This window comes from Thalassospira sp. UBA848 (assembly GCF_002295455.1).
Classification (GTDB): Bacteria; Pseudomonadota; Alphaproteobacteria; order Rhodospirillales; family Thalassospiraceae; genus Thalassospira.
In genome coordinates this window covers 1-47,077 of sequence record NZ_DBGS01000076.1, presented here as the reverse complement: position 1 = coordinate 47,077, position 47,077 = coordinate 1, and the positions used below count along the sequence as shown (strand labels likewise).

At 54.9% G+C, this 47,077-nt stretch carries 48 protein-coding genes; 19 read left to right on the top strand and 29 right to left on the bottom strand.

Annotated features, from left to right (window positions below):
- Positions 1–123 precede the first annotated feature (123 nt).
- The 8 genes from B2R48_RS10690 to B2R48_RS10655 form a co-directional block, all read right to left on the bottom strand.
- Positions 124–531, bottom strand: a complete 408-nt coding sequence (locus tag B2R48_RS10690; RefSeq protein ID WP_297000052.1) for a GFA family protein — start codon at positions 529–531, stop codon at positions 124–126.
- Between the two features lie 10 nt (positions 532–541).
- Entirely contained in the window at positions 542–1,426 is an 885-nt protein-coding gene (locus B2R48_RS10685) for an isocitrate lyase/PEP mutase family protein (RefSeq protein ID WP_297000050.1), read from the bottom strand.
- A gap of 6 nt (positions 1,427–1,432) precedes the next feature.
- On the bottom strand, positions 1,433–2,704 hold the full coding sequence (locus B2R48_RS10680; RefSeq protein ID WP_062957898.1) for a TRAP transporter large permease: 1,272 nt from the start codon (positions 2,702–2,704) through the stop codon (positions 1,433–1,435).
- Entirely contained in the window at positions 2,701–3,189 is a 489-nt protein-coding gene (locus B2R48_RS10675; RefSeq protein WP_297000046.1) for a TRAP transporter small permease, read from the bottom strand. Before B2R48_RS10675 ends, B2R48_RS10680 begins: the two co-directional genes overlap by 4 nt.
- 179 nt (positions 3,190–3,368) lie before the next feature.
- Positions 3,369–4,358 carry a TRAP transporter substrate-binding protein DctP gene (gene dctP / locus B2R48_RS10670; protein ID WP_213472366.1) on the bottom strand — a complete coding sequence of 330 codons (990 nt, stop codon included), beginning with the start codon at positions 4,356–4,358 and terminating at the stop codon, positions 3,369–3,371.
- 303 nt (positions 4,359–4,661) lie between these two features.
- Entirely contained in the window at positions 4,662–5,216 is a 555-nt protein-coding gene (locus B2R48_RS10665) for a GNAT family N-acetyltransferase (RefSeq protein ID WP_297000044.1), read from the bottom strand.
- A 14-nt stretch (positions 5,217–5,230) separates the two neighbouring features.
- Positions 5,231–5,785 carry a helix-turn-helix domain-containing protein gene (locus B2R48_RS10660; RefSeq protein ID WP_297000041.1) on the bottom strand — a complete coding sequence of 185 codons (555 nt, stop codon included), beginning with the start codon at positions 5,783–5,785 and terminating at the stop codon, positions 5,231–5,233.
- Between the two features lie 146 nt (positions 5,786–5,931).
- Complete coding sequence (locus B2R48_RS10655) at positions 5,932–6,336, bottom strand: RidA family protein (protein WP_297000038.1); 405 nt, start codon at positions 6,334–6,336, stop codon at positions 5,932–5,934.
- A gap of 143 nt (positions 6,337–6,479) precedes the next feature.
- Here B2R48_RS10655 and B2R48_RS10650 point away from each other — a divergent pair, with 143 nt between their 5' ends.
- Positions 6,480–7,082, top strand: a complete 603-nt coding sequence (locus B2R48_RS10650) for a TetR/AcrR family transcriptional regulator (protein WP_297000036.1) — start codon at positions 6,480–6,482, stop codon at positions 7,080–7,082.
- 74 nt (positions 7,083–7,156) lie between these two features.
- Here B2R48_RS10650 and B2R48_RS10645 read toward each other — a convergent pair whose 3' ends face one another.
- Positions 7,157–7,501, bottom strand: a complete 345-nt coding sequence (locus B2R48_RS10645; protein WP_297000033.1) for a rhodanese-like domain-containing protein — start codon at positions 7,499–7,501, stop codon at positions 7,157–7,159.
- Between the two features lie 603 nt (positions 7,502–8,104).
- Here B2R48_RS10645 and B2R48_RS10640 point away from each other — a divergent pair.
- From B2R48_RS10640 to B2R48_RS10630, 3 genes are all read left to right on the top strand, one after another.
- On the top strand, positions 8,105–10,051 hold the full coding sequence (locus B2R48_RS10640; protein WP_062957905.1) for a PrkA family serine protein kinase: 1,947 nt from the start codon (positions 8,105–8,107) through the stop codon (positions 10,049–10,051).
- A 174-nt stretch (positions 10,052–10,225) separates the two neighbouring features.
- Complete coding sequence (locus tag B2R48_RS10635; RefSeq protein WP_297000030.1) at positions 10,226–11,563, top strand: YeaH/YhbH family protein; 1,338 nt, start codon at positions 10,226–10,228, stop codon at positions 11,561–11,563.
- Complete coding sequence (locus tag B2R48_RS10630) at positions 11,560–13,131, top strand: SpoVR family protein (RefSeq protein ID WP_213472358.1); 1,572 nt, start codon at positions 11,560–11,562, stop codon at positions 13,129–13,131. The genes B2R48_RS10635 and B2R48_RS10630 overlap by 4 nt, the downstream gene beginning before the upstream one ends.
- 89 nt (positions 13,132–13,220) lie before the next feature.
- Here the strand turns inward: B2R48_RS10630 and B2R48_RS10625 are convergent, their stop codons facing one another.
- Complete coding sequence (locus B2R48_RS10625) at positions 13,221–14,054, bottom strand: hypothetical protein (RefSeq protein WP_297000026.1); 834 nt, start codon at positions 14,052–14,054, stop codon at positions 13,221–13,223.
- Positions 14,055–14,336: 282 nt separating this feature from the next.
- Between B2R48_RS10625 and B2R48_RS10620 the strand changes: the two genes are divergently transcribed.
- The 3 genes from B2R48_RS10620 to B2R48_RS10610 are packed head-to-tail and all read left to right on the top strand — an operon-like array spanning position 14,337 to position 17,071.
- Positions 14,337–15,434, top strand: a complete 1,098-nt coding sequence (locus tag B2R48_RS10620; RefSeq protein ID WP_297000024.1) for a zinc ABC transporter substrate-binding protein — start codon at positions 14,337–14,339, stop codon at positions 15,432–15,434.
- Positions 15,435–15,444: 10 nt separating this feature from the next.
- Positions 15,445–16,089 carry a DUF1007 family protein gene (locus B2R48_RS10615; RefSeq protein WP_297000020.1) on the top strand — a complete coding sequence of 215 codons (645 nt, stop codon included), beginning with the start codon at positions 15,445–15,447 and terminating at the stop codon, positions 16,087–16,089.
- Positions 16,037–17,071, top strand: a complete 1,035-nt coding sequence (locus tag B2R48_RS10610; RefSeq protein WP_297000015.1) for a nickel/cobalt transporter — start codon at positions 16,037–16,039, stop codon at positions 17,069–17,071. The genes B2R48_RS10615 and B2R48_RS10610 overlap by 53 nt, the downstream gene beginning before the upstream one ends.
- On the opposite strand, the gene B2R48_RS10605 is transcribed toward B2R48_RS10610, so the two are convergent.
- A complete protein-coding gene (locus tag B2R48_RS10605) occupies positions 17,072–17,941 on the bottom strand; it encodes a LysR family transcriptional regulator (protein ID WP_297000013.1) in 870 nt (289 codons plus the stop codon).
- A gap of 174 nt (positions 17,942–18,115) precedes the next feature.
- On the opposite strand from B2R48_RS10605, the gene B2R48_RS10600 reads away from it, so the two are divergent.
- Positions 18,116–18,394, top strand: a complete 279-nt coding sequence (locus tag B2R48_RS10600) for a DUF1127 domain-containing protein (RefSeq protein ID WP_297000011.1) — start codon at positions 18,116–18,118, stop codon at positions 18,392–18,394.
- Positions 18,395–18,709: 315 nt separating this feature from the next.
- Here B2R48_RS10600 and B2R48_RS10595 read toward each other — a convergent pair whose 3' ends face one another.
- From B2R48_RS10595 to B2R48_RS10580, 4 genes are all read right to left on the bottom strand, one after another.
- Entirely contained in the window at positions 18,710–19,156 is a 447-nt protein-coding gene (locus B2R48_RS10595) for a DUF7282 domain-containing protein (protein WP_114129934.1), read from the bottom strand.
- Positions 19,157–19,279: 123 nt separating this feature from the next.
- Entirely contained in the window at positions 19,280–20,032 is a 753-nt protein-coding gene (locus B2R48_RS10590; RefSeq protein WP_297000007.1) for an anti-sigma factor, read from the bottom strand.
- Positions 20,029–20,571 (bottom strand): sigma-70 family RNA polymerase sigma factor, encoded by a 543-nt coding sequence (locus B2R48_RS10585; RefSeq protein WP_297000005.1) that lies wholly within the window; start codon positions 20,569–20,571, stop codon positions 20,029–20,031. Before B2R48_RS10585 ends, B2R48_RS10590 begins: the two co-directional genes overlap by 4 nt.
- 142 nt (positions 20,572–20,713) lie before the next feature.
- Positions 20,714–21,583, bottom strand: coding sequence for a LysR family transcriptional regulator (locus tag B2R48_RS10580; RefSeq protein ID WP_062957914.1), 870 nt, complete (start codon positions 21,581–21,583; stop codon positions 20,714–20,716).
- Positions 21,584–21,732: 149 nt separating this feature from the next.
- Between B2R48_RS10580 and B2R48_RS10575 the strand changes: the two genes are divergently transcribed.
- Positions 21,733–21,966 (top strand): hypothetical protein, encoded by a 234-nt coding sequence (locus tag B2R48_RS10575; RefSeq protein WP_062957915.1) that lies wholly within the window; start codon positions 21,733–21,735, stop codon positions 21,964–21,966.
- Positions 21,967–22,088: 122 nt separating this feature from the next.
- On the opposite strand, the gene B2R48_RS10570 is transcribed toward B2R48_RS10575, so the two are convergent.
- The 5 genes from B2R48_RS10570 to zwf all read right to left on the bottom strand — a co-directional run bounded on the left by B2R48_RS10570 (position 22,089) and on the right by zwf (position 27,819).
- Complete coding sequence (locus tag B2R48_RS10570; RefSeq protein WP_062957916.1) at positions 22,089–22,730, bottom strand: bifunctional 4-hydroxy-2-oxoglutarate aldolase/2-dehydro-3-deoxy-phosphogluconate aldolase; 642 nt, start codon at positions 22,728–22,730, stop codon at positions 22,089–22,091.
- A gap of 21 nt (positions 22,731–22,751) precedes the next feature.
- Positions 22,752–23,690 carry a glucokinase gene (gene glk / locus B2R48_RS10565; RefSeq protein WP_296999999.1) on the bottom strand — a complete coding sequence of 313 codons (939 nt, stop codon included), beginning with the start codon at positions 23,688–23,690 and terminating at the stop codon, positions 22,752–22,754.
- Positions 23,690–25,522, bottom strand: coding sequence for a phosphogluconate dehydratase (edd, locus tag B2R48_RS10560; protein ID WP_296999997.1), 1,833 nt, complete (start codon positions 25,520–25,522; stop codon positions 23,690–23,692). Before edd ends, glk begins: the two co-directional genes overlap by 1 nt.
- A gap of 5 nt (positions 25,523–25,527) precedes the next feature.
- Positions 25,528–26,247: a 6-phosphogluconolactonase gene (pgl, locus tag B2R48_RS10555; protein WP_213472340.1), complete on the bottom strand. Its 720-nt coding sequence runs from the start codon at positions 26,245–26,247 to the stop codon at positions 25,528–25,530.
- 84 nt (positions 26,248–26,331) lie between these two features.
- A complete protein-coding gene (gene zwf / locus B2R48_RS10550; RefSeq protein WP_296999994.1) occupies positions 26,332–27,819 on the bottom strand; it encodes a glucose-6-phosphate dehydrogenase in 1,488 nt (495 codons plus the stop codon).
- Positions 27,820–28,614: 795 nt separating this feature from the next.
- On the opposite strand from zwf, the gene B2R48_RS10545 reads away from it, so the two are divergent.
- Together B2R48_RS10545 and B2R48_RS10540 are read left to right on the top strand one after the other, a co-directional pair.
- A complete protein-coding gene (locus tag B2R48_RS10545; protein WP_255356139.1) occupies positions 28,615–28,746 on the top strand; it encodes a hypothetical protein in 132 nt (43 codons plus the stop codon).
- Between the two features lie 715 nt (positions 28,747–29,461).
- Positions 29,462–30,751, top strand: a complete 1,290-nt coding sequence (locus B2R48_RS10540; RefSeq protein WP_213472336.1) for a polyhydroxyalkanoate depolymerase — start codon at positions 29,462–29,464, stop codon at positions 30,749–30,751.
- 80 nt (positions 30,752–30,831) lie between these two features.
- On the opposite strand, the gene B2R48_RS10535 is transcribed toward B2R48_RS10540, so the two are convergent.
- A complete protein-coding gene (locus B2R48_RS10535; RefSeq protein WP_296999987.1) occupies positions 30,832–31,215 on the bottom strand; it encodes a hypothetical protein in 384 nt (127 codons plus the stop codon).
- Positions 31,216–31,338: 123 nt separating this feature from the next.
- Between B2R48_RS10535 and B2R48_RS10530 the strand changes: the two genes are divergently transcribed.
- Positions 31,339–32,061, top strand: coding sequence for an SDR family oxidoreductase (locus B2R48_RS10530; RefSeq protein ID WP_296999984.1), 723 nt, complete (start codon positions 31,339–31,341; stop codon positions 32,059–32,061).
- A gap of 6 nt (positions 32,062–32,067) precedes the next feature.
- Here B2R48_RS10530 and B2R48_RS10525 read toward each other — a convergent pair whose 3' ends face one another.
- From B2R48_RS10525 to B2R48_RS10505, 5 genes are all read right to left on the bottom strand, one after another.
- A complete protein-coding gene (locus B2R48_RS10525) occupies positions 32,068–32,685 on the bottom strand; it encodes an NUDIX domain-containing protein (RefSeq protein WP_296999980.1) in 618 nt (205 codons plus the stop codon).
- 15 nt (positions 32,686–32,700) lie between these two features.
- A complete protein-coding gene (locus B2R48_RS10520; RefSeq protein WP_296999979.1) occupies positions 32,701–33,489 on the bottom strand; it encodes an alpha/beta fold hydrolase in 789 nt (262 codons plus the stop codon).
- A gap of 176 nt (positions 33,490–33,665) precedes the next feature.
- The gene (locus B2R48_RS10515; protein WP_157088485.1) at positions 33,666–33,827 is read right to left on the bottom strand and encodes an RSP_7527 family protein; all 162 of its coding nucleotides are present in this window, start codon (positions 33,825–33,827) and stop codon (positions 33,666–33,668) included.
- 186 nt (positions 33,828–34,013) lie between these two features.
- Positions 34,014–34,328, bottom strand: coding sequence for a hypothetical protein (locus B2R48_RS10510; protein WP_296999976.1), 315 nt, complete (start codon positions 34,326–34,328; stop codon positions 34,014–34,016).
- Positions 34,329–34,359: 31 nt separating this feature from the next.
- On the bottom strand, positions 34,360–35,898 hold the full coding sequence (locus B2R48_RS10505) for an NAD-dependent succinate-semialdehyde dehydrogenase (protein ID WP_296999973.1): 1,539 nt from the start codon (positions 35,896–35,898) through the stop codon (positions 34,360–34,362).
- 198 nt (positions 35,899–36,096) lie between these two features.
- Between B2R48_RS10505 and B2R48_RS10500 the strand changes: the two genes are divergently transcribed.
- Positions 36,097–36,564, top strand: a complete 468-nt coding sequence (locus B2R48_RS10500) for a c-type cytochrome (protein WP_296999970.1) — start codon at positions 36,097–36,099, stop codon at positions 36,562–36,564.
- A 111-nt stretch (positions 36,565–36,675) separates the two neighbouring features.
- On the opposite strand, the gene B2R48_RS10495 is transcribed toward B2R48_RS10500, so the two are convergent.
- Positions 36,676–37,377 carry a cytochrome b/b6 domain-containing protein gene (locus tag B2R48_RS10495; protein ID WP_296999968.1) on the bottom strand — a complete coding sequence of 234 codons (702 nt, stop codon included), beginning with the start codon at positions 37,375–37,377 and terminating at the stop codon, positions 36,676–36,678.
- Positions 37,378–37,718: 341 nt separating this feature from the next.
- On the opposite strand from B2R48_RS10495, the gene B2R48_RS10490 reads away from it, so the two are divergent.
- The 4 genes from B2R48_RS10490 (at position 37,719) to B2R48_RS10475 (ending at position 42,896) form a co-directional block, all read left to right on the top strand.
- On the top strand, positions 37,719–38,987 hold the full coding sequence (locus B2R48_RS10490; RefSeq protein WP_296999966.1) for an imelysin family protein: 1,269 nt from the start codon (positions 37,719–37,721) through the stop codon (positions 38,985–38,987).
- Between the two features lie 98 nt (positions 38,988–39,085).
- On the top strand, positions 39,086–40,549 hold the full coding sequence (locus B2R48_RS10485) for a di-heme oxidoredictase family protein (RefSeq protein ID WP_296999963.1): 1,464 nt from the start codon (positions 39,086–39,088) through the stop codon (positions 40,547–40,549).
- 55 nt (positions 40,550–40,604) lie between these two features.
- Complete coding sequence (locus tag B2R48_RS10480; protein ID WP_296999960.1) at positions 40,605–41,732, top strand: imelysin family protein; 1,128 nt, start codon at positions 40,605–40,607, stop codon at positions 41,730–41,732.
- A gap of 24 nt (positions 41,733–41,756) precedes the next feature.
- Positions 41,757–42,896 carry a DUF1513 domain-containing protein gene (locus tag B2R48_RS10475; RefSeq protein ID WP_296999957.1) on the top strand — a complete coding sequence of 380 codons (1,140 nt, stop codon included), beginning with the start codon at positions 41,757–41,759 and terminating at the stop codon, positions 42,894–42,896.
- A 457-nt stretch (positions 42,897–43,353) separates the two neighbouring features.
- On the opposite strand, the gene B2R48_RS10470 is transcribed toward B2R48_RS10475, so the two are convergent.
- Positions 43,354–44,112 (bottom strand): IclR family transcriptional regulator, encoded by a 759-nt coding sequence (locus B2R48_RS10470; RefSeq protein ID WP_296999955.1) that lies wholly within the window; start codon positions 44,110–44,112, stop codon positions 43,354–43,356.
- A 41-nt stretch (positions 44,113–44,153) separates the two neighbouring features.
- Positions 44,154–44,540: a RidA family protein gene (locus tag B2R48_RS10465; RefSeq protein WP_063090246.1), complete on the bottom strand. Its 387-nt coding sequence runs from the start codon at positions 44,538–44,540 to the stop codon at positions 44,154–44,156.
- Positions 44,541–44,848: 308 nt separating this feature from the next.
- On the opposite strand from B2R48_RS10465, the gene B2R48_RS10460 reads away from it, so the two are divergent.
- Together B2R48_RS10460 and B2R48_RS10455 are read left to right on the top strand one after the other, a co-directional pair.
- Complete coding sequence (locus B2R48_RS10460; protein ID WP_296999950.1) at positions 44,849–45,895, top strand: D-TA family PLP-dependent enzyme; 1,047 nt, start codon at positions 44,849–44,851, stop codon at positions 45,893–45,895.
- Between the two features lie 21 nt (positions 45,896–45,916).
- A complete protein-coding gene (locus tag B2R48_RS10455) occupies positions 45,917–46,828 on the top strand; it encodes a sugar kinase (RefSeq protein WP_296999948.1) in 912 nt (303 codons plus the stop codon).
- Positions 46,829–47,077: the final 249 nt, after the last annotated feature.

Sequence of the window (47,077 nt, the reverse complement as noted above, 5' to 3'; positions counted from 1 at the left end):
AATTGGTAGAGCAGCTGATTTGTAATCAGAAGGTTGGGAGTTCGAGTCTCTCTGCCGGCACCATTAAAGAAAATCCCGCAAGCCATCGGCTGCGGGGTTTTCTTTTGGCGTCACGCCGAAATGTTATTTGGGCAAGCCATCTAGCCCTTCGATTTCATCAAGCCCGTCATCCCAGTTCGCCTTGCTGCCCAGCATGATATGGGCGTTCGGGCGTATCGAAACAGGCGTTTCAAGGCTACCTGCGGGCACAACCAACAGCTTCCCATCCATCTGCGTGTAGGGCACGGCGGAGCCGCATGTCTTGCAAAACGCCTTTTGATGGCGCGTTTCGGGAACGGTGTAGGACTGAATGTTATCGTCGCCGTCAATCCAGGACAGCTTTGCCTTGCGGGAAAACAGGTTGGCCGCATGGGCCGCACCGGTGTCCTTTTGGCAATATTTGCAGTGGCACAGGAAGAACGCATCGAAGCCACCCGTGACTTCGTAGCGCACAGCCCCACACAGACAACTGCCGTGATGTCTTTCGTCCATTACCTGTCCCCTAGCCGTCGCGTCTGGACGACGCATAGCGTTCCGAAACTTCGTAATAGTCATCAAAGCCGATGCGCTGGCGCAAGTCCGCCCAGCCCATCAGTTTGTCGTCACGTGGCTGGCCGTGCTTCATGGTTTGCAGGCATTCGACCATGGCCTTCATCGCCGCTGCCATCAGCGACAGTGGATAAGCCGCGATCTGATAACCGATTTCCTTGAGTTCTTCGGGTGACAGATCGGGCGTTTCGCCGCCTTCGACGATATTGGCCATCTTGGGACCGGGGAGCTCGGCACAAAGGGCGCGCATTTCGTCGACAGATTTCGGGGCCTCGACAAACAGGATGTCGGCACCGAGTTCCTTGAACTTCGCCGCACGGTCAATCGCCTCTGACAGGCCGTGCTGATGACGGGCATCGGTGCGCGCCAGGATCAGGATATCTGCCCCGGCCTCGCGGGCGTCGACGGCGGCCTTGATACGGTCAAAGGCCTCGTCGCGACCGACGACTTCCTTGCCCTTGGTATGGCCGCAGCGTTTGGGCGCCAGTTGATCTTCGATCATGACGGCCGCACAGCCCGCCTTGGCAAAGCCGGTGACGGTGCGCCGGACATTCATGGCATTGCCATAACCGGTGTCGCCATCGCCGATTACGGGGATCGAAACCGCATCGGTGATGTTGCGCGCCTGATCAAGTACTTCGCCATAGGACATCAAGCCCAGATCAGGTTCGCCAATCCGTGCCGCAGAGGTGGCAAATCCCGACATAAAGGTCAGGCCGAATCCTTCCTGTTCGATCAGCTTGGCAGAAAGCGCATCAAAGCAGCACGGCATGGTAATCAGGTCGCCTGTGGCAAGAAGTGCGCGCAGGGCATCGGCAGGTGATTGAACGTTGGTCATCGGTCTTTACAGCTTGAAGGGAATATAAAGGGCGAGATCGTGCCACAGATACAAAACCGCGGCACAAACAAACATCAGGGCGAGGAACGGCGCAACGCCGCGGGCAACCTCGCCCAGTCGGGCCTTGGCCACGGACTGGATAACATAAAGGTTAAGCCCCACCGGCGGTGTGATCAGGGCACATTCAACCATGATCACCATATAAACGCCAAACCAGATCGGATCGAATCCAAGGGCAAGGGCAGCGGGCAAAAGCACCGGCGTCATGATCAGAACCATGGACAGTGCTTCGAACACCAGTCCCATCACCAGAAGCACGACCGTAACGATCAGGATAAAGGCAAGCTCGGTATCGACCCCTTGGGTGATCATCACCGAAATATCCTGTGGAATGCGATAAAGGGTGATCGCCTTGCCAAAGATTTTAGCCCCGGCAATGATCAAGATGATCGCGACCGTGGTTGCCATGGAATCGAATACCGCCTTTTTAAGCGCATCCCATGTCAGCACCCGCATGATCGGGCCCGTGATGATCAGGGCGGCGGCAAAGCCGATGGCGGCGGCCTCTGTCGGGGTGAAGGCACCGGAATAGATGCCCGATATAATCAGAACCGCCAGAACGACCGATGGCAGCGCGCGGATGGTCGCACGTTTGCGTTCCGCCCAGCCTTTTTTCGGTTCCAGTTCCTGTCCGCCCATGCGGGCATAGATCATCGAGAAGACGATAAAGAACAGCAACAACGCGATTCCCGGACCGATCCCGGCCAGAAACAGCGAGATCACGGATTCTTCGGTGATAAAGCCATAAATGATCATCGGAATGGAGGGCGGGATCAGAATGCCAAGCGTGCCGCCAGCGGCCAGCAACCCATAAACAAACCGCTTGTTATAGCCACGATTGATCATTTCCGGGATGGCAACCGTGCCGATGGTCGCCGCCGTTGCAACAGATGATCCGGAAATGGCCGCGAACACACCACATGACAGGATGGTCGCCACCGCAAGCCCGCCCGGCCAATGGCCGACCCAGGCACTGACCGCGGCAAAAAGGTCGTTGCCCACCCCTGCGCGCAGCAGGATGTTGGACATCAACAGGAACAAGGGCACCGCCAGCAGGATAAAGCCATCAAGCGTGGAAAGAACGGCCTGCGGGGCCATCAGGGGCGAAAAGCCCCCCAGCAACAGCATGGCAAGGCCAAGCCCGCCCAGCGCAAAGGCAACCGGCACACGCATCAAAAGCAGCGTGAACATCGCTGCAAGGGTAAGGACAATCGTCATTCGTGCGCCCCTTTCGGAATATCCTTGCCCCGCAGGAGGCCAACAATCTCGATCACGGCCTGAATGGCAAGCAGCGCAAACCCGATGGCAACCGGCAATTCGGCAATCCATGCAGGCAGATCAAGCATGGTGCCGCTGGTGCGGCCGCGTTCGAAACTTTCATAGAAGATTTCCCAGCCCTTGAATGTCACCATCACGGAGAAGGCCAGAATGCAGGCCATGGCGATGATTTCCACAAGACGCTGGATTTTGGGCGAAAGAAGACGGGTGACAGCATCCACCGAAATATGGCGGCGTGCCGAAAGCGCCCAAGGCATCCCCAAAAGCGATCCCCAGATCAGACACAGCTGGGAAAGCTCAGCCGCCCAAATGGTCGGACGGACAAAGAAATAGCGCGCCAGCACTTCATAGGTCAGCATGCAGCCAGCCAGCACAAACAGGATGGCAGCGACCCACGCAAGGGTAAGCGTTAATCGATCAAACATGATTTAAACAGTGCGTGTTGAAAGACGGGGTGCCATCACCGCGACGGGATTAAAGTCCTTTGGACCCCATGCGGTGATGACAACAGATCAAATCAGTTTCACTTCACGCCCCGGTCGGCGTCCATATGCAGTCATGTCAGGCATGGCACGTGGCACCCGACCGCCAAGCGTCACGGAAATCAGAACTTCTGAGCGGCCTCAAAAACCTGTTTGCCGAGATCACCGGCATCTTCGAGGAAGGCGTCATAGACCGGCTGCGCGACCGAACGCCATTTAGCCAGTTCCTCGTCGGTCGGCTTATAGACATTCATGCCGGCTTCTTCGGCAGCGGCATAAGCCGCGGCTTCGATTTCGCTCATGCGGTTGCGCACATCGGCCTCTGCATTCATGGCTGCGGTATTGATGATATTGCGCTGCTCATCAGTCAGTCCGTTCCAGAAATCGGTATTGACCACAACGATGAACTCGATATCGGCATGGTTGGTCACGGTGATGTGGTCCATGACTTCCCAAAGCTGACGCGATTTGACACCGGAAACACCGGTCATACCGATATCAACGGTACCGCGCTGATAGGCGATATACTGCTCGGACCCGGAAATGAGGGTCGGCGCACCGCCAGCGGCAACGGTGAAGTCACCAAGCGTCTTGCCAAACACGCGGACTTTTTTGCCTTCCATGTCGGCCGGACCGTGCAACGGTGCATCCTTGGAAAGCATGATCGCACCACCATAGGCCTGCCACCACAGGACGGTCGCACCGGTATCCGCGATTGCGGCATCAAGCGGACCACGCACCGGGGAATCCTTGGCCACCGCCTTGCGGACCTTTTCTTCGGAATCAAAGACAAACGGCTGATAGAAGATATCGACCGCCGGTACATCACCGACATAACGGGTCAGCGATGCCACACCCATTTCAATCGCACCAGATCCCACTGCCGCCGGGACTTCCTTGTCCTTGTAAAGCTGTGCAGAATCATAGATCTCCACTTCGATGTCGCCGTTTGATTTTTCCTCGACCTCGTTCTTGAACATCAAAAGGTTCTGGCCGAGGTGGCTTTTGAGTGGCAACTGAAGCGAAATACGCAGTGTCAGGTCTGCGGCCTGAACGGTGCCGGAAAATCCGACGGCTGCCATCAACGCGGCAGCAAGAGCAAACTTCTTCATGATGAACGTCCTCCGAGAATTTTTATTCCGTTTTTTTATTAAGGACGGAAAGGATGCGCCCATTTTTCGGCGGTGTTCAACATGTTTTGACTAAGTCGAATCCCTTAGTCACTTGCCCTTGATGCGGCGCACACAGCAGCCGAACGCACTGGCTAAAAGACGTTGGCAATGCATACGACGGTTTGATTACGGCACTGCGGCAATCAAATTTAGTTGGCCTTGAGACAGACAAAGACGCCGTTCTGGCATGCCAGAGGGGCTGTTATGAATACAGATCCGAGAATCGTACAAGGTTTCAAACCACTACCTGATGATGCGCTTATACATAACTGTGGTGCCACTCAGCTTTTCTGAGTCCGGATCGCGGGCGAAATCGGGGATGATGCCGGTGGTTTCAAAGCCGAGCGATGTATAAAGCACTTCGGCACTGTCCCCCGTGCGGGTATCAAGTGTCAGAAGCATTCGGCCAAGTTCACGCGCACGTTTTTCGGCCGCGCTCATCAACAATCTGGCAATCCCGCGACGACGGCAATCGGGGCGGACCATCAGTTTGCTGATATCACCGCGATGGACCTGATTGGGCATGGTGTCGTAATCAAGCTGCACCGTGCCAACCACCCGGTCACCGTCAAGGGCGGCAAACAGAACGCGCTTTCCCCCCATAAGTGCCGGGATGGTCTTGTCGCGCCAGAAGGTCGCAGCCTCGCTTATCGGAAAAGGTTCAATAAAACCGATGCTGGCCCCGTCATGTACGCAGGCATGGAGCATGTCGGCAAACTGATCAAGGCGGGCTGTGACCTGATCGGCATCAAGGGTGACGACCTTAATATCAGATGCGAGATGAGGGTTGGACGACATGGCAGCTCTTTCGGTTAGTCGATAATGAAGAGGTGATATTTCGCACCCTGATCAGGCGGCGTTTGGAAGACGTTGCCACCACGCAGCAAATAGCGCAGGCAGTCACCCGCCCTTAGCTGGTGTGTTTGTCCGTCGATTTGCATCGCAAGCGCGCCTTCAAGCATAACCAAATGATGTTCAAGGCCGTCGCGCGGGGATCCGTCATATTCAATGCATTGGTCCGGGCCGATTTCGACTTCGATTACCTCGCCCGATAACTGCTTGGATGTCGGGGAGACCAATCGTCTTCGATACCCGGTATCGGGATCGGTCCAGACTTCCTGATCTGCACGCATCACAAGCGGGCCAAAATCATCTTCGACCATCTGCATGAGCCGTGACAGGGTGACACCAAAGGCAACACAAAGCTTTCCAAGCACGCTTGCGGTCGGGCTGACCTCCCCCTTTTCGATCCGCGACAAGCTGGCGCGACTGACCGCACTTTTCTGGGCCAGTTCATCAAGCGACCAGCCCCGCTCAGAACGCAAACTTGCCAAGCGATGGGCAAGACGTGTTTCTATTTCATCCATAACAACAGCACCCTCGACTCTCTTATTCGGGATATTTTCCCGATTTTGAGAACAGGTCAAGAAGTAAATACCGGCCCCACTGTCATGTCGGAGCCGGTTCATCACCAAGCCAAAGTGTTATGGGCCAAAAGCCAAAAGCCAAAGGGTCAGGCATTGCCCGCCGGGATGCGGGCGATGACCTTGATCTCGAAATCAAACCCGGCAAGCCAGTTAACCCCAACTGCCGTCCAGTTCGGATAAGGTGCTTTATCAAACACAGTGCCCTTCACCGCCATAATATCATCAAACTGGTTTTCCGGGTCAGTATGGAAGGTGGTGACATCGATGATGTCAGCAAGACTGCAATCGGCCGCTGTGAGGATTGCCTTAAGGTTATCAAATGCACGCACGACCTGTTGCTTGAAGTCCGGTTCGGGTGATCCGTCTTCCCGACTACCCACCTGACCAGAAACAAATAACAGATCGCCGGATCGTATCGCCGGGGAATAGCCATGTGCATCATAAAGGGCATGCCGGTTTGGCGGAAAGACAGGTTGGTTTGCGAGGGCCATTAAGACCTCCTTGTTCGGGTAAAGTTAGTATCTGTGGTATTTCGAATTCAGTTCAGATACGCTGCGTATGTGAAACAGATATATTCACATACGCGACGTATGTCAATTCGCATACGTCGCGTATGTTAAATTCGGAGTGCCTGATGGCTGCGAAAACACGCGCTGAAAAAATGGAAGAAACCCGCATCAAACTGATTGCGGCAGGTCGCAAGGCCTTTGCCGAAAAGGGTTTTGCAGACGCACCAATGGATGAGTTGACCGCAACGGCGGGGCTGACACGCGGCGCGCTTTATCACAATTTCGGAGACAAACGCGGTTTGCTGGCGGCCGTGGTCGATGAAGTGGATTCAGCTATGGCGCAAACTGCCAAGGAAGCTGGCGATGCTGCGGGTGGTGGCTGGAACGGATTGATGGCCGAGGGCCGGACATATATCGAATTGGCCCTTGATCCCGAGATCCAGCGGATTGTGCTGCGTGATGGTCCGGCCTTTTTGGGTGATCCGTCGCAGTGGCCCAGTCAGAACCGCTGTTTGCAGGCAACAATCAAAACACTGACGGAACTGGCCGATCAGGGGGCGATCAAACCGGTCGATATAGAGGCGTTGGCAAGATTACTGAATGGCGTTGCGATGAATGCAGCCCTGTGGGTCGCGGCAAGTGACAATCCGCAAGACACCCTTCGCAAGGCGATTGCCGCGTTTGAAGTTCTTGCTGCCGGTGCGTTGGTCACGCCTGAGAAGAAATGACGTCGCGTGACGGCATCATTCATGCAGGGTGTGCCCGGTCACATTCCGTCCCCTGCCCCGTCATCATAAAGAGGTCAGGCTTCGCTGGCGCCTTCAAGATCAAAACCGGCACGGGTCCAGCTTTGAAGACCACCCTTGAGGTTGCTGACGTCGCAATCGACGTGCTGCAGCACAGCGTTGGCCGCCCCGAAGGACCGCTGACCGACTGAACAGACAAAGACCAGATCTGTGTCACTTTCATCGGTAAGATCAACAAGGGCCGGGATATCGAAGTTTGACGTCGGGATATTGATCGCGGTTTCAATATGGCCAGTTGCGAATTCTTCGGGTTCGCGAACATCAATGACTGTGACGGCCTCTTCGCCGATCAGGCGATCAAGCTCATGCGGTTCGATAAACTGTACGGTTTCGTCGCTCATTGTGATGTCCTTTGGGGCCGCATCCTGTCTGCCCGTGATAGCGCCGGGCGCGCCCATTACGCAAATGCAAAATATTTTTGGCCCGGGCCTTGGATCAAAAAGCGGCACCAAAGCTGGACTGGTGGTCACTTACATGTGAACAGGGCCACATAATTTTACGGTGTTCGACGGAAGTATCGTCTTGCGAAATCAGTTCCTTATTCCCACGTCTGAATAACAGGGCAATTTGCCTTGGCAGGCTCAAAGGTCACTTTGATGTTCGTTCGACAGAAGCCTGCCCCGACCAGTTCAGTGTCGGCATATCGGTCGCCGCAACGGGGCCCAAAAAAGTCTGATCAAGACTGCAAAACGGCGTAATGGCCGCAACTGCACAATCAAATTTTCAAAGCTTGGCATGTTCCGCCAGAGATTAATCGTGAACGCCTTTTATTAAAATATGACCGTCTGGCGGACTCCCTTCACAGGAGACTTGCCGACGCCACCAAAACAAGGCCGGGCATATCGTGCCGCCCTACAAGACAGAACGCATCAATGCGCAAGAACAGGAATGAAACCGGAAACGTAAGTTTGACAGTGCGATAACGTTTGAAAGGAGACCGCGCCATGGCTGAAGACCAGGATATCTTCGAGCTGTATGCGGAAGGCTATGACGGAAAGCAGGAAACTGAACTGACCATCCGCGACTACCTTAATCTGTGTCGCGAAGACCCGACTGCCTATGCCTCTGCTGCTGAACGCATGATCACCGCGATCGGCGAGCCTGAACTGATCGACACCTCGACAGATTCCCGACTTGGCCGCATCTTTCTGAACCGGACCATCAAGCGCTATCCGGCTTTCGCCGACTTCTTTGGCATGGAAGAAACCATCGAACGCATTGTCGGCTTCTTCAAATACGCCGCCCAAGGCCTTGAGGAACGCAAACAGGTTCTTTATCTGCTGGGCCCGGTTGGCGGGGGTAAAAGTTCACTTGCCGAACGGCTCAAGGAACTGATGGAACGTGAACCGATTTACGTTCTGAAGGCGGGCGATGAAATCAGCCCGGTGTTTGAAAGCCCGCTTGGCCTGTTTAACCCGGCCAAAATGGGCGACGCCATCGAGGATAAGTACGGCATCCCCAAACGCCGCCTGACCGGTTTGATGTCCCCATGGGCAGTCAAGCGCCTTGATGAGTTTGGCGGGGACCTGACCAAGTTTTCGGTCGTTAAACTGATCCCGTCGCGCCTGCGTCAGATCGCGATTGCCAAAACCGAACCGGGTGATGAGAACAACCAGGATATCTCGTCGCTGGTTGGTAAGGTTGATATCCGCAAGCTGGAATATTTCAGCCAGAACGACCCGGATGCCTATAGCTATTCCGGTGGCCTGAACCGCGCCAATCAGGGCATTCTTGAATTTGTCGAGATGTTCAAGGCCCCGATCAAGATGCTGCATCCGTTGCTTACCGCCACACAGGAAAGCAACTATATCGGCACGGAGAACCTCGGTGCCATCCCGTTCCAGGGGTTGATCCTTGCGCACTCGAACGAGGCAGAATGGCAAACATTCAAGGCCAACAAGAACAACGAAGCCTTCATTGACCGTATTTCAGTGATCAAGGTGCCCTATTGCCTGCGGGTGACCGAAGAAACCATGATTTACGACAAGCTGTTGCAAGGATCGGAGCTAGAACATGGTTCCTGTGCGCCGGGCACGCTTAAGATGCTGGCACAGTTTTCGGTACTGTCACGCCTGCAGGAGCATGAAAACTCCAACCTGTATTCCAAGATGCGGGTTTATGACGGCGAGACGTTGAAGGATGTCGATCCCAAGGCCAAATCCATGCAGGAATACCGCGATACCGCCGGTGTTGATGAGGGCATGGACGGAATTTCGACCCGCTTTGCCTTCAAGGTTCTGTCGGAAACCTTTAACCATGACACGCACGAAGTTGCCGCCGACCCGGTGCATCTGATGTATGTGCTGGAACAGGCGATCCGGCGTGAACAATACCCCGAAGAACGCGAAAAGGCCTATATGGACTTCATCAAGTCCGAACTGGCACCGCGCTATGCCGAGTTCATCGGGGCGGAAATCCAGAAGGCGTATCTCGAAAGCTATTCCGATTACGGTCAGAACCTGTTTGATCGTTACGTTGCCTATGCCGATGCCTGGATCGAGGATCAGGACTTCAAGGACCCGGATACCGGTCAGCTTCTGGATCGCAAGATCATTGATCAGGAACTGTCAAAAATCGAGAAACCGGCAGGCATCGCCAATCCCAAGGACTTCCGTAACGAGGTCGTCAAGTTTGCCCTGCGTGCACGCGCCAATAACAAGGGCAAGAACCCGTCCTGGACGTCCTATGAGAAACTGCGCGAAGTGATTGAAAAACGCATGTTCAGTCAGGTCGAGGACCTGCTGCCGGTGATTTCGTTCGGCTCGAAGAAAGACAGCGAGACCGAGAAGAAACACAACGAGTTCGTAAAACGCATGATTGATCGCAAATATACCGAACGTCAGACCCGCCGTCTGGTCGAATGGTACATGCGCGTCAATAAGGCCGGTTAAGCTCCCCCCTTGTCTTTCCGGCCCGACCGGGCGGGCTTGTCCCTTGTCCGCCCGGTTGCTTCTTCGCCGCAGGATGTGGCTTTGGCCCATCACCCAATGTCACATCCTGCGGACATTCAAGGCGACAACGATCTGCACAACGCGCCTTTGAACCGTGCAAGGATGTGACTGCCCATGCTTTATATTGTTGACCGTCGCAAGAACCCGACCGGCAAAAGCCTTGGCAACCGGCAACGTTTCATGCGTCGTGCCAAGGCCCAGATCAAAAAGGCGGTTGAGAACACCATCCGATCGCGTGGCATTACCGATATCAGCAGCGGCGATCAAATCACCATCCCCGGCAAAACGTTAAAGGAACCGGGTTTTCACCACATGGGGCGTGGGGGCAACCGCAACTATGTCCTGCCGGGCAACAAGAAGTTCGTGCAGGGTGATCGCATCGCCCGACCGCAAGGCGGCGATAGCGGTTCTGGCGGATCAAAAGCCAGCCCCGATGGTGAAGGCGAGGATGAATTCCAGTTCACCCTTACCCGTGACGAGTTCCTTGATATCTTCTTTGAAGACCTGGAACTGCCCGATCTTCTGAAAAAGAGCCTGAAGCAGACAACCGCGTTTCGAAATGCGCGCGCGGGCTTTTCGGTTGAAGGCACACCATCCAACCTTAGCCTTGTGCGCACAATGCGCAATTCACTGGCACGGCGCATTGGGTTGCGTCGCCCGAAAACGGCCGAAGTACGCGAGCTTGAAGAAAAGATCGCCGCCCTTCAGGTCAAGGCGGAAAAGCGCCCGAATGGCAAGTTGACCAAATCGGATGACGAAACGCTTCATACCCTGTTGGCCGATCTTGAAGAGGCCAAACGCCGGATGAAGGCGATCCCGTTCATTGATCCGATTGATACCCGCTATAACCAGTTTCAACAGATCCCCGATCCCAATACACAAGCGGTGATGTTCTGCTTGATGGATGTGTCGGGCTCTATGTCGGAGCAAATGAAGGAACTGGCCAAACGGTTCTTCATGTTGCTTCACCTGTTCCTGCATCGCAAATACGAACATGTCGACGTGGTCTTTATCCGCCACACATCACGCGCGGCCGAGGTTGACGAGGAAACCTTTTTCTATTCGCGCGAAACCGGCGGGACGATTGTTTCCACCGCGTTAGAGGAAATGAAAAAGGTTCTGGCAGACCGTTATCCCACCGATCAGTGGAACATCTATGCCGCACAGGCATCAGACGGGGATAACTATTCCAATGACGGGGCAAAATGCACCGCCCTTCTGGCAGAAGACCTTTTGCCCAAATGCCAGTATTACGCCTATATCGAAATCACCGACGAGCGCGAGGCCGAGATTTTTGCCGCCGCCGAAGGTGAAACAGCACTTTGGAAGGCCTATGCGCCCCTGGCGGCAACCCATCCGCAATTTGCCCTGAAACGGGTCACGAAAGCCGCCGATATCTTCCCGGTCTTCAGGGAATTGTTTGCCAAAAACCGTGCGGAGGCGACGCGATGAGCAGCAAGACCAAATCCGCCGACAAACTGCTATTCACCAGTGCAGACTGGGACTTTGAGACACTCAAAGCAACATATGACGCGATTGAGGATATCGCGCTTAACGAGCTTAAGCTGGATGTCTATCCCAATCAGGTCGAGGTGATCACATCCGAGCAGATGCTGGATGCCTATTCATCCATCGGCATGCCGTTGATGTATCACCACTGGTCGTTTGGCAAACGCTTCGTGCGCGATGACGTCATGTATCGCAAGGGGTATCAGGGGCTGGCCTATGAGATCGTGATCAATTCCAACCCCTGCATTTCCTATGTGATGGAAGAAAACACCATCGTCATGCAGGCGCTGGTGATGGCGCATGCAGCATTCGGGCATAATCATTTTTTCAAGAACAATTACCTGTTCAAGCAATGGACCGATGCCGAAGGCATTCTTGACTACCTGCAATTCGCCAAGAGCTATATCGCCAAGTGCGAGGACCGCCATGGCTTTGATGCGGTTGAACGGATCCTGGATGCCGCGCACGCCCTGATGGAACAGGGGGTCAATCGTTATTCCCGACCAGAAAAACCCAACCTTGCCGCCGAGCTTGAGCGTGAACGCGAACGCGCCAAGTATGAGGACGAGACCTATAATGACCTTTGGCGGACCCTGCCCCAACCGGATCAGGGCGATCAGGACATGGATGAACTCAAACGCAAAATGCGCGTTGAGGAACGCCGCGCGCAGTTCGGCTTGCCAGAGGAAAACCTGCTTTATTTCCTTGAAAAGAACGCCCCGACCCTGCAGGCGTGGGAACGCGAGATTTTGCGTATCGTGCGGAATATCGGGCAGTATTTCTATCCGCAGAAACAGACCAAGATGATGAATGAGGGCTGTGCGTGTTATGTGCACTACGCGATCATGAACAGTCTGTATGACAAGGGCCTGATTTCCGAAGGGGCGATGATGGAATTCATCGATTACCATTCCCGCGTGGTGTTTCAGGCCGAATATGATGATCAGCGTTATTCAGGTTTCAACCCCTATGCGCTTGGCTTTGCCATGATGCAGGACATTCATCGCATCTGTGTCGATCCGACCGAGGAAGACCGTGCATGGTTCCCCGACATTGCCGGCAATAACGAACCGGTCGAGACGCTCAAGGAAGCATGGGCGCATTACCGCGATGAAAGCTTCATCCTGCAGTTCCTGTCACCCAAGCTGATGCGCGACATGCGGATGTTCATGATCGATGATCAAAGCACGTCACCGCATCTTGAGGTCGCCGCGATCCATGACGACAACGGCTATCGCAAAGTGCGCCGGTCACTTGCCCGCATGCACGACGTTTCAGTCCGCGAACCGGACATGCAGGTGGTTGATGTCGACATCCGTGGCAACCGGCAGCTTTACATCCAGCACACAGAACATGAAGGCATCCGGCTTGAAAAGTCCGAAGCGGAGATGACACTGGGCTATATCGGGCAATTGTGGGGGTATGGTGTAACGCTGCAATCTGTCGATTATCAGAGCGGCGAAATCCTGCATGAAACGACTTACACGCCTGATGATTTGACGTCGGCCTGATCAGGCAGCGACACCAAAACACATATGCAGATTTTTCGTTTCCGAGGTGAAATAATCTTATTTGGATCAGGCAATGAACCTTAACAGGGTCAATTCCCGGGCCAGTATCGGTAGATATTGGCGCTGTTGCCATTCGTCATTTCCGGGTTATCCAGATCAATGATTTGCAAGTCTGGATGTTCTTTCAGGAACCGGAGTGCATAACTGATCCCGGGATGCTCCTGAAAAGACCTGTCTATCGCCCCATCCTGTGTTGCGGCATGAAATCCTTGTTCGATCAGGTCATGAACGGGTTTGCTGTCCTTGCGAACATAAAAATAGAAATCGTACGGATAGCGCACCAGCAATTTCGGATAGACGACAAGGTTATGCTGCCTCAACAACCTTTGGACATTTTCTGTTCCGAGTTCATGGATTGCCAGATGCATTACGTCGAACCGGCGCATTTCGAGCATGGCATAAAGGCTAGGTCCCGGCCCTTCCACGACACACAAATCCGCCTGTTTGAGGATAAGGGTATCAACCCAGGAGTGACCGGAACCGATACAAATATCTTTCAGGAGCTCAAGGCTTTCAACACGATCAAATTCTTCGACCATGTCAGCACGGGTGATCAACAAACGATAGCCCTGCAACCCCTTGGTCAAGGGATAATCGATCTGAAGCAGGTGGCGTTCGGCATATCGGTTATATCCGGCAAGGGCCACATCGACCTGACCTTCGTCAAGCATGGCAAGCCCCCGTTTTTGAGACAAGCGATCTGCGCGGATGATTTCCAGTCTGTGATCCCCCGGCGCGTATTGCAACGCCAGTTCGAGCAAGTCTACTTGAAGGGCAAAGGTCGTCTCGCTACCGGCCGGGAGCGGCAACTTGAATGTGTCGGCATACAGGGGCGTGGCCAGTATGAAGGGAAGAATGGCCAAACCGCACAAACATCTGAAAGAAAACATTACGCTCGCAACTATTCCCCGAAGTTTTTGAAACTTACCTTTGCTAAGTCAGGTGGGGATTTCCACGATTGGAAACACCCCTTGTGGTCAGTTCGGATCGTAAAAAAACGCATCAATCACAATTGATTCCACCCAAATGACAGATCAACGGCGATCATTTTCCCGATCCGCCGTAATTCTTCTTGACCATTTGTTATGTTATACCATAACAAAGGCATATCGAAAATCCAACACACCTCAAAGCGGACCAGCCACATGCCTTCCTTGTACCCAGCCCTTCGTCGAATTCTGCTAGCAGCCCCGATCGTTGTTGCCGCTCCGCTGTCGGCCACCGCCCATGGGGACGATGCCCCGAAAGTTGTGACCTCCATCAAACCGATTCATGGCATCACGAGCGCCATCATGAAGGATATTGGCGAACCGGTACTGCTGATTGACGGGGCATCTTCGCCGCACACCTATGCTCTGCGCCCCAGCGAAGCCCGCGCACTAAGTGACGCCGATCTGGTGATCTATGTGTCACACGCGCTTGAAGGTTTTCTCGAAAAGCCGCTTCAGAGCCTTTCGGGGCACAGCCATCAACTTGAATTGGTTTCGCTGAGGGAACTGGCACTGCGTGACATGCGTGAAGGCGGTACCTGGGAAGGCCATATGCATGATCATGACGGTGATACGCATGAAGAACATGCGGACCATGATGATCATGGCGATCACGACGAGGTCGCTCATGACGATGACCATGGTCACGGCCATGAAGCCGAACATGAGCACGAAGAGCATGAGCATGCCGAACATGATGACCATCACGAAGTCGACCACCATGAACATGAAGGCATAGACCCGCATATCTGGATGAACCCGGCCAATGGCGCAACCATTGCAATTGCCATTGCCGATGAACTGGCCGAGATCGACCCGGAACATGCCGACGACTATCGCGCCAACCTGCAGACATTACTTGCAAGCCTTTCAAACCTTGGTAATGATCTTGAGGCTAAGGTTGCACCGGTCCGGGACAAACCTTATGTCGTGTTCCATGATGCGTATCAGTATCTGGAAGCCGGCTTTGGTTTGAATGCCGTCGGATCGATTACTGTTTCGCCAGATCAGAAGCCCGGAGCCAAACGCCTTCATGAAATCGAAGACAAAATCAAAGATACCGGTGCTGTGTGCATTTTTGCCGAACCGCAGTTCCGCCCGGCCATTGTTCAGGCCGTTGTCTCGGATACTGGCATCCGGACCGGCACGCTTGATCCGCTTGGCTTTGACATTCCTGCTGGACCAAACGCCTATCAGGACATTCTGGCACAAAATGTCGACGCCCTTGTCGATTGCCTTGGTAACGGTTCGTAAGCCGGCTTCAATGACGATGGTTGCCGGCATGACCATGCTGGCAACCGCCCCTTCGGCATTTGCGCATCCCCATGTATGGATCGACGCGAATGCCGAATTCGTTTTTGAGGATGACAAGATCACCGCCATTCATGTGCGCTGGTTGTTTGACGACCTGTTTAGCATGGCCGTGATTGACGAGTTCGACCAGAACCATGACACGCGGTTCTTTGGCGATGAAAACACCGCCGTACGTGACAATGCCTTTGCCGCCCTTGCAGAGTTTTCGTGGCTGACCCATTTGCGTCGCAACGAGGAACTTGTGTCCTTTGCTGGCGCAACCGATTTCCAGGCAGATATCACCGATGATCGCCGGGTAAGTTATGACTTCAAACTGACCCTTGAAACACCGCTTGACCCGATGAAGGATGCCATCAGTCTGTCGGTATATGACGCCGAGTATTATATTGATGTCGCCTACACTCAGGTCGATCCCGTGCTGTTTTCGGGGACAAAGAGCCTGTCCTGTCATTTCGAGATGAGCGAAGATGAAAAGAACCGCATCTATTTTGACCTTGTCGCGCCGGTCCGTGCCGATGTTATTTGCGCGGCCAAGGTGGCAGATGGCGGCAGTTCTGGCGGCCTTGCTCCTGGCGATTTCGTTCTCGTCGAGTAATCTGGCATTTGCCCAGTCTTCAAACCTTCTGGGGCGCGGGGCCGTCGATAGCAGCGAAAGCCCCCCTTCTCCGACGCCGGAGCCAGCTGAAGAAAGCCTGATCACCCTGCCCGACTGGTTATCGGGCATTATTGGTCAGACTGTGATCCTGCAAACCAAACTTAACCGTGAAATCACATCCACCCTGCGCGAAGCTAAAAATGGCGACAGTTTTTGGCCGGGCATGGTCATCATTGCGCTGTCATTTGCCTATGGCGTGTTTCACGCGGCGGGCCCCGGCCATGGCAAGATGATCACCACAACCTATTTCCTGTCACGCGACGCCGGGTGGAGACAGGGTGTCGCCATGGGCAGCCTGATTGCCGCCGTGCAGGCAGTATCAGCCATCGTCATGGTTGGTGGACTTACCCTGATCCTTAATCTTGGCCCGGCAGCTGTCACCCGAAACGGCCTTATTCTGGAGGCGGTTTCATATGCACTGATTGCTGCATTGGGCGCCTTGATGGCGCTTCGCATCCTTCAGGGGCGCGATGACTGCTGCGATCACCACGGACCGGGTATGCATCACCATGATCACGCCCATCATCATGATCATCACCACAGCGTTTCCGGTCATCACAATCACGGCCATGACAGTTTCGCTGCCACCCAGTCCAGCTGGCAGATGATCTCAACCGGTATTGTCGCTGGATTGCGCCCGTGTACCGGATCGATCCTTGTTCTGTTGTTTACGCTTGCCAACGGGATGTTTCTGATCGGGGTCGGGGCTGCGTTTGCCATGGCGCTTGGGGTCGCGATTACCATCAGCCTGATTGGACTGGCCGCGATTGGCATTCGCACCGGCACGCAACATCTGTTTAGCTTGTCAGAAACATCATCTGGAATCATCCGCCGTACTGTCGGCTTTGCCGGGGCTGCAATCATCACCCTGTTTGGTGTGATGCTGTTGCTGGCGTCTGCCCGACAACTGGGCTGGTTATAATCAGGATTTATGCGCGGCCGGGATGCTTTCTGTTGCCTTGATCAAGGCATCCATCACCATGCGCACCCCGGGCGAGCGACGCATATCAGGATGCACCACCAGCCAAACCGGCTTGCTTAGTTCGGCCAGACTGTCGTCGGCAACAACTTCCAGACGGTCATCTTCATCTGCCATATAGCGCGGCAGCAGACCCAGCCCGTGGCCTGTGGCAACAAAGGCCTGAACCGTCTGGGTATCATCGGCCTTTACCCGCACGGGCAATTCCCGTTCAAGCGTATCCCAGACCCATCCTTGCTGATAATCGCCAAATGTATTGCGACCATCGGCACAGAATTCCCAGTGTTCCTTTGGTACACGGTCGGTATAGCCCTTGGCCGCGTAAACGGCATAACGCAAGTCGATCAGTTTTCGGACAATCAATCCGCTTTGATCGGGACGTACCATGCGCACGGCCAGATCGGCCTCACGCCGTGCCAAATTGGCAACAACGCTTGAACCCAGTATTTCATATTCAAGGTTTTTCTGATCACGAAGCAACTCTGCCAGACGGGGCGCAAACAACAGGCGCCCCGCACTTGGTGGAACGGCAATCCGGACCACTCCGTGGGCTGTTTCGTCCCCGCGTGCCTGTCGTTCGAAAGCCAGAACATCTTCTTCGATCCGTCCGGCAACCGGCACAAGGTTTTCGCCTGCGTCGGTCAGCTTCCAGCCTGTCGCAAGACGGTCAAACAAACGCGCCCCAATATCTTCTTCAAGTGCGTCTATGCGTCGGGAAACAGTTGTGTGGTCCTTGCCAAGACATCTTGCTGCGCCCGATAGAGTTCCTTCCTTTGCCACAGCGACAAAAAAACGCAAATCATTCCAGTTCATGACCCCATCCCGGCACGGGTTGCCCAAAATCCATGGCGTGCGTAACGCCGCAAGCGTTGTTTCACCATTGCGCAAATTTGCACAACTGTAGCGCATTTTATCGGAATTCATTTGTGTTTTTGCGCATGGCAACCTTGTCGACATCACAAAGCCCCACGATCAAGGAGCATCAAAATGGCTGTATCAAACCATATCAAATGTCATCCCGTCGTTGGTCAGCTGTCGAACAAGTCATCGTCGGAGATGCTCGCACAATGCCTGAGCTCCCCTGCCTCGCGCCCCCATGCCACCCGGGGTATTTGTGCGATCATCCCGACGATCCTCGATGCGTTGATTGTCGCATACAAGCGTTATCAGGGTCGAACTGCGCTGGATCGGCTGAGCGATGATCAACTCCGCGACATCGGGCTTGAACGTACCCGTGACGGGTATGAAACGCGCGGCTGGTATTGATTTTTCTTCAACCCAGCCCCCGAAACATCAAAGCGGCCCGGTTTCGAACAGAACCGTTGGCAATCGACACGCTTTGATGCCGCCAACCTGGGAGAAAGACAATTACCAAGTTGGCAGATGCCTCCCTCAAGGCAGACAAAGGCCCCTGCAGCGCAGGGGCCTTTTGTTCATCCGTCGAAATTGCCCGAATTCCGGCGTTCCCGACATGTGTGATGACGAATTTCACCAAACGTAACGTGGAAATAGAAACAGCCCGCAAGGTTGACCTTGCGGGCTGAAAACGATGTCAGTTGAATGGATAAGGTGATCGGTGCCTTACTTGGCCGATACAACCTTCATCACAAGCTTCCCGTCCGGCTTGATCGGGCCGTCTTCCTTGGCACCCAGGGTGTATTCGAATACGCCGGTTTTCATGCCACCGGCTTCGGAATGCACCATCAGCATCAACATTTCGCCGGACTTGACCGGTTCCTGCAGGATGGCAGATACATCCATGTTTTCACCCTTTTTAAGCGGTGCATAGCCAACGACCGGTCCCGGCTTCATATCACTGTCGGTGCGATGGACAACCAGCCAGCCGTTTTCGCCAGCCATGATTTTCGATGCGGTCACCACGCCAGCCGAAACATCCTGATCCATGGCTTCGACCATCGGACCCATTGCGTTTGCCGAACCGGCACTGCCGAAAACAAACCCGGCACTTAGCATCATTGCCGTGATCACGCCGGTTGCTTTTGCAGTTGCTTTGCCCTTGAAGGTCATGTGAAGTCTCCTTTGCTTTTGATCTGGAACGCGCTGTTTTCTGCGCTTCGCTCATGTCATGTGTTTCAACACACACAGAAGCTACGCAGCCAAATCAATCGGGTTTCAACAAAGGTGATTTTTTTACTGTGCGACTGAAATCAGACGCCCATGGATCGCAGGACCGGTTGGCTGACCGGTTGGTGAACCGCCTTCGGGCTCCAAGCTGATGCCAAAGGTCGCGTTGCGCAACATGGCCGGATCGAACCCGCCAAGCTGCTTGGTCGTCGGATTGGCGATGTTTTCAAGCAGACCCAGTGATTTGGGTTTCGGCCCGGTTTCCTCCGTCACGATCCAGAGCTGATAGGTCTTGCCTTCGGGCATGGTTGCCTCGACCGGGCGGATGGTGACTTCGCGGGTTTCGAGATCGACACTCATGACAAAGGCCGGTTGTGTGTCATCACGATGGAAAACGGCAACAAACTGCCCGTTCTCAACCGGCAGATTTACATCGTTCGAAAGCAGAACAACAACCATGCTGGTCGCAATCGCCGCAGCCCCAAGCGCACCTGCACGCCATATGGCCAGTTTGCGTTTGAGCTTGGCAAACTCAACAATGCCGGGCGCCTGTTGACTGGCAGCCTGGGACGCAGCTTGGGTCGCGGCCTGTGCGGTGCCTTCGATCCGGGCACGAATGCCGGCAAACAGATCGCGCGTCGGGGCCACCGGATCATAATGGGCATTCAAAGGCGACAAGCGCGCTTCCCAGTCAGAAATCGCGCGATCAAGTTCGGGTTCTTGGCTGCGACGTTTCTCAACGGATTGGCGTTGCGCGGGATCGAGAGTCCCCAGCACATATTCTGCCGCCAGCATGTCAATGTCATCCCGGTCCGTCATGTTCCCAGGCATTCCTTTAATTGTCGCAGGCTGCGATGCAGCCACGTCTTGATCGTTCCCACCGGCTGGGCAAAGCGTTCTGCCAGTTCGGCACGTGACCAACCTTCGAGATAGGCCAGCTTCACGATTTGCTGACGGTCATCTTCAAGATTGTTCAGGCAATATTCAAGCTGACGCATCTCGTCTGCAACCGCCATCTGATCAAATGCAGAACCGGATGATATCAGCGTATCGATATCTGCATCCTCGATATCGGCTTCCGGGCGTTGGCGCCGGACGATATCAATCGCACGGTTGCGGGCAATCGTTGCCATCCATGTGATGATCGAGGCACGACCGGGTTCGAAATCCCCTGCCTTTTGCCAGATACGCACATAAATGTCCTGAAGGGCGTCCTCGCTTTGAGCGCGATTTCTCAAGATACGCAGGACAATGCCAAAAAGTTTCGCTGAGGTCGCATTATAAAGCTGCTCGAAGGCATCTGTATTGCCCTCGACTGATTGCCTTAAGAGGTTTTCCAAATCCCGGGTCGATGTCATCGCCACCGCCAGCTGCATGCAGACCGGCACAAGCACCGCCGCACGAATAAAACAAATATGGGATTTTTATCCCGAGCCAACAGTTGGTACGCAGCCTGACGCCAACCTGATCAGTTTTGCTTCAAACGAAACCACGGCACACTCAGACCTGATATTCCTCGGCAATGTTGTCTGCGGCCCGGATCAACGCATCCATCACAAGTCGCACCCCCGGCGAACGACGCATATCGGGATGCACGACCATCCAGACACTCTCGCGGCTGCGACCGTCAGTATCAGCGTGGATCAGTTCAAGTTCCTCGTCCTGATCGCCAAAGTACCGGGGCAACACGCCAACACCATGCCCGGCGGCAATGAACTGTCGCACGGTTTCTGTGTCATCAGCACGGAAGCGGCACGGCAATTCACGATCAAGGACCGTACGCACCCATTCGCGCTTGGAGGCACCATAGGTGGTGTCTTCGTAACCGCAGAATTCCCAATACATTTCCGGCACGCGTTCCTGATAGCCGACCGCGCCATACAGCCCCACCCCCAGTTCGACCAGCTTGCGGGTGATCAGGCCGGGTTCACGCGGCGTGATCATGCGCACTGCTATATCGGCCTCGCGCCGGGCAAGGTTGACCACATTGGCGGCCCCGACGATTTCAAATTCGAGTCCCTGATGCGCCTTGAGCAAGCGGGCCAGACGCGGGGCAAACAACACACGCCCGGCCACCGGGGGCACGGAAATACGCACCACCCCGTGGGCGGCTTCATCGCCCTTTGCCTGTCGCTCGAATGTCAGGGCTTCTTCTTCGACTCGTTCGGCCACAGGAACAAGATTCCGGCCCGCCGCAGTGAGCTGCCAGCCACGCGGCAAACGGTCAAAAAGCTTTGTTCCAAGGTCACCCTCGAGCGCCTCAATCCTTCTTGCAACGGTGGTATGCTCTTTACGCAGACGTCGCGCGGCGCCAGACAGGCTATTTTCTTCTGCAAGAACAAGGAAGTAGCGCAAATCGTTCCAATTCATATGCGTTATCTCACCCCTTGGAATCAGTCCAAATATTCGTGCATTTTTGCACAGATACTATGCAAAACAAAGTAGTTCCCGTTTTATTTCGCATATGACATTTTCCGCAAATCGAAAGACACACCAACCGTAGATCAAAGGAGGCCACTATGGCACACACGGTTTCCGCTGCACCGCAGTTCAACGTCGCGAACGACCCGTTCACCAAACGCATGCCGTTTGGTTCGCTTTTCGGCCAGATCGTCAGCAAGATCGGCCCGGCACGTGCCCACAAGGCTTCGAGCTACGGTTGGGATTCGCTGAGCCACGCAGAACTTGCCGACCTCGGTCTGCAGCGCAAGTTCAACGGTTCGACCTGGTATGTCGACCGTATCAAAGGCTAGGCCTTGAATCGGTTGCGACACCGAAAAAGTCGCATGGACTACCCTGATGAAAAAAGGGACCCGTTTGGGTCCCTTTTTTTGTTTCTGATATCAGTGTCATCAAACACCAACCTAACGGATGATCAGCCGCGCAGCGCCTTTACCTTGTCGGTCGCTTCCTGTGCCAGCTTCGTGATCTTGCCCCAGTCACCGGCCTTGACCGCATCCTTCGGAGCCACCCACGAACCACCCACTGTGATGATGTTTGGCAGGGCCAGGTAATCGGCAAGATTGTTCAGCGAAACGCCACCGGTCGGGCAGAAAGATACCTGCGGCAGTGGACCAGAAATGGCTTTGAGCATCGAAACACCGCCCTGCTGTTCTGCCGGGAAGAATTTAAGAATGTCATAGCCATGATCAATCAGGTTCATGATTTCCGAGGGCGTACCAGCGCCCGGAAGCAACGGGCATCCGGTGTCTTTGGCAGCTTTCAGAAGGCCTTCGGTATGGCCTGGCGACACGGCAAAGGCACAACCGATCTCGGCCATGCGTTCCATCTGCTTGGCATTCACAACCGTGCCCGCACCGGTAATCGCATCAGGGACTTCGGCGATGATGCGCTTGATGCTTTCTTCGGCTGCGGACGAGCGCAGGGTGATTTCAAGCACCGGCAGACCACCAGCAACCAGCGCCTTGGCCAGCGGCACGGCATCGTTGACGTCTTCGATCACCAGAACCGGAACGACCGGTGCCTTGGACAGAATTTCACGCGATGAAAGGCTCATTAAGTTTCCTCCAGGTTTCGATTACGCCGTTAAAATCTTGGCGCAACCGATCAGGGCCGGGTATTTCGCCGTCATCAGGCGCACCGGCACATCATTCATCAAATCACGGAACCGCCCCTTGGCGATCATGCGCTCCTTGAGCGCACTTTTCTTCATGTAATCGGTAATGCGTGGACCAATACCGCCACCGATAAACACCCCGTCAAAGGCCCCAAGGGTCAAAACCAGATCCCCGGCAACGCCGCCAAGGAACATGCAGAACCGGTCCAGCACCTTCAGACACAAGGCGTCACCGTCTTTAAGAGCACCATCGACGACCTCGGCCGCCGTTTTGAGTTCGACATCAAGACCATCAATCGCGGCAAGCGCCCGATAAAGGTTTTCAAGCCCCATACCCGAAAGCACACGTTCGGCGGATACACGATCAAGTTCCTGGCCCAGGAATTTGACGATCTCGTAATCAAGATCATCAATCGCGGGCAGCGATACATGCCCGCCTTCGCCCTGGATCGGAAGCCATTTGCCTTCGTGTGGCAAAAGCCCCGAAACACCAAGCCCCGTGCCCGCCCCGACCACCGCAAGCGGCAACCCCGGACGGCCCGGACCATCAAACAGCGTGATCAGGTCTTCGTCACCGAGATAGGGCACAGACATGGCAAGACCGGTGAAGTCATTGACCACCACAAGCCGATCCAGATTAAATTCGGCCTTGAGCGCTTCTTTCGAGAACACCCACGGATTATTGGTGAACTTGACCGTATCAGCCATGGCAGGGCATGCCACAGCCACGGCAAATTCACGCAAATCCGTGCAATTGGTCCTGGCCATGAAATCGCGCATGGCATCACCGATGGTGGCATAGTCACGCACCGGCAATGTCATGGGTGTATAGGGATCGCCAGCCTCGTCCAGCCAGGCAAAGCGGGCGTTGGTCCCGCCAATATCACCAACCAGCTGCATTACGCGACTTCAGCCTCCCCCGGGAAGGCCGCAGAGGCGCCAAGTTCAGCCAGACCAACATGTTCACGGAAGACACCAAACATCTCGCGACCAAAGCCATCCTGATGTTCTGCCTTATGATCAAAGGTCGCAAAGTCACGCTTGGCCAATTCGGCATCGGTAACGTTCAGCAAAAGCTCGCCAGTTTCGGCATCCAGACGGATGATATCACCATCCTGAACCTTGGCGATCGGACCATTCATCATGCCTTCGGGTGTCACGTGAATGGCGGCCGGGACCTTGCCCGATGCACCCGACATACGACCATCCGTCACAAGGGCGACCTTGTAGCCAAGATCCTGCAAGACACCCAGCGGCGGGGTCAGTTTGTGCAGTTCCGGCATGCCGTTGGCTTTCGGGCCCTGGAAGCGGACAACGCAAACCACATCACGATGCAGTTTGCCTTCCTTGAAGGCGTCCATCATTTCTTCCTGGGATGTAAACACCGCAGCCGGGGCTTCGATCACGCGGTTTTCCGGCTTCACAGCGGAAACCTTGATCACGGAACGGCCGAGATTGCCCGAAAGCATGCGCAAACCGCCATCGGCACTAAACGCCTTTTCAGCCGGACGCAGGATTTCCTCGTCATGGCTGGTTTCCGGTGCATCACGCCATGCCAGCTTGCCATTATCAAGATACGGCTCGGTGCCATAGGCCGCCATTCCGCCAGTGTGAATCGTTTCAAGATCCGGGTGCAAAATACCGTTCTTGAGCAGATCGGAAATCACAAAGCCCATGCCACCTGCGGCATGGAAGTGGTTCACATCCGCCTGACCGTTCGGATAAACGCGGCACAGAAGCGGCACCACACGCGACAGTTCGTCGAAATCATCCCAGCGAAGCTCGATCCCGGCCGCACGTGCCATGGCCGGAAGATGCAGGGTATGGTTGGTCGACCCACCGGTCGCCAGAAGCCCGACGATCCCGTTCACAAACGCCTTTTCATCAAGGATCTTGCCAATCGGGCGATAGTCATTGCCAAGCTTGGTGATCTGCATCGCACGCTTTGCGGCTTCTTCGGTGAGCGCATCACGCAGGTCCGTATTCGGGTTCACGAACGCCGCCCCCGGAAGATGCAAGCCCATGACTTCCATCAGCATCTGGTTGGAGTTCGCCGTGCCATAGAAGGTGCACGTGCCCGGGCTGTGATAGGACGCGGTTTCGGCCTCAAGCAGTTCCTTGCGGCCAACCTTGCCCTGGGCATAAAGCTGACGAATGCGGGCCTTTTCATTATTCGGAAGGCCTGATGGCATCGGACCGGCCGGAACAAACACCGCCGGGATATGGCCATATGACAATGCGCCCATGACAAGACCCGGAACGATTTTGTCGCAGACACCAAGATACATGGCAGCGTCAAACACATCATGCGACAGCGACACGGCTGTAGACATGGCAATCACATCGCGTGAGAACAGCGACAATTCCATGCCCGGACGGCCTTGGGTCACGCCATCGCACATGGCTGGAACACCGCCGGCCACCTGTGCAGTGCCGCCAGCTTCAAACACCGCCTTTTTGATGCGGTCCGGGTAAACGCCCAGCGGCTGATGGGCCGAAAGCATATCGTTATAGGACGTCACAATACCAAGGTTCGCGCCGTCTTCGCCGTTAATGCGCTGCTTTTCCGCAGCCCCGCAACCAGCCGATGCATGGGCAAGGTTGCCACATGACAGGGCCGCGCGATGCGGACGATCAGAGGCCGCGGCCTCGATCTTGGCAAGGTATGCTTCGCGGGTTGGTTTGGAACGCTCGATAATGCGTTTGGTAATTTGTTCGATTTCACGTTTCATGGGGTTCAGCCTTTCGGGTTCTCGGCGCTCCACCACAGATCGACGGGGACATCGTTCTGCTGCAAGATGGCGCGAACCGGCATCTCTTCGATTTCCGTGCCGTTTTTCGCGGTCTCATAGGTCGACCATTTGGACTGTCCGGTAATATGGATCCCAATATACCGGGCATTGAGGATGGCAGGCAAAGTCATGCTGATACGCGGGACCGGGGATACGGTCGGGCGGGCAGCAGCAACCAGTTCGCCATGCTTGGGATAAAGCCCCTTATCAAGGGCTTCGGGGGTTGAGGACGGGAAAAGTGATGCGGTATGGCCGTCATCCCCCATCCCCAGAAATACGATATCAAGCGGCCAGTGCATTTCGGTGCGCAGGCGTGCGCTGACGGTTCCCACTGCGTCTTCAGGGCTGCTGTCAGATGTTTTCAGCGACACAAAGCGGGCATTCTGCGCTTCGTTGATAAACAGGTTGTCACGGACCAGCTTTTCATTGGACTGATCATCATCAAGACCGACCCAGCGATCATCACCAAGGGTGACGATCACCTTCGACCAGTCAAGGCGCGCCTGTGAAAGGGTCTGAAACAGCGGCTTGGGAAAGCGTCCGCCGGCAACAGCCATACTGGCGTGGCCGCGGGTGGCGATGGCAAATTCCAACCGATCAATGGTTTCCTTGACCATTGCCGCAAGCATTTCATCGCCGCTTTTGAATGTGCGTTCGTTTGTCATGTCTTCTTCCCGAAGTTGGGGTCATGGCGCGGCTGCGCAAGCCCCCGGCACCAAGCATTGCGGCCCGGACCGGGGTGCACAATTCTAGAACCCGGCTTCTTCGTTCCAGGTTCGGCCATCACGTTCGATCAGGGCGATGGCAGCAGACGGGCCCCAGGTTCCGGCGGTGTATCCTTTGGGCGTGACGTGATTGTTCTGCCACGCATCCTGGATAGCGTCGACCCACTGCCAGGCAATGTCCTGTTCATCGCGGCGGACAAACAGGGTGTTGTTGCCATCAATCGCATCCAGCAAAAGACGCTCGTAGGCATCCGGGCTGCGGCCACCAAACGCCTCGGCAAAGGACAGGTTCAATGCCGTCGGGCGCAAACGCACAAGCCCTGGCCCCGGGTTCTTGTTATTAAGCACAAGATGGATACCGTCATCCGGCTGCAGGCGCAGGACCAGCCTGTTGGCCTGATAGTTGGTCATGGATTTTGCCAGCGGGAAAATCTGGTGCGGGACATCGCGGAACTGGATGACAATTTCCGAATGGCGTTTGGGCAAACGTTTGCCCGTACGCAGATAGAACGGAACACCCGACCAACGCCAGTTATCAAGTTCGGCCCGGATCGCAACAAAGGTTTCCGTGGTGCTGTCGGTATTGGCACCTTCCTCTTCGAGGTAACCCGGAACTTCCTTGCCGCCCACAGCGCCCTTGCGGTACTGGCCGCGCACGGTGGAACTGTCGATGTTGCTGTCATTGATCGGTTGAAGGGCCTTGAGCACCTTGACCTTTTCATCGCGGACCGCATCCTGATCAAGGACATAGGGCGGTTCCATCGCAACAAGGCAAAGAAGCTGCAGCATATGGTTCTGCACCATGTCGCGCATCGCACCGGCATCGTCATAATAGGACCAGCGGCCCTCGACCCCGACTTCCTCGCCGACCGTGATCTGAACATGGTCAATATGCGCACTGTTCCAAAGCGGTTCGAACATCGCGTTGGCAAAGCGCAGGATCATCAGGTTTTGCACCGTTTCCTTGCCAAGATAGTGGTCGATACGGAAAATCTGGTTTTCCTCGAACACTTCACCGATCTGGCCGTTAATTTCACGGCAACTGTCCAGATCATGGCCCAGCGGCTTTTCAAGCACGACGCGGGAATTCGGTGTCACCAGGCCGGCCTTTTTCAGGTTAAAGGCCATGTCGGCAAACAATGCCGGACTGGTGGAGAAATAAAAGACGCGATCACGATCAGGCTGATCGGACAGCTTTTCATGCAGGACCTTGAACCCGGCTTCATCCCCGGCAGAAACCTGTACATAGGCGATGCGATTGGCGAATTTCGCCCAGATTTCCGCATCAAATTCACCCTCGGGAATGAATTTCTTCCCGGCTTCATGCAGTTTGGCCCGGAAATCTTCGTCGCTATGTTCGCTGCGCGATGCGCCAAAGATACGGGTTTCATCATCGAAACGCCCGGTGCGTTCCATTTCATACAGTGCGGGAAAAAGTTTGCGTAGCGCCAGATCTCCGGTCCCACCGAAAATCACGATATCCGCGATACGATGCTTAAGCCTTTGTTTCATTATGCCCTTAGCCTTCCAACGTTTCCTTCCCGTCGCCAAGGTGGGACCCCGGATCTTGCGATCCTGGCAGACAATCGGGGCACGGCCGATGCCGTGTTGCAGAACCGGGTTCTCCGGTCCTGCCTGCTATTTGTCACCCGACAGGAATATGCCCCTGCCTGTGACCGATAATCGGTCGCCAGTTTCCTGACCACCGGACCGTGACGCCGTGTCCTGCTGTGTCCTGATCAGCAAAACCGCATCAACAAATCCTATTGCGCACTGTTACACGATCCATCGGGGCAAGACCACTGCGATCACACGCAATCGAAGCCGTTTTACTGAAATTCAGTTTAACCGTAACAGTTTGTAGCAAAACCACCGTAAGAACAGCCTGATTTCCTGCATTTTAGGACAGTTGAAACATCGTGCAACAATTTGATTCCAGCGATGCATTTACGTTTGCGGCGCAAACAGTTTGCGGATTTCACGGGTCGCGCACCGCTTATTGCAAAAACCGGCCTCATCGATCGGCGCGATAGACCATCCAGCACCATCGACTAACGGTTACACGACGAACATCCTGATCAAGACTCGCACGGACTCGCAGTTTTCCGGGAGTTTTTGAACCATAACCATGAACAAATGCTGCTCTGGCTTGTGTTTTCAGCCCGAAACGAGAACATTTGTGAACATTATTTATTTACGTAAAATCAATTACTTGTTTGCACTCAGGCTCATTTGTTCCAATTTTGTTCTTGCTGGAACAAAATTGGAACAGTATGGTTTCTTCAGACAGATTGAGGAGGACAGACCATGTTGAAACTGATTGATAACCCGACCCGCTTGAACGAGCTTTGCAGCACGGTCGCTGTTGTCGGCAGCACAGGATTTTTCCTGTTCGTCATCGGACTTGGCATGGCCCAAACCCTTCGCGGTCTGGTCTAGGATCTAATTCTACGAATTCCCAACACACGTTATCTGTGTTGACGAGGCCCGGACCATAAGCCACCAAGCTTTTGTCCATCACGGGCGTCTGACCGGCAGGCAACCCCGCACCCAAACCCTGTCCCGCCTGTCGGTCAGACCTTCCCTACGCCCGGTCTTCCCCAAAGGGCCTCTTCACGTGCAGTAATGAATTCCGCATACTCCGCATACTGGCGCCGCTATCTCCCCGATAGCGGCGCTTTTTTTGACATGTGCATAAGCAAGGCCTGTCTTCCCGGCACATGACAAACGAGTCTGCTTTGCATCTGGCAGACGAACCAGCACAACATGCGCCTGACGCCAATACGGCTGAAAACACTTATTGCAACGCAACAACTTGCGCTGCATTGCAAAATTTTACTCGACAATACGGGGAATATTCGGTTGAATCAGGGTGAAAAACGATAATTTGGAATTTCATCATACTTAATGGCTATTGCATGAAAGTCGAACTAACGTAGGCTTCATGGCAATTACTGGATTTCTGCATGCTGCTACCCAGCCGTTTTCCGCTGTGCATCAGATCAGCCTTGGCCATTTGGCAGCTCTGATCAGAAATCTGAAAAAATGCCAAAGTGCGTGCACACATGTGAAGTGTGCGCGAAAACAGGATGAAAAGCCGTAAACCAGGTTGGTGACCACACTAAGTTTGTGGGTCGCCCGGGAGTGAGAGTTAATGCTGTATCACCTTTATGAATTGCAGCACGCCACGATAAGCCCGCTTCGTATGGCCGCAGATGCCAGCAAAAAGTGGCTGCGCAATCCGGCCAATCCGATGTCCTACACCCATCAGGGTCGGGCCGCAGCCGCAGCATGTGACGTGTTCACCCATATCACCCATCGTTACGGCAAACCGGAATTTGGTCTGGACACCACAGTGATTGACGGAGAAACCGTCCCGATCACCGAGGAAGTCGTCCACAGCGAAGCTTTTTGCAACCTGTTGCATTTCAAGCGCGAAACCGACCACCTGAAAAACCAGCCCGATGACCCGCGCCTGTTGATCGTCGCCCCGCTTTCCGGGCACTTTTCAACCCTTCTGCGCGGCACGGTCGAAGCCCTTTTGCCCGATCACGATGTCTATATCACCGACTGGGTTGACGCCCGTCTGGTACCGGTTCATCTGGGACATTTTGATCTTGATACCTATGTCGATTATCTGATGCGCTTCCTGCGCAAGCTTGGCCCGAACACCCACATGATGGCCGTTTGCCAGCCGTCTGTTCCGGTGGTCGCTGCCGCATCATTGATGGCTGCAGGAAACGAAGCATGCCAGCCAGCCTCGATGACACTGATGGGCGGGCCGATTGATACCCGCGAAAACCCGACCGAGGTCAACAAATTCGCCAAGCAGCACAGCCTTGAGTGGTTTGAACGCCATGTGATTTCACATGTGCCCCTGCCCCATGCAGGTGTGATGCGCCGTGTGTATCCGGGCTTCATGCAGCTTGCCGGCTTCATGAGCATGAACTGGGACCGTCACGTTTCGGCCCATCACGACATGTTCAACCACCTTGTCGAAGGTGATGGTGAGAGTGCCGAAGCAAAACGTAGTTTCTATCAGGAATATCTGGCTGTCATGGACATGACGGCCGAGTTCTATCTTCAGACGCTTAAGGCCGTGTTCCACGAACACAGCCTGCCCGAAGGCACCATGCGCTGGCAGGGGGTTCCGGTTGATCCATCCGCCATCACCAAAACCGCCCTTCTGACCGTCGAGGGCGAGCGTGATGACATCACTGGCATGGGCCAGACCCGCGCCGCACACAAGCTTACCACCAACCTGCCAGACAGCATGCGCATGCACCATGTTCAGCAGGGTGTTGGTCATTATGGTGTGTTTAACGGGCGGCGCTGGCGTGAACAGATCAGCCCACGGATCAAGGAATTCATCCGCCGTCACGATCACGAGGGCAAGGGTGCCCGCAGCGCGCCAAACGTTACCCACATCAACGCTGCCGAATAACGTACCGCAGCCAATACGCAAAAGCCAAAAGCCGCCCATTGCAAGACAGGCGGCTTTTTCTTTGGGTCTTTACAGCATGATCAGACGTATTCCGGCTGCACCCGACCGTTACTGACCGATCCGCCATAGGTCCCGTCGCCATAGGCGTATTGCTCAACCGGGTTAAGGGCATCAACAAGATGGTCAAACACAGCCGATGCGCTGGCCTTCCAGGCACTGATGGCACCGATGATTACCGGATTTGCGGCACCATCAAGCAATGCAATCGCGGCATCGGTATCATCGTTGGTCACCGCATTCGCACCATCACGCAGCGGCAAGTGCACACCGATAACCTGATCATCCTTGATCCCCATCAGTCCGATACAGGATGTAAACGTGGTGAACATGACCGTATCGGCCTTCGCCCATTGCAGCTCGGCGACTGCCTGTGCATCCTGAGCCTCGGTATACGCATATGCCATTTTCGAAATCCTTTGTGCTTGTGAAGATAAGAGCGTTCGACGACGCACCGCCCAAGCACATGTGAACCGCAGTGATTGCCAAGCCGTAACCAGAATATCGATCACAAAACCGAGCCCGCCGATATGAGCACCGCGCCCGCATTCGAAAGCTTCCCCCGAGATGGTCTTGCCGTGGTCTGCGGTGCAACAGGCGGCATCGGGCAGGCCTTTGTTGCCCACCTGCAAGCAAGCCAGCAGTTCGCGGGCGTGATTGCGCTTTCGCGCTCCAGCAGCCCGGCGCTTGATTTTGATCGCCCGGACTCCATTGCCGAATGCGCGAGCTTTATCAAGACACTGGGCGGCGAGGTACGGCTGATTGTTGATGCCACAGGCTATCTGCATGACGAGACATTCCAGCCCGAAAAATCCCTGCGACACATTGATCCCGACTATATGGCCAAGCAGTTTCACATCAACGCCATTGGCCCTGCCCTGTTGATGAAGCATTTCTGCCCGCTATTGCCACGGTCTGGCAAATCTGTCTTTGCGACCCTTTCGGCAAAGGTCGGCAGTATTGGCGACAACCGCATGGGCGGGTGGTATGGTTATCGTGCGGCGAAAGCAGCACTTAATCAGTTGGTGAAATGCAGCGCGATCGAAATTGGCCGCAACAAACGCGAAGCGGTCTGTGTCGCCCTGCATCCCGGCACGGTCGATACCGGCCTTTCCGGGCCGTTTGCCAAATCAGGCCTTCGGGTTCAGAGCCCCGAAGAGGCCACTGCGAATATGTTAACGGTACTTGATCAACTCACCGCAGAAAGCTCTGGCGGGTTTTATGCCTATGACGGCAATGCGTTGCCCTGGTAACGGCAATTACTTGCCAAGCAGGTCGGCCAGAAGCGCGTGCTGTAAAAGAATGACCGTCTTGGCATCGCGGATGCGACCATCGGCCATCATCGGAATGATGTCGTCAAAGCCGATCTCAAGAACATGGATATCTTCGCCCTCTTCGTGCAGGCCGCCACCATCCCCTTCGCGGTGATCACGGGTGACTTCGGCAACGAACAAATGCAAACGTTCGGTGACGGATCCCGGGCTCATGAACAGGTCAAAGACCTGACGGGGTTTTCCGATCTTATAGCCGGTTTCTTCCTCGACCTCGGCAATGACAGCCGCGGCCGGATCACGATCATCAAGCACACCTGCGGGCACTTCGATCAGCATGCCGTCTTCGTTGCCATTAACAAAACTTGGCAGGCGAAACTGCCGCGTCAAGATAACGGTGCGATCAGTGCGATTATAAAGAAGAATGCCCGCCCCATTACCCCGTTCATAGGCTTCGCGCGTCTGGCTTTGCCATGATCCATCAGTGCGTTTCAGATCAAAGCTGACGCGATAAAGCCGATACCAGTTGTCTGACAAACATTCGATATCACTGACACGCACATGATCCTGATCGGGGACAGACCAGCCTTTGGGAACATCGAACATGCTGGCAATACCGGACTAGCGTTTCAGGAAGGCAGACAGTGTCAAAAGCACTGCATCGGGTTTCTCGGCATGCACCCAGTGGCCTGCGCCCTTGATGCTTGTAAAGGCCGCCTTGGGAAACAGCGCCTTGATGTGATCGCGGTCCTTGGGATCGACATAGTGCGAGTTCGCACCAGAAATAAACAGCACATCGCCGTCATACTGTTCGGCAAGCCCGTCTTCTGGCCAGCCGGTAATATCATCAAGATGGTTGGCCATGGCATCAATATTGACCTGCCATGACATCGCACCACTATCCTTGTCGGTTGCGACATTCTGGGCAAGGAACTGGCGAACGCCTTTTTCAGACACCCCGGATGAGAGCGCGTCTTCAACCTCTGCACGGCGCGAAATGGCCGAGAAATCAACGCCACGCATGGCATTGATAAAGCCGCTATAATCGTGGTCATAGGAAACCGGGGCAATGTCGACCACGACCAGATCGGCAACCAAACCGGCATCGGCCGAAAGGGAAAGCACCATCGATGCCTTGCCACCCATGGAATGCCCGACCAGATGCACCGGCTTGTCGGAAACATCGCCGATCAGTTCAGCCAGGTCAGAAGCCATGGCGGGATAGGTCATCTCCGCGTCCCAGTCGGACCGTCCGTGATTGCGCAAATCTGCGGTGACAACGTGATACTTTTCCGCCAGTCGCCGGGCGATGGCCGTCCAGTTCCGCGCCTGACCGAAAAGGCCATGGACAATCACGATGGTGCCGTTGTCACGGTTTTCTTCGCCAAAGGCGTAATGGGCTAGTTTCATAAAGACCAACTTCTGCGCAATTCGAACGGGGGTCGATCCCCCTTAATAGCGGTGCAAACTGCGAAGGTGAAGTGCCTAGGGTCAGACCTAAACAAAAACACCTCCGCAACAACGAGATGCGGAGGCGTTTTTAAGCGTACCGATTGAACGGTCGCAGGGTGTGGTCAGCCGCGCAATTACGCGCCAGCAGCAACACCACCGTGGGGCTTGTTGTGTGCGCCAAACAGGGCACCAACTTTGCGTACCAGTGCAACAAGCATCTGACGCATAGCCTGTGCACGGAGATGTTCAGCTTCACGCTGCAGGGCAACCAGATCATAATCACGATACATTTTCATGTCCGTTTCCTCATAAAATCATCCGGCATTGTTCCCGCCGGGGTTTCGCGATGTGTTTCGTTAAATCCGATGTACGCCTGTTTCATCGCTTCTACGAGAAGAGTTTTCTCACCCCAAACATGCATTTGGCGCATACCTATTTATCCTGCAGTCACATTTTTGCCATGCGCGTTTATAATGTTTGTTTCATGACAAATAAGGCCCTTGTTTCGCTTGGATTTTTCGCAAAAACCCCATTGTCATCAAGGCATCCGGAGACACCTTCGTGACATAATCATCGACTGTGGAGCCCTTTGACATTGCAACCGCAGAAGAAAAACCAACGAAAACTGTTTTTCTCAGGCGGGATTTTCTTTCAACTCGGTCGAATTTGGTGACGTTTTCGCCAGACTCCGGGCAAACAATTTTGCATAGCTCTTCAAAAATACAAAAACGGCAATATCCAATAGCGATATTGCCGTTTTGCGATCTTTTGAATTGCTTGCCAATATCGCGTATCAAACCGCTTTGGCTAGCTGACAGACTTCGAGTCTTAAAGCGCGTAATTGAGATATTTGGGTTCGAGATATTCCTCAAGCCCCCAATGCCCGCCTTCCCGGCCCTGACCGCTTTCCTTTACCCCGCCAAACGGCGCGCCTTCGTGGCTTGTCGTGCCATCATTTATGCCGACCACACCGGTCTCAAGCCGGTCGGCCAGACGTTGAATGCGCCCGATGTCTCGACTGTAGATATAAGATGACAACCCGGTTCGCACACGATTGGAAAGTTTGATCACTTCGTCCTCGGTGCCAAACCGATAGATCGGCGCAACCGGGGCAAACAGTTCCTCGTCAAAGCAATCCGCATTATCGGGCACATCGGTCATGACAAGCGTGCGGGTGAAGAAGCCTTCTTCGGGCAAGGGGGCACCATAGGTCAGGGTTGCTCCGCGTTTTTGGGCATCGGCCACAAGGCGTTCGACCTTCGCCACCGCCTGCCGATTGATCAGTGGCCCCAATTCCGTACCCGGCACAAACCCGTTGCCGATTGTTTGTGCCTTGCTGGCCGCAACAAACTTTTCGACAAAGGCATTATAAACACCATTCTGGACGAAAATGCGATTGGCGCAAACGCAGGTCTGGCCGCTGTTGCGGAACTTTGAAATCATCGCGCCGGCAACAGCCGCATCAAGATCAGCGTCGTCCATAACGATAAAGGGCGCATTTCCGCCAAGCTCCAGCGACAGCTTTTTCATCGTTGGTGCGCATTGTTCCATCAAACGTTTGCCTACAGATGTCGAACCTGTGAAAGACAGCATGCGTACACGGTGATCACCTGTCAGTGCCTCGCCTATCGGATGGGGAAGACCAGTCACGACGTTAAACACCCCGGCAGGGAAACCGGCCTGTTCGGCCAATTTGGCTACTGCCAGCGCGGATAGCGGGGTATCCTCCGCCGGTTTGACAATCACGGTACAGCCTGCCGCCAAGGCAGGCGCACATTTGCGCACCACCATGGTCAGCGGGAAGTTCCAGGGCGTAATCGCCGCGACCACACCTACGGGATGTTTTTGCACAACAACGCGACGATCGCGCTGGGTTGCGGGCATGGTTTGGCCATAGGCGCGTTTGGCTTCTTCGCTGTACCATTCGGCATAGGCAATCGCACCGACCACTTCGCGCCTTGCCTGATCAAGGGGCTTGCCTTGCTCAAGGGTGATGAGGGCGGCCAATTCTTCCTGATAGGCTTCGAGCAAATCGCGCCAGCGGTGCAAAATAGCCGCCCGTTCGCGCGCAAGCATTCTAGACCAGGACGGAAAGGCTGCATTGGCCGCGTCAATCGCCTGACGCGCCTCGGATGTACGCATAAACGGCACAGCACCGATGACATCGCCCTTGGCAGGATCAAGGACATCAAGCGTTTCGCGGCTATCCGCCGGGCGCCAGATACCATTGATATAGGCGTGCTTCAGGTTCCAGTCGCGGATAACCGCACGCGCGCGGCCGCGGCCTTCCTGAATAATGGCGTCAAGAGCCTGAGAGTCCGGGGCAGACTGCGTAGGCGATGCGTTATTGCGGGTGGCAGCAGGCATGGGCGAACGTTTCCTTGGCGCGCAATGACAGAACAATCATGAGATCACGCGCTTGTGATTACGGTTTCGGGGGCGTTGCTGGGACACTAAGCCTTGCGGCGGGTCGATGGCAACAACATGCTTACATCCCAACATAATAATCCAAACTGTACGCTGCACCCGGAGAGACACATTAACGCGTTTTTAGAGAGAGAACACATGATGAAGAACCTCCTTACCGCAGGAATCCTTGGAACAGTCATGTTCGCAGGGGCCGCTTTCCCGATGATGGCACAGGCTGATGAGACATCCGACAATGCGTTGGTCGAAAACCGCAAGATGTTGATGGATGGGATCGGTGGTGCGATGGGTACATTGGGCTGCTTCATGAAAGGCCAGTGTGAACTGCCTGACCCGGTTCTGGCCAATCTGGCAAAGGGTATTGCTTTTTCGGCGGGCGCTGCCCCGGAAGCCTTTGAACCGCAAACCCCGGATGCGTCTGTGAAAACCACCGCAAGTGCCGACATCTGGTCCAATTGGGATGATTTCGCCGGTCGCTTCCCCGAATTGCAGCAAGCCGCCCTCGCCCTTGCCGATGCGGTCGGTGACAAGGGCGCCATTGGGGCCGCGATGGGCAATCTTGGCAAATCCTGCAAGGGCTGCCACGACGAGTTCCGCACCAAGTAAAATTTGATCTGGCACCCCGGCCAGATCATGGGGCTTACATGCAAATCAAAAAGGCCAGCGTTCCTTCGACAGAACGTTGGCCTTTGTTATTGTTCGGGCCCCTACCCCGAACTAGCCACGCGCCAGCGTAACACCACCCCAAACCACAAGCGCACAGACAATCAGGATCGCAATCCCCATAAAGGGTGAAGCAAACCGAATGTTTGCAAAGCGCCCTGCCAACTCGGCGGGCACGCGGCGGGTCCCAATCACAATCGCCCGGATCAGGTTTTCGCGTTTGACAACCAGATAAAACAGAGCGGCAAACACGTGTAGTCCGACCGCCCCATAGATCAGATTGATATTGGTTTGATGGATCCAGTTCATGGTGCTGGCAAAGTCGGAACTGACATAGGCAACAAGCGGCCCGTCAAAGAAAAGGAAAGTATTCTCGCTGGCAAACAGGCCAGATACCGCTTGCACCCCGACCAGCAAAATCATGACCAAAACCATCCAGCCCCCTGCCGGATTGTGCCCGGCATATGTCAACTCAGACACCGAACCGTTGGGCAATTTGCGCAAGTAATCGATCACGCGACGTGGACCAGTCAGGAAATCAGCAAAGCGGGCGTTTGAGCTGCCAACAAAGCCCCAGATGAGGCGAAAGATCACAAGCGCCAGAACGCTGTATCCGGCAATGGCATGGATATCAATCATCACCTCCCGATTGGCCCACCAGGCAGTGACGATGGCAATAACAAGAGCCCAGTGAAACAGGCGAACCGGGAAATCCCAGAGTTTGACTTTCTTTTCTTCCGACGTCTGGTTGCTCATCGGGCCTCTCTCTTTGCACGATCAGGGGTTATATGGTTTTGAAAATGCCAACCCGCACTTTCGGCCAAGAAGCTTAAAAACAGGTCAACTTCCATATCGGATGCTGATCAGCCCTAAGAACGGCGTCAACCAAGGATTACAACAGTGCTGAAACGCAAAATTTGGCAAACTCATGATTCTTTAATTGAAAATCATTCTCACAAGCAGTATCAATTGGCGGAAGCAAAGTGATCAGGGTCACAGTTCCTGTGCGCGTTCAGTCTTTGGGCGTGACGGATTTTCACCTTGATCGAAGGGGCTTTTGCCCTTGGCTCACCATTCAGGGATAGATGGGAACTCCTATGAAGATCGCAAAGATTCTGGGTACGGCCGCGCTGGTCTCTACCCTTGGCGCGCAGGCACATGCCGCACCGGCCGCCAAAGACGTGCTGACCACTTATGCCGATATCGCGCATGCCGGTTACGAGGACTCACTGATCACCGCCAAGGAATTGCAGGCGACGATTGAAGAACTGGTTGCAAATCCGTCGGCTGCGACCTTTGAAGCCGCGAAATCCGCATGGCTGGCGTCGCGCGTTCCCTATCAGCAGACCGAAGTTTATCGTTTCGGCAACGCGATTGTTGATGACTGGGAAGGCAAGGTTAATGCCTGGCCGCTTGATGAAGGCCTGATCGACTATGTCGAAACCGGCCTTTACGGCGAAGAAAGCGAAGAAAACCCGGCATACACCGCCAATGTGATTGCCAATCCGACGCTGACCATTTCGGGCGAAACCATCGATGCCTCGACCATCGATACCGCACTGCTTGAAAGCCTGCATGAAGTTGACGACGTCGAAGCAAACGTTGCCACCGGTTACCACGCCATTGAATTCCTTCTTTGGGGTCAGGACCTCAACGGGACCGATGCCGGTGCTGGCGAACGTAAATGGACCGACTATGCATCGGGTGATGCGTGCACCAATGGTAATTGCGACCGTCGTGGTGAATACCTTCAGGCGGCAGCTGATCTGATGGTTTCTGATCTTGAATGGATGACCGCGCAGTGGGCCGAAGGCGGCGAAGCACGCGAAACCGTTCTTGAAGGTGATGGCGTTCCCGGCCTGACCGCGATTGTAACCGGCATGGGTTCGCTGTCTTATGGCGAACTGGGCGGCGAGCGTACCAAACTTGGCCTGCTGCTGCATGACCCGGAAGAAGAGCATGACTGCTTCTCGGACAACACCCACAACAGCCACATCTATGACGCACTGGGCATCCAGAACGTTTACCTTGGCCGTTACACCCGTGTTGACGGTTCGGTTGTTGAAGGTCCGTCGCTTTCTGATCTGGTTGCGGCCAATGACGCGACACTGGACACCGAACTGCGCGCCAAGCTGGCTGCATCGGTTGTTGCCGGTAAAGTCATGGTTACCCGCGCACAGGGTGGCGAAGCCTTTGATCAGCTGATTGCCATGGGCAACAAAGATGGCAATGCCGTCGTTCAGTCCTTTGTTGATGCGCTTGTCGATCAGACCAAATCGATCGAACAGATCATTGCTGCTGTTGGCATTGACGGGATTGAGTTCGAAGGCTCTGACAGCCTCGACAACCCGGCTGCCGTGAACTAATCGTGATCATCAGGCACCTGCCTGACTGACTGTGAACGGCGGGGGATGAAGTCTCCCGCCGTTTTGCATTTTCTAACGCCACGACTTAGAAGCATTCCATGATCCATCCCGCTATAAAAGTCCCTGCCCTTGTGACAACCGCTTTCGCGGGCCTGACGCTGGCAACGTCGATGACCTCGACGCACGCACAAGAAACGGCGAACCCGTCTTTTCCGGGTGGTGCGACAACCTGGCTTAAACCAGATGGCCGGAATGCCTTCACCCATTACTCTGCCAACATGAGCTTTGAAAAGCGGCTTGATTTCAAGTTGGGTGAAGCCCTTTTTCAAAGATTGTGGGTTACCGCCCCGACCCGCACCAAGGCGGCAGATGGTTTGGGCCCGCTGTTTAATTCCCGCGCCTGTAGCGGATGCCATATCCGCAATGGCCGCGGTCATCCGGTTGACGAAAATGATAGTGAAGCCGGAGCAACATCAATGTTGCTGCGCCTGTCCATCCCGCCACAGACCACCGAGCAACTCCGCGATCATCTGGATGGCAAGCTGGCCACCATTCCCGACCCGGTTTATGGCGGGCAGTTTCAGGATTTCTCGATCCCCGGTATTCACGCCGAAGGACGGGTCAAGGTAACCTACACAACAACCGACGTTCTCTTGGCGGGGGGTGAGACGGTTACCTTGCGCAACCCAACCTATGAAATGACCGATCTGGCCAATGGGCCGCTGCACCCCGACATCATGGTGTCCCCGCGCCTTGCCCCACCGATGATCGGGCTTGGGCTGCTGGAGGCCATCCCCGATAGCACCCTGATGGCGGCCAGTGATCCGCAGGATGAAGACGGCAACGGCATTTCCGGGCGGCTTAATCAGGTTTGGAACATTTCCAAATCAGAAATGGCGATTGGCCGGTTTGGCTGGAAGGCTGGCATGCCGACCCTGGATCAGCAAAACCAGAATGCATTCCAGTTCGATATTGGCCTTTCCACCCCGCTTTATCCAAATGCCAGCGGTGACTGCACGACTGCGCAAACGGATTGCATTACAGCACCCGATGGCGATGATGATGAGTTCGAGGGGCTGGAAGTCCATTCAGTGATGACCGATCTGGTGCTGTATTACGCCCGTAACATCGCCCCGCCGGCCCGCGCGAATGCCAACGATGCCGATGTTTTGGTCGGCGAAACGATCTTTGCAGCAATCGGCTGTGCATCCTGTCATACGCCGCGTTACGTGTTGCCCGAACGTGCCGACATGCCCGAACAGTCCGGGCAGGTCATCTGGCCCTACACGGACTTGTTGCTTCATGACATGGGCGACGGCCTTGCAGATCATCGGCCCGAGGCACAGGCATCGGGCACTGAATGGCGCACGCCGCCGCTTTGGGGCATCGGCCGCGCGCAAGACATTGATCCACGCGCCCGCTTCCTGCACGACGGCCGGGCTAGAACCATTCTTGAAGCGATCCTGTGGCATGGCGGCGAGGCCAAAGCCGCGCGCGATGCTGTCACAAGGATGCCACCATCAGAGCGCAGTCAGTTGCTGGCGTTTCTGAAATCACTGTGATGCGCTACACCTTGCAGAACACGACATCAACCAAGTGGATATCGGGAAAAGTGATATGATCTTCAAACCCAACTGGCGCAGTTTGCTGCTTTCGACCACGACAGCAATGGCTTTTGGTCTGGCAAGCCCCGATGCCCATGCCGATATCCCCGATGAAAACTATCAAGCGGTTTTGGCACATTTGCTGGGCACCGTCATGCCCCCCAAACTGGATGAATTTCATGCGTCAACCGAGACACTGACAGAGGAGTTCGAGAATTTCTGTTCTGACCCGGATGCGGGCGGACTTGAGGACACCCAAACTGCCTTTCACGCCGCGATGGATATCTGGCAGGAAATCCAGCCATGGCGGATGGGGCCGATGGTTGCGAACGGCCGTGATCAGCATATCGAATACTGGCCGGACAAACATGGCACTGCGGCCCGTCAGTTCCGCAAACTGATGTTTGACAAACCAGCGGCCTATACCAATCCCGAAAAGCTTTCCGGTGCCAGTGCAGCACTTCAAGGATTCCCGGCGCTTGAGGAAATCCTGTTTGCCGATGATCACGGAGAACAGATGATTGCAGCTGATGAAGATGGCGTATTCCTGTGCCAATATGGCACCGCGATTGCCACCAACCTTGGTACCCTGTCGGCTGAATTGCAGGACGAATGGCCCGAATTTGCCTCCGCCATGGAAAATTCTGGCCCGGACAGCATGGATTATCCCACTGCCAAGTTTGCCGCGACCGATCTGTATCGTGCCCTTCACGAAGGCCTTTTGATCATCTCGACACAGAAGCTTGCCCGCCCGCTTGGCGAGAATGCCGAAGATGCACGCGCAAGCCGCGCCGAAAGCCCGCTTTCGAAGCGTTCACTTCGCAATATCGAACATAACCTGATTGGCCTGTTTGCGATCTATGACGGCAAATGGGGCAACATCGGTGAAGAAGGCAAAGGTCTGGCGGCCTTGATTGACAACAGCCTGCTGGATCGGTCCTTCCGTCTTAATTGGCAAACAGTCAGTGACAGCGTTGCCGAGCTACCGCCCTCGGTCGCCGAGGTTCTGGAACAGCCGGATGGCTATGAGACGCTGACGGACCTTAAGGGGCAAATCGAATTCCTGACCACGCTTGTTGAGAACGATGTGGGCGGCAACACCCAGCTTGGCGGTGGCTTTAACGCCCTTGATGGTGACTAAGGCACAGGGCGCAGGAGATCAAAGATGGAAACTCAACGTCGTACCTTTCTGAAGCTTATGGGCGTTGGCGGGGCGTTCACCCTGCTACCGGTGGGACTTGCCCGTGCGGCAACCACGCCAAACGCCGAAGACCGCGCGGTTTATATCTCTGCCAGTGCCGGGGATAATGGCGATTATTATGTCAGCGCGTTCAATGCGTCGGGCAAAATCCTGTTTGAACAGCCCCTGCCCGGCCGTGGTCACGATATCGGTCTTCGCCCCGACCATGTTGATGTGGCAGCGGTTGAACGCCGTCCGGGGCTTTATGGCCTGATCCTTGATCGCCATACCGGGGAGGTGCGCGCCAAACTGCATTGCCCTGAAGACCGCCGGTTTTATGGCCATGCGATCTATTCCAATGATGGGCGTTATCTTTACATCACCGAAAACGATTTTGATCATGCGCGCGGGGTGGTTTCCGTCTGGGATGCCAAGGATGGCTATCGCCGGGTGGCGGAATTCGACAGCTTTGGCACCGGCCCGCATGAATTGCATCTGATGCCGGACGGTGAACATCTGGTAATTGCCAATGGCGGGCTGCACACCCATCCAGATCAAGATGGCCGCACACCCCTTAATATCAGTTCGATGGAACCCAACCTGTCGATCATTGATCGCCGTACGGGCAAGCTTGTGCATCAGGCAGCGCTCAAACATGACTGGCACAAACTTTCTATCCGCCATCTTGATGTGGCATCGAACGGCACGATTGCCGCAGGTTTCCAGTATCAGGGCGGCCTGACCGATCAGGTGCCGCTTGTCGGCATCTGGCAGCCGGGGTCAGACATCCGCCCGATAGAGGCCCCGGATACGGTTCAGTACCGCATGCGGCAATATTGCGGGTCGGTGCGATTTGATGCATCGGGTCAGGTGTTTGGCATTTCCTGCCCACGTGGCGGACTTGTGACCTTCTGGGATGCGCGAACCAATGACTTCCTGACCCACATCGCGGCCCCGGATGGCTGCGGGCTTGCCGCGACGGATCGCGCCGGTGAATTTGTTGGCACCAGCGGCCTTGGCAATGGCTGGCGGATGGATGCGATTCGTCGCAAACGGGTTGAACTGCCCGACGATTCCTTGAAATCGCAACACTGGGACAATCATTTACGCCGGATCATTGCCTGAACAAATCCGACGATAAAACCATTCAAAATCCGCACAAACACTGCGGGTTTTTCTATTTCCGATATCTGAATATCGCGGAAATCCGGGCATAAGCGCCGCGATTAACCAACTGTTTTTGTCGGGATACTTACATCAGAAAGGAATCAACCAAAAGTTTTTCGCAAATGAGAACGATTTTCACTTGCGTTGATATTTTTTCTTACCTATAACGGGTCTCGACACAGCCCGCGAATGAAACCCATTCGCACTTGTCCCCAAGCGGCTTGTCTCTCAGACCTATGGGTCCTCTCTCCCCATAGGCCTCTCAAGGTGGAAAAGCGGTGGTTATCGATGCGGGAAACGATAACCGCCGCTTTCTCTTTTCCGACCAAATTCCACAACAACACCAAGACGCAAAAACAAAAACACCCGGACGATCGATCCGGGTGATGTGTTTGTTGAACGGTGCCCTATTGGATCAGACGGTTTTGGAAAGCTTGTCGCCCGCTGTCTGAAGCACGTTTTTATAGAGATCATAGTTTTTACGTGCGTCGTCCTTGGGGGCGACGATACACAGTGTCGCCGAACAGATACCGCTTTGATTATAGACCGGTGCGGCAAAGCAATGGGTGAAGGTATCCACAATGCTGTCGAACGAGAAAAAGCGTTCGTCATGCGCGCGACGGATTTCGGCGATATATGCGTCAATATCCATTTGATGTCCGTCGGGCAGGATAAAGTCCTCAGCCGGGATCAGATCGCGAATTTCCTGGTCATCAAGATGACCTAGCAACAACCGACCAGATGCCGTCCACGGAATTGCCGTACGCTCCCCAACGTCGGCAGAAATGCGAAACGGGCGACTACCTTCGCGTTGCAGGGCGACCGTGTATTTGTTGCCGTCCAACATGCAAAACTGGGAGGTTTCGTTGGTGCTCGCCGTAATTTCGTCAAGCACCCCGGCCGCCTGCCGGGTTAGATCGAAATAATCACGATAGGCAAGACCAAGGAAATAAACCCGCCGCCCCAAAAAGACCGAGCCATTGGCATCGGTCACTTCAAGCATGCCATGATCAATTAGCGTGCCAATCAGATCATAAACCGTCGAGGTCGGCGCCCCCAAAGCCTGGGCAATCTCAGCAGGACGCTGAGAGGTTCTGACATCGCGCAGATGGTCCAGAATATCGAACGCACGATCAATGCCGCGCGCGCGCTTTCGTATCTGCTGTTCTGCCATAAACCCCTCGCTTAACGTCTTAGCGCAATAAGTGCAGACTGTTATGCCTTACGAAAGGCGATGCAGTCGACTTCTACTTTGCAGTCAACAACCATCGAGGACTGCACGCAGGCACGTGCCGGGGGGTTTTCGCCGAAATATTCCTCGAAAACGCCATTGAACGACCAGAAATCACGCGCGTCATCAAGCCAGACACCAATGCGCATGATGTCTGCAGTGCTGTAACCGGCATCTTCAACAATCTTGATCATGTTTTCGATCGCAATGCGGGACTGTTCGACAATGCCGTTGCCGACAACTTCACCATCACGCATCGGGGTCTGTCCCGACACATAAAGCCAGCCATCCGCCTCGGTGGCCTTGGCAAATGGCAATGCCTTCTGACCGTTGCCCTTACCTTCGCCAACACCGTGTCTTTTAATCGTCATCGTAATTTTTCCTGCTTCCAAATTTTCGGGAGTTGCATGAAAGACCTGCAAGCCCTGGCTTCCAACGGATCGAAAACTTCTTTGAATGAAACATCCTCGGGAACGTTCATTCGCCATCCTCGCAGATCTATCGAAGCCCGTGGGAAATCCCGATTTTCGCAAAATCTATGGGAAACGCGTTACTGAACTCCGCTATACCGTAATCCATACCGTTATTTCGGATTTACCCTAGCAGCGGCGTTCAAGATATGTCAATTTCGTTTTGCAAAAAGCTGAGAGCGCCAACCTCAAACCAATAAGGAACCAGCATGTTTGATACCCCCTGCCTTGTGATTGACCTCCCCGTCGTTGACGAAAACATTGCGCGTTTCCAAAACCTTGCCGATGCGGCGGGCCTTAAGACACGCCCGCATATCAAGACGCACAAACTGCCGTTTTTTGCCAAACGACAGATTGAGGCCGGGGCAATCGGCATCACCTGCCAGAAGATTGGCGAGGCCGAGGTCATGGTTGAGGGCGGGCTCCGCGACATATTGCTGACCTACAACGTCATCGGTGATGCCAAACTTGATCGTCTGACGGCACTTGCGCGCAAATGTACCCTGTCTGTCACCTGCGACAATCTGACCGTTGCCAAGGGGCTGTCGGCGCGCTTTGCCGATGAAGAAACCGAATTGACCGTTCTTGTGGAATGCGACACCGGCGCAGGACGGTGTGGCGTGCAAAGCCCGACTGACGCCGCCGAACTCGCATCAAGGATTAACGAACTGCCCGGACTGCGATTTGGCGGCCTGATGACCTATCCGCCAATGGATCACTCAGAAAACGTCGACAAATGGCTGAGTGATGCCAAACAACGTCTCGAGGACACAGGGCTCCCCTGCCCGGTTGTTTCGACCGGTGGCACGCCAAATCTGGACGCCCTGCCTGCATTCAATCACGCAACTGAACACCGCGCCGGGACCTACATATACAATGACCGTTCCCTGATTGCGCGCGGCGCATGTGGCGTTGAAAATTCTGCCGCGGTTGTTAAGACCACCGTGGTTTCCCGCCCGACGAAAACCCGCGCCATCATTGATGCCGGATCAAAGGCGCTAAGTTCCGACCTGCTCGGCCTGGAGGGTTTCGGCATGGTTCGCGAGGCACCGGATGCGTCAATTGTCGGCCTGTCCGAAGAGCATGGCATCGTCGAGCTTGGTGACAGCAATTGGGATCCGGCAGTCGGTGACGTGATTTCGATTATCCCCAATCACATCTGCGTCGTGACCAACCTGTTTCCAACCGTCTGGATCAAGGATCAGAACGGCGAAATGACGGAAATGGCGGTCGCAGCACGTGGCAAGCTGCGCTAGTTCACCTCAGGGAGTTTTGTGATGTCTGTTGATGTCATTTGCATTGGCGAAGCCATGGGCGAAATTTCATTCGACCCGACCGGTGATGCAAGCGTCAAGGTTGGTGGTGATACGTTTAATACTGCGGTTTATCTCGCCCGGCTTGGGATCAAGTGCGCTTTTGCCTCTGCGGTTGGTGAAGACCCTTTTGGGGAACAAATCCGATCCGTTCTGAAAGACAACCGTGTCAGCGATGCGTTCCTGATCAGTACGGACCAAGCAAACACCGGGCTTTATTCGATAACCAATCGCACGGATGGCGAACGCTTTTTCCATTACTGGCGCAATCAGTCGGCCGCACGCCAGACGATTTCACTGGCAAGCCCGGCCTACCTAAACGCGCTTGAAGGTGCGCCGTGGCTGTATCTTTCCGGGATCAGCTTGCATGTGCTTGAAGACGAAAACACGCTTCTGTTCCAGACACTTCAGTCCCACAAAGACAAGGGTGGCAAGATCGCCTTTGATGGCAATTTCCGGCCCAAGCTTTGGTCTGGCAAGGAAGAACAGGCGCGTGAGACATACGCACGCATCACCGCTCTTGCCGATGTCATGATGCCGACGTTTGATGATGAACAGCTTCTTTGGGGTGATGAAACGGCGCAAGACACCGTGAACCGGATTGCCAAACTGGGCCCTGCCCTGATTGTCGTCAAACAGGGAGAGCAAGGTTGCCTGCTTTATGACGGTGGGGAAACCCGACACGTCCCGATCCCGGAACCGGTCACCCCGATAGATACGACGGCCGCCGGTGACAGCTTTAATGCTGGCTTTATGGCAGGCTTGCTCAAGGGACAGGACGGCGTGACAGCAACACTTACCGGACACAAGCTTGCCAGCAAGGTCATCACCCATCGCGGCGCCATCATTCCATCTGAGATGATGACAGACCTTTAAGCGCCGGGACAAAACAATATCAAAGCAAAAGCCCGGCATCATGCCGGGCTTTATTTGTTGTTGCCTGTGTTCTTTGTGACCTATGCCTTTCGCAAGGCAATCAACAATCTCAGCGAATTGATCGTCACCAGAACCGTCGCCCCGGTGTCGGCCAGAACGGCAAGCCAGAGTCCGGTCAGACCGGTGATGGACGTCACCAGAAAGACCGCCTTAAGCCCCAAGGCGATCGTGATGTTTTCACGGATCACC

Bases quoted from the DNA above. Each gene is read 5' to 3' on its own strand.
- B2R48_RS10690 (WP_297000052.1), bottom strand. From the start codon at position 531: ATGGACGAAAGACATCACGGCAGTTGTCTGTGTGGGGCTGTGCGCTAC.
- B2R48_RS10685 (WP_297000050.1), bottom strand. From the start codon at position 1,426: ATGACCAACGTTCAATCACCTGCCGATGCCCTGCGCGCACTTCTTGCC.
- B2R48_RS10680 (WP_062957898.1), bottom strand. From the start codon at position 2,704: ATGACGATTGTCCTTACCCTTGCAGCGATGTTCACGCTGCTTTTGATG.
- B2R48_RS10675 (WP_297000046.1), bottom strand. From the start codon at position 3,189: ATGTTTGATCGATTAACGCTTACCCTTGCGTGGGTCGCTGCCATCCTG.
- dctP (WP_213472366.1), bottom strand. From the start codon at position 4,358: ATGAAGAAGTTTGCTCTTGCTGCCGCGTTGATGGCAGCCGTCGGATTT.
- B2R48_RS10665 (WP_297000044.1), bottom strand. From the start codon at position 5,216: ATGTCGTCCAACCCTCATCTCGCATCTGATATTAAGGTCGTCACCCTT.
- B2R48_RS10660 (WP_297000041.1), bottom strand. From the start codon at position 5,785: ATGGATGAAATAGAAACACGTCTTGCCCATCGCTTGGCAAGTTTGCGT.
- B2R48_RS10655 (WP_297000038.1), bottom strand. From the start codon at position 6,336: ATGGCCCTCGCAAACCAACCTGTCTTTCCGCCAAACCGGCATGCCCTT.
- B2R48_RS10650 (WP_297000036.1), top strand. From the start codon at position 6,480: ATGGCTGCGAAAACACGCGCTGAAAAAATGGAAGAAACCCGCATCAAA.
- B2R48_RS10645 (WP_297000033.1), bottom strand. From the start codon at position 7,501: ATGAGCGACGAAACCGTACAGTTTATCGAACCGCATGAGCTTGATCGC.
- B2R48_RS10640 (WP_062957905.1), top strand. From the start codon at position 8,105: ATGGCTGAAGACCAGGATATCTTCGAGCTGTATGCGGAAGGCTATGAC.
- B2R48_RS10635 (WP_297000030.1), top strand. From the start codon at position 10,226: ATGCTTTATATTGTTGACCGTCGCAAGAACCCGACCGGCAAAAGCCTT.
- B2R48_RS10630 (WP_213472358.1), top strand. From the start codon at position 11,560: ATGAGCAGCAAGACCAAATCCGCCGACAAACTGCTATTCACCAGTGCA.
- B2R48_RS10620 (WP_297000024.1), top strand. From the start codon at position 14,337: ATGCCTTCCTTGTACCCAGCCCTTCGTCGAATTCTGCTAGCAGCCCCG.
- B2R48_RS10615 (WP_297000020.1), top strand. From the start codon at position 15,445: ATGACGATGGTTGCCGGCATGACCATGCTGGCAACCGCCCCTTCGGCA.
- B2R48_RS10610 (WP_297000015.1), top strand. From the start codon at position 16,037: ATGGCGGCAGTTCTGGCGGCCTTGCTCCTGGCGATTTCGTTCTCGTCG.
- B2R48_RS10605 (WP_297000013.1), bottom strand. From the start codon at position 17,941: ATGAACTGGAATGATTTGCGTTTTTTTGTCGCTGTGGCAAAGGAAGGA.
- B2R48_RS10600 (WP_297000011.1), top strand. From the start codon at position 18,116: ATGGCTGTATCAAACCATATCAAATGTCATCCCGTCGTTGGTCAGCTG.
- B2R48_RS10595 (WP_114129934.1), bottom strand. From the start codon at position 19,156: ATGACCTTCAAGGGCAAAGCAACTGCAAAAGCAACCGGCGTGATCACG.
- B2R48_RS10590 (WP_297000007.1), bottom strand. From the start codon at position 20,032: ATGACGGACCGGGATGACATTGACATGCTGGCGGCAGAATATGTGCTG.
- B2R48_RS10585 (WP_297000005.1), bottom strand. From the start codon at position 20,571: ATGACATCGACCCGGGATTTGGAAAACCTCTTAAGGCAATCAGTCGAG.
- B2R48_RS10580 (WP_062957914.1), bottom strand. From the start codon at position 21,583: ATGAATTGGAACGATTTGCGCTACTTCCTTGTTCTTGCAGAAGAAAAT.
- B2R48_RS10575 (WP_062957915.1), top strand. From the start codon at position 21,733: ATGGCACACACGGTTTCCGCTGCACCGCAGTTCAACGTCGCGAACGAC.
- B2R48_RS10570 (WP_062957916.1), bottom strand. From the start codon at position 22,730: ATGAGCCTTTCATCGCGTGAAATTCTGTCCAAGGCACCGGTCGTTCCG.
- glk (WP_296999999.1), bottom strand. From the start codon at position 23,690: ATGCAGCTGGTTGGTGATATTGGCGGGACCAACGCCCGCTTTGCCTGG.
- edd (WP_296999997.1), bottom strand. From the start codon at position 25,522: ATGAAACGTGAAATCGAACAAATTACCAAACGCATTATCGAGCGTTCC.
- pgl (WP_213472340.1), bottom strand. From the start codon at position 26,247: ATGACAAACGAACGCACATTCAAAAGCGGCGATGAAATGCTTGCGGCA.
- zwf (WP_296999994.1), bottom strand. From the start codon at position 27,819: ATGAAACAAAGGCTTAAGCATCGTATCGCGGATATCGTGATTTTCGGT.
- B2R48_RS10545 (WP_255356139.1), top strand. From the start codon at position 28,615: ATGTTGAAACTGATTGATAACCCGACCCGCTTGAACGAGCTTTGCAGC.
- B2R48_RS10540 (WP_213472336.1), top strand. From the start codon at position 29,462: ATGCTGTATCACCTTTATGAATTGCAGCACGCCACGATAAGCCCGCTT.
- B2R48_RS10535 (WP_296999987.1), bottom strand. From the start codon at position 31,215: ATGGCATATGCGTATACCGAGGCTCAGGATGCACAGGCAGTCGCCGAG.
- B2R48_RS10530 (WP_296999984.1), top strand. From the start codon at position 31,339: ATGAGCACCGCGCCCGCATTCGAAAGCTTCCCCCGAGATGGTCTTGCC.
- B2R48_RS10525 (WP_296999980.1), bottom strand. From the start codon at position 32,685: ATGTTCGATGTTCCCAAAGGCTGGTCTGTCCCCGATCAGGATCATGTG.
- B2R48_RS10520 (WP_296999979.1), bottom strand. From the start codon at position 33,489: ATGAAACTAGCCCATTACGCCTTTGGCGAAGAAAACCGTGACAACGGC.
- B2R48_RS10515 (WP_157088485.1), bottom strand. From the start codon at position 33,827: ATGAAAATGTATCGTGATTATGATCTGGTTGCCCTGCAGCGTGAAGCT.
- B2R48_RS10505 (WP_296999973.1), bottom strand. From the start codon at position 35,898: ATGCCTGCTGCCACCCGCAATAACGCATCGCCTACGCAGTCTGCCCCG.
- B2R48_RS10500 (WP_296999970.1), top strand. From the start codon at position 36,097: ATGATGAAGAACCTCCTTACCGCAGGAATCCTTGGAACAGTCATGTTC.
- B2R48_RS10495 (WP_296999968.1), bottom strand. From the start codon at position 37,377: ATGAGCAACCAGACGTCGGAAGAAAAGAAAGTCAAACTCTGGGATTTC.
- B2R48_RS10490 (WP_296999966.1), top strand. From the start codon at position 37,719: ATGAAGATCGCAAAGATTCTGGGTACGGCCGCGCTGGTCTCTACCCTT.
- B2R48_RS10485 (WP_296999963.1), top strand. From the start codon at position 39,086: ATGATCCATCCCGCTATAAAAGTCCCTGCCCTTGTGACAACCGCTTTC.
- B2R48_RS10480 (WP_296999960.1), top strand. From the start codon at position 40,605: ATGATCTTCAAACCCAACTGGCGCAGTTTGCTGCTTTCGACCACGACA.
- B2R48_RS10475 (WP_296999957.1), top strand. From the start codon at position 41,757: ATGGAAACTCAACGTCGTACCTTTCTGAAGCTTATGGGCGTTGGCGGG.
- B2R48_RS10470 (WP_296999955.1), bottom strand. From the start codon at position 44,112: ATGGCAGAACAGCAGATACGAAAGCGCGCGCGCGGCATTGATCGTGCG.
- B2R48_RS10465 (WP_063090246.1), bottom strand. From the start codon at position 44,540: ATGACGATTAAAAGACACGGTGTTGGCGAAGGTAAGGGCAACGGTCAG.
- B2R48_RS10460 (WP_296999950.1), top strand. From the start codon at position 44,849: ATGTTTGATACCCCCTGCCTTGTGATTGACCTCCCCGTCGTTGACGAA.
- B2R48_RS10455 (WP_296999948.1), top strand. From the start codon at position 45,917: ATGTCTGTTGATGTCATTTGCATTGGCGAAGCCATGGGCGAAATTTCA.